Here is a 57,671-nt window from a genome sequence, read left to right on the forward strand (position 1 = left end):
CATTGCCAGTAACAATACCTACTATTTCTTCAATCTCTTTACCAGGAATTGACTCGGTAGTCGAATAAATCATAAAGCTTCCTTGAAAACATAACGTCTAAATCAGGTGCGCCGTAGGCGTCACATGGATTTACTTGTTAGTGCCCTTTTTGCCTGGACGCATTCTATTTAACATTTCTTCTCTTTGTTTTACCTCATCTAAATCATCTTTAATGCTATCACCAGGTATCAGTGTCAAAATTAATGACCAGAATTGTACGAATGTCAGTAAGCCGATTATAGCGAAACTAAGAGAGCGAAATATTTCTTTGTATTGAAGCAATGATTCGATCTGCTTTGCCAAAGGAACAACAAAGGACATACTAATTACGACCATTAATATTACTGTTGAGTAAATTAACGGCCTAAATAGCCTATTGATTTGTTCTATATCATCTTTCTTCTCATCATACGCCTTTTTTCCAAAGGCTTTGGATAACTTACTTGGATAAAGAAGTGCAATCCATGCGCCCATTACAGCAAAAATTATTGATGATGTACTTCTAAGACCATCATAGATTGGCATCTGTTCTTTGAATGGAATATGTTTACCAAGAAGAGCTGAAGCTACGACAATGCCAACAAAGATTATTACTCCAACTATTTTTATGTAAATATTCATCACGGAACCTTACTTTAATAGTGCCAGTATCAAGTCTCGTTTTTCTGTAACTTGATCCAATATGCTTTGAGCATCAACCACTTCATCATTGACCCTTTTTACATCAAGTTCAAAGGTATCTCGTGCTAGCGAGTTACTCAACCAACGCGGATTTTGCTCTCCTGTCAATGTGAAGCCAATATCATCCCATTTAGAATCATGATTAGCTTCCCATTCTTTAATCATTTCAGTAAGTTCATCCTTACTTGGTTTGAATGAGAACTCATAAGAAAAGTTGACATCAGAATTCAGTTTTTTCTGCTTTTTAAGCCCAAGACCTTGAAGTGCTTTTTGCCAGAGATCTTGACTACTTGCTAATTTAGGTGATAGACAATTATGTCTAGTGATTTTCCTAATTTTTGGAAAATTATTAACGATATAATCAGTCTGTCCTGGCTTCCTCAAAATGGACGTTTTTAGGTATGCATAAAGATTTAGTGGGTCATCATCTTCTTTTTCAGCATATCCAATAATCTGAAAGTCTGATTTCTCACTTTTTCCTAACACAACGTATTCACTAAATTTTGATATGAATTCTTTAAAATACTTATCAAAATTTTTCTTCCCGTTCAAAACATGCTGAAATCTAATAGAGGCAAATACATTTTTAGACGGAACAATCCAGAAGTAAGTCGCATAGCCAGGAATACTGTCTTTGGGGAGCTTTGTAAACTCAACTTTGGCTTCACCAACTTTTCCTTTTGAGTTTACAGCTGCAACTTTTCCTTCATAAGATGGAGTTTCATTCCATGTCGTAAGAAGGAAGTCGCCTGTAACACCATTCTTCACAATGTCATAGCAAAATGTTCTACTCACATCCTCGCTTTCCTCTATCGCATAGGTGCAAGTTTCATCAAGAGGCTTACCATCCCTTTGAACCCATACCATCAGCTGATTTAAAAAATCGGGAAGTTCACCCAGTTTAGATTCTTCCGCTCCATACTCAAATAAGCCACATTTATCAAAGCGGTAAAAGGTAACTTTTGCTTCTTCCATCTCTATTCCTTGATGTTACTTCAGTGTTTAATTTTTACTCAGGGCACTAACAGTTTATTCTGCCGCTTAAGCGGCTTTGTACGAAGCGTTTTTTTCAGACCGTTGAAATTAACACTTCCCTTTGTAAGCCTTTAATACTCTCGCCCTAGAGCAATCCTGTCAATTTTAATATCTATAAAAAACCGCGCGTGCAGCTTTTCCTTTGTTTCAGTCGCGTGGCTAGTCCTTTATCCATAAGAGAGCTAACCTTTCTTTAATAATAAAGTTTTCCTGCTATAACACTCGATTCCATTTTTTACGGCGTAAGCAACTTTTTATGGTTGTTTGCGTGGTTTTGCCGCGTAAAAGACACTTAATTTAAGAATTCACATCACAATTATTACTATGGTACGGTATTAGTCTACAAATACATGTAAAAGGAGTTACTGTATGAGTAATCCTAACCTAATGGATGTGCGCGCATCTATTTCAAGTAATTCAACTAAGTTTATCGATCAGTTCCGTTATTACATCCGTAGTAAAGGTCTGGCCTATACAACTGAAAAAACCTACGTTCTTTGGGTGAAGCGGTTTATTAATTTTTCGGATTATCGTAGCCCGAGTGATTTTCAAGTCGCAGATATAGAGCCGTTCCTTAATTTTTTAGCCCAAGAGAGATTTTGCTCACCAAACACTCAAGCGCTTGCATTAAATGCTTTGGTGTTTTTGTTTCGCAATTTTTTGGGGTTAAACACCGAAAACCTGTCATTCGAGCACGCAAAACGAAAGCCTAAGGTTCCCGTTGTACTTTCTCGTGAAGAAGCTCAATTAATTATTTCTAATTTGTCGGGCTGTCAAAAACTGGCGGCGCAAATTATGTATGGCAGCGGCCTGCGCGTTAGCGAAGTGATTCGGCTTAGGATAAAAGATATCGATTTTGATAATGCGGGACTTTATGTCATGGAGGCAAAAGGCAATAAATCGCGGCGCACATTGTTACCAACCAGCTTGCAAGAACCGTTAAGGCAGCAAATTGAATTTTCAAAACAGTTATTTGAAGCAGATAAATCAATTGGAAAGGCTGGGGTTTATATGCCGGATGCGCTCGGTAAAAAATGGCCTAACGCTCAGTATGAGTTGCGTTGGCAGTTTGTATTCCCGTCACAAAAATATTCGCTAGACCCGAGAAGTGGTATAGAAAGGCGGCACCATATTTCAGCAGACCAAATTCAGCGTGCTGTTAAAAAAGCGGTTAATAAGGCAGAGATTATGAAGCGAGTAACTTGCCACACTTTTCGGCACAGTTTTGCAACGGAGCTATTAAGGCAGGGTACAGACTTAAGAAGCATTCAGGAAATTTTAGGGCATTCGTCCATTGAAACCACTCAAATTTATACTCACGTTGTCGGCCTGCATGAGCGAGGAATGGTGAGCCCTGTCGATCTTTAACACCACACTATACTGTCGGCTCTTTGGTTATAAATTTTTAAGAACACATCACTTGTAGTGCGTCCATAGTCGTAGAACCTTGATGACTTTGTCTGTTTCTAAGACTTGATAAACGAGGCGATGTTGTATGTTGATTCTGCGTGAATACGCGCCGGAAAGGTCACCAATGAGAGCTTCAAATGGTGGTGGTTTTTTGAAAGGGTTCTCAGACAGTAAATTCAGTCGTTCTTGGGCTTTTGATTTTAGCCCGCTGGATGCGAGTTTTTTAGCGTCTTTCTGAGCCTGTTTTGTGTACACCAACTTCCATGTCACCAGTCTAACTCCTCATCACATTCACTCACTGGGGCATCCATACCCTCACGAATCGATTCACGCATGTTTGGCACTGACAATAAATACAACGTCTCTTGAATCGCTGACCAATCTTCTTCCGATATTAAAACGGCATTGTTACGCTTGCCCGAAATCCTAATTGGCTCATGAGATTCTGCGGTCTCGTCGATCAATCTGTATAAATTTCCGCGGGCTTCTGTTGCTGTTATGCCAGCCATGACAAACCTCAAAACTGTTTAATTAATAAACACATTGTACGCCTTGTAAAACGTTCGTCAATACGTACGCCTTTGAAGTTTAAGAGTCTTTTGTTGGTCTAAAGACCAACCTACGTGAGATGGCAGATTACGCTTCGCTCATCGTGCCCTACGAAATATAAGACAAGGCATCATAAATAAAAAAAGCGAGCCGTGGCTCGCTTTTTTTATTCTAAGGCGATGATTAACTCAAGGCTTTCGAGTGATGTTCTAAATGCTCGTCGATAAAGCTGGCGATGAAGAAGTAGCTGTGGTCGTAGCCCGCTTGGCGGCGTAGCGTGATCGGGTGTCCGACTTTTTCACAGGCGGCTTCTAGGGCTTCTGGCTTTAGCTGTTCCACTAGGAAGTTGTCGGCTTCGCCTTGGTCGATAAGCAGAGGTAAACGCTCTTCTGCTGTTTCCACTAAGTAAGTCGCGTCCCACTCGTTCCAAGTGGTTTTGTCTTCACCCAAGTAACCCGTGAAGGCTTTCTCGCCCCAAGGGCAGTTGATTGGATTGACGATGGGTGCGAAGGCCGAAACCGACTGGTATTTGCTTGGGTTCTTCAAGGCACAAATCAAAGCACCGTGTCCGCCCATGGAATGACCTGTGATCGAGCGTTTGTCTGTCACAGGGAAGTTTTCCTCGATCAAGCTTGGCAGTTCGCTCACCACGTAATCGTACATGCGATAGGTATTCGAATATGGCGCAACCGTGGCGTTCACATAGAAGCCCGCCCCCGAACCAAAATCGTAACTTTCGTGTTCATTCGGGTAGTCTGTGCCTCGCGGGCTGGTGTCTGGGCAAACGATCGCCAAACCTAGCTCCGCCGCTTTACGAAACGCGCCGGCTTTTTGGATGAAGTTTTCATCCGTGCAAGTTAAGCCAGACAACCAATACAACACAGGTACGTTTTGTGTTTCCGCTTGCGGTGGCAAGTAGATCGCAAAGGTCATGTCGCCTTTTACCGACGCGCTTTCATGGCGATAGCGTTTCACCCAACCGCCATGGCTTTTTGTGCTAGACAGTAATTCCATCTTTCTATTCCTTATTGATCAAATAAGATCACGGTACGAATACTCTTCCCTTCGTGCATCAAATCGAACGCTTTGTTGATGTCTTCCAAGCCCATGGTATGCGTCACAAATGGGTCGATTTCGATTTTGCCATTCATGTAGTCTTCCACGTAACCCGGTAATTGGCTGCGTCCTTTTACGCCACCAAATGCGGAGCCTTTCCATACGCGACCTGTCACCAATTGGAATGGACGAGTTGAGATTTCTTGGCCTGCACCCGCTACACCGATGATGATGGATTCGCCCCAACCTTTGTGGCAACACTCAAGTGCTGAACGCATAAGATCTACGTTACCAATACATTCAAACGAGTAATCTACGCCGCCGTCTGTCATGTCGACAACCACTTGCTGAATTGGCGCGTCGAATTTTTTCGGGTTGATGCAGTCTGTCGCGCCGAATTGCTTCGCCATTTCGAATTTCGCTTCGTTGATGTCGATGGCGATAATACGACCTGCGCCTGCCATGCGTGCGCCTTGGATAACGGACAAACCAATGCCGCCCAAACCAAAGACGGCAACGGTTGCGCCTTCTTCTACTTTCGCTGTGTTCAATACTGCGCCAATGCCCGTGGTAATACCACAACCGAGCAAGCAGACTTTTTCCAATGGCGCGTCTACGTGAATTTTCGCCAAAGACACTTCCGCTACAACACTGTATTCGGCGAATGTAGAGGTTCCCATGTAATGGTAAATTGGCTCGCCATTGATGCTGAAACGGCTTGTTCCGTCTGGCATAACGCCTTTGCCTTGGGTTTCACGAACCGCTTGGCACAAGTTGGTTTTGCCTGATTTACAGAATTTACACTCGCCACATTCTGCGGTGTAAAGCGGAATAACGTGATCGCCCACTTTTAAAGACGTTACGCCTTCGCCGATGGCTTCAACAACACCTGCGCCTTCGTGACCAAGGATCGCTGGGAAAATACCTTCTGGATCTTCACCCGATAACGTAAAGGCATCTGTGTGACATACGCCTGTCGCCACCATACGAACTAAGACTTCACCCGCTTGCGGATCTTGTACGTCAACTTCTTCGATTTTAAGTGGTTGGCCTGGGCCCCAAGCAACAGCGGCTTTACATTTCATATGTGTTCTCCAAAGTATGTGTTTTTAATGACTAATAACACAGAGCTTAGTCCTAAAAAATTAGTGCGATAATAGCTATTTCAGAAAATGATTGTTGCTATACTGCAATAATCATTTCAAAAACACACCAAATAGTTATAATATAACAATACCCTTCCACCTTTTTAGCAGGTCAAAATGAAAAATTGGGAAGCCATGGAAGCCTTTGTTGAAGTTGTCCGCCAAGGGAGTTTTTCTGGTGCGGCCAGTAAACTGGGTGTTTCAGCCTCACACATCAGCCGCTTGGTTTCTCAACTAGAAACAGACCTTGGCACGACATTATTATTTCGTACCACAAGACGAATCCGTTTAAGTGAATCTGGCGAGCTCTATTATCAACATTGTCGAGATTTACCCAGTGCACTGAGCAGTGCCGAAGAAGTGATTTCGTCGCTCAATCAAGCGCCTATTGGCAGTTTTAAAATGACCTGTGCCACGACATTTGGTGAGCGTTATATCGCACCTTTAATGAATGATTTTTTATTAACTCATCCAAAAATAGAGCTGGATTTTCATCTCACCAATCGCCCAGTAAATTTAATCGAAGAAGGCTATGATCTGGCCATTCGCATGGGGTCAATGAAAGATTCCAGTCATCTATCCCGACGTTTATGTAATCGCGTTGAATATCTTTGTGCCTCACGAGAATATATTGATCAGCACGGCATGCCGCATACATTGGCAGAATTAAACAAACACCGATGTTTAACTGGCTCAAAAAATCATTGGGAGTTCCAGCAAAACGGCCAGCGTAAAGAAGTCAAAATACATGGGCAACACAGAAGCAACTCAGGCGTGGCGTTATTAGATGCGGTTAGAAAAGGCTTAGGCATCGCTCAATTACCAGATTATTACGTTAAAGACGACCTCGCTTCGGGAAAGTTAATCGCCCTTTTGCCTCAATACCAATATCCTTATAGTGGCGTTTGGCTGGTATACCCCAAAGCTCGCCAAGCTTCTCCTAAACTGGCAGCCGTGTGCGATTATTTAATCCATTGTTTTGCTGATAACACAACGTTTGCATAACGTTCTTTTTACGTCATTCGTTTTTTAGCTATTTGTTTTTAGGTATGCGCTTTTTAAAATCATGCAAACGGTATATACATACTCTTTGTATGGTTTTTCTTGATATTATATGAAGAGATAGGTAAATTCCCCGCCAAATAATCGCCAGTTCTTACTTTATGACGTACAAAAAAAACAGCATTTATCTACTTTTTATTTGCTGGTTTACCTACTTCACTGTTCCCGCCATAAATAGCATTGGTGTATTCAATGGCGTTTATGTCATGTTATGCGTCACCAGAGGTGTGATGATTCATGATATCAATCCGCCCGTATCGAATTCTGCCCATCTTCATCATTCTGATCCTCACGCTCATCATCACATGGTCTCGCACGCTGACCACCAAATGAGTCACAGCTCTCATGCTCAGCATATGAGCTTAAGCAGCTCGGAACCTCAAGATCAAAGCGCAGAAGATCACGAAGCCGAAGGCTGTCCTTGTATCCACTTTTCTTTTGATACGACACTGTTTCTTGCTGAAGAAGCTCGTTTTATCAAACACTTAGAATCCATAGTCGATACTTTTCATGTTTCGCCTATTACGGCTGTCTATGCCGCTCAAGCCAGAGGCCTACCTACCTTTCATGGAACATTTCATTTATTAGAACAACTCACTTAATGCCCTTACTGAGGTTTGGGCATGGTGTTTACTTATACCCAAACCTTACAAGGATCATTACATGTTTGGTTCAAAACCTTTTTATATGTCAGTTTGGCGCTGGCACTTTTTCGCTGGTCTTTATGCGGTGCCTTTCCTCATTATGCTGGCGGCTACTGGCTTAATTATGTTGTACGCGCCTTTGATAGAACGCGCTCAAAACCTTGACCTCTATGAAGTTGAGGCCGTTTCTGCAACACCTATCTCTTATGAAGAACAATACCAACTGGTGCAAAAAACGTATGCTGGCAGCACCATTTCACGTTTCTATTTACCCGCTGCGCCAGAAGAAGCCACTCGCTTTCAAGTGAAAACAGATGGCGACACTCGTCAAGTGTTTGTTGACCCTTATAAAGGGGAAGTTTTAGGCGATCTGGATATGAACAGCGCATTAGGCGTTTGGGCGGAAAGCACGCACGGCACTTTCATGGCGGGAGATACAGGAGAAAGACTGATCGAGATTGCGGCCAGTCTTACGGTTCTTCTTATATTGACCGGTGTGTTTCTGTGGTGGCCTGCCAAAGGCGAATCGAAAATCAAAGCGGCAACCACGATCAGCAGAAAAGGCGCTCGCCCTTTTTGGAAAGACCTTCACAGTGTGATTGGTGTTTGGGTCGCTGTTATTTTGCTCTTCTTCTGTATTTCTGGTTTAGCTTGGGCAACGGTTTGGGGTGGAAAACTTACTCAAGCATGGAGTACTTTTCCAATGGAAAAGAGAGCATCAAGCGTATCTTCTACTTTGACTCATGAAGACTTAAACATAGAAGGTCTAAAGGAAATACCTTGGGCTCTTGAACAAGCACCACTACCTGAGTCGACATCACATGGCGCGGTTAGTATTACACTTGACCGTGTTGTAAAAGACGCAAAAGAAATGGGGTTCACTCAGTTCCAAGTCAGCTTCCCTAAAGATGAAGTCGGCGTGTATACCGCTTCTGCCAGCACGATGAGTAAAGACATCGAAAATGCATGGGACGATAGAACCGTTCACTTTGATCGTTATTCTGGCTCTGTTTTAGCGGATGTGGGTTTCATGGATTACAACTGGTTCGCTAAATCCATGGCGGCTGGCATTGCGCTTCATATGGGACTTTTCGGGCTTTGGAATTTAATCGCCTCAACGATTTTTGCTTTGTCTGTTATTACCTTGTGTGTTTCAGGTGTCGTCATGTGGTGGAAACGCCGCCCTAGCGCACGCTTTGCCTTGTCTCCACCGCCAATGCCAAACAACCTTGCTCGCTGGAAACACGCGGTTTGGTTCTTGTTGCCTATTTCGCTTTTCTTTCCATTAGGCGCTGCCACCATCGTGGTGGTATTAGTCTTGGATGCGATTACAGGTTTGGTTGCGCCGAAGTTACGCCAATTCTGGGCTTAAGAGCTTCAGCTATTTAGCGTAACGCCCTAACAGGCAAAAGACCGTCTTCTATAAAAAGTAGGAGGCGGTTTTTTATGTGTTTTATGTTTAAATACAGTCCATATTAATGAGTAAGTGAGCACTATGTTTTCCCAAGAAGATCTCATCCAAGTTGCCCGTCAGACTATGCCTTTTGGTAAGTATCAAGGTCGTGTTTTGGTCGATTTACCTGAAGAATATTTACTGTGGTTTGCCAATAAGGGTTGGCCAAATGGTAATTTGGGCCAATGGCTGCAACTGGCCTTGGAAATCAAAATCAATGGATTAGAAAAGTTGGTTGACCCATTGCGCCAACCTTCTGAAGAGAAAAAAGGCGACACTAAGGCAAAAGTACATATTCGGTTTGACGACTGAGTGAAACCACTAGCGACGGTAAAAAAGCACGCCGCTCTCTTCTTTCTCAATAACAAAACCCAAACGCTCAGCCACTTTCATGGATGCCATGTTGTCTTTTTTCACTTGGGCTGTCAGTGGTTGCTGGAAGGTGTCTATCAATTTCGACAGCATTTTATGCGCGACTCCTTGCCCCCGAGCTTCTGGGGCAACGGTCCAAGAAAGCTCCCATCCGTTGTCTTCTTTATCGGCTCGACAGGTTCCAACGAGGTTTCCATCTAATTCCGCCACCCACAAACGTCGCTGCTCTGGCTTCTTTAAAGATGACTCAAGCCAAGCAAGATGATTCTCTAGAAGAATTTCGTCGGTATTGTGTGACGCGGCGCGTGTTTGAGGGTCATTACGCCAAGCTAACAATATCTTTGCATCTGCCAGTGTCGCGGTTCGTAGATTCAGTGTGTTTGTCATATATGCCCACAAAAAATAGTGTCTTCTTTCAAACAGTATACCTGTTTACTTGCGTTTGCCGATATCTTAGCAGAGTAGAGAGGTGATTTTTAAAGAGTTCAAAATTGATTTCAAAAGAGTTCAAAAGTGGCTTTTAAAAAGGTATAAATTACTTAACACCCTATTTATTACGAAGAGGAAACAAGCTCATGGAAATCCGAGTGGATGATTTATCAGGCCCTGAAGTACGACAATTACTAACCGAGCATCTCGATGACATGTACGCCACTTCTCCAGAAGAAAGTGTTCATGCTCTTGACCTAAGTGAACTTCAACACCCTCACATCACCTTTTGGACAATTTGGGAAGATAATAAATTATTAGGTGGTGGAGCACTGAAGCAATTGGGCAATCAAGAAGGCGAAATAAAATCCATGCGCACAACCGAGGCGGCTCGCGGCAAAGGTGTTGCTTCCATATTACTCAAACACATATTAGAAACAGCCAAACAACAAGACATTAAAAAAGTTAGTTTAGAAACAGGCACACAAGACTTCTTTGCGCCCGCTCGCAAACTCTACGCCAAACACGGCTTTGAAGAATGCGGCCCTTTCGCTGATTATCAGCTCGATCCGCACAGCGTATTTATGAACAAACTTCTATAGCGGTTTTATCGCCCTGCCGCTCATACAAATAGCAATTATCCATGACAATTGAGCCGTCTTTTTCTTTTTATCTGTACATGCTTCTATTATTAAAAGAAGGATAAACTGCCTTTAATTACTATCCATCACTCGAGATAAAGAAGCTCCATCATTCGAGACAAAGAGGCGAGAAAATGAAGACCATTGGAATTATTGGCGGAATGAGCTGGGAATCGTCCGTACTGTATTACAAAACCATCAATGAACTGGTTAAGGAACGCCTCGGCGGATTGCACTCAGCTAAAGTGGTGTTATCCAGTGTCGACTTTGCTGAAATCGAGCGATTACAACATCAAGGAGATTGGACATTATTAGGCAAAATGCTCGCCGAAGAAGCGAAACGTTTAGAACTCGCTCAGGTCGATTTTATTGTCATTGCGACAAACACCATGCACAAAGTCGCGGATGTTATTCAAGATGCGATTAAAGTTCCCTTATTGCATATCGCTGACGCCACAGGAAGAAAACTCAAAGAACACGAACATAAAAAGGTCGGCTTTATCGGTACTCGCTATTCTATGGAAGACGACTTCTATACTAAACGCCTTGAAGCTTCCTATGGTTTGGAAGTGATCACGCCATCAAAAGCAGATCGCGACGAGATACACAGGATTATTTATGAAGAACTATGCCTTGGAAAAATCCTCCCAGAATCAAGGAGAATCTATATTGATATCGTCAACCGTCTCCAAGCTTCCGGCGCTGATGCCGTAATAGAAGGCTGTACTGAAATTACGTTGTTATTACAGCAAGAACACGTGTCTGTACCCTTATTCGACACCACTTATATTCACGCTGAATCTGCTGTGAATGAAGCTCTTGAATCAATCTAACAGGCATAAAAAAGCCAGCTCAAGGCTGGCTTATCTCAAAACTTGGAAAAGGGAGTAACCAAATTCTGAAACTCTTTTAACGAACTACAATCCACCGTTTGTTAATTTAGCGGGATCAAGCAAAGCAATTAACTCATCTCGACTTAAGTCCGTTTGCTCTTCTGCAACATCCACTACTGGGCGTTTTTCTCGATACGCTGTTTTCGCAATTTCAGCCGCTTTGCCATAACCAATGATTGGGTTCAGGGCCGTGACAAGAATTGGATTGCGATGTAACGCTTCATTTAGCTTATCTTCGTTTACTGTCAGTGTTGTGATCGCATTATCAGCCAGAAGTTGACCGCTGTTTGCTAGCAGTTTGATACTACTCAGCAAGTTTTTGGCGATCATGGGTAACATAACATTCAATTCAAAATTGCCAGATTGTCCACCAATAGTAATCGCCGCGTCATTCCCAATAACTTGTGCCGCTACCATGGCAGTGGCTTCAGGAATCACTGGATTTACTTTCCCCGGCATAATAGATGAACCAGGTTGTAACGCTTCTAACGTAATTTCACCCAATCCAGCTAATGGGCCAGAGTTCATCCAGCGTAAATCGTTGGCAATTTTTATATAGGTGACAGCCACAGCTTTCAACTGACCAGACAAGGCAACGGCTGTGTCTTGTGAACCAATGAGGGCAAAAAAGTTTTTCCCAGGTTCGAAGGCAACTTTGGTTAAGTCAGACAGCTCTTTCGCAAATAACGCTGCAAATTCAGGATGCGCATTAATACCTGTTCCAACTGCCGTACCACCTTGTGCGAGCTGTGATGTTTTGCTTTCTAGGTATTTAAGGTTATCAATATTGCCTTGTAATTGTGCAGCCCAAGCATGAAAGGTTTGATCCAAACGCACTGGCATGGCGTCCATTAAGTGAGTTCGGCCCGTCTTGGTAAAGCCGGCTAGAGAATCACCTTTTTTAATAATGGCTTGTTTTAAATATTCCAATGCAGGAAGTAAGTGTCCTGTTAATTCTAATGTGGCGCTCACATGAATGGCACTGGGAATGACATCGTTACTGCTTTGTCCAAAGTTCACATGGTCATTCGGGTTAATATCCAAACCATGGTATTTGGTTGCTAAAGTCGCAATGACTTCATTAGCATTCATGTTTGAACTAGTACCGGAACCAGTTTGGAACACATCCACAGGGAAATGATGCATTAAGCTTTTGGCGTTTAGTAAATCATCACAAGCATTTTGAATAGCCGCCGATTGTTCTGGTGTAATGCACTCTAAGCTCTGGTTAGCTCGTGCAGCGGCAGCTTTGATTAAAATAAGAGAGCGAATAAAGGCTTCTGGAAGCGGCTCATTACTGATGGGGAAATTGTTGATTGCTCTTTGAGTTTGCGCGCCATACAAAGCGTCTTCAGGTACATGTAATTCACCCATGCTGTCTTTTTCAATACGCATTTTCATTCTAATGATGTGTCCTTATTGTTAGTAAGAAGAAATAAAGTAATGGCTCAAAGTACGCAGACTGTGCTCCATTTTGAAATAGCTTCTGGCATCTTGATACGTCACGATTAAGCGTTTTAGCTGTGATAAAGGTAAGTACACTTTATCAAGGCAAGTTTGACGCCAGTGAGGAGGAAGGCTGGTATCGCAAACAGTATCAAGCAAGACGTTAAAGGCCCGTTGATGCAATGATGTGGCATCAGGAATGCTCAAGCGCTCAGCGTATTCTGTTGTTAGCGTTAGGTAATGATCAAGAATCTCTGGCGAGTCTGCACACTGACCCGCCTGAATGGTTTGTTCAAGTACTGAGAATGGCACTAAATAGCGAGTCATTGCTTTCTCCTTTCAAACATATAAATGATAACTATTATCAATATGTACTTATAAGGAAGTTCTGTCAAGCTAGTTGATAACGATTCTTATTAATTTTTATTTTTTTGATTCTCCATCATTTTTTCATACAAAAAAGCCTCTGCTACGATAAACGCAACAGAGGCTTTCTCTAACTCTATAAATACTAGTGGTGATGTCCGCCTACACCGTGTGCATGACCGTGGGCAATCTCATCATTGGTTGCGTCACGAGTCTCAACAATCTCAATATTGAATGTAAGATCTTTTCCTGACAATGGGTGATTTAAGTCAACCGTTGCATGCTTCAGGCCGGCTTTGATGATGGTTACCTGACGCATGCCTTTGTCTGTTTGTACCATAGCAACCATACCTGGCTTCCAACGCTTCGCGCCTTGTAAGTGCTTGATTGGCATTTGCTGTGTGCGATCTTCATGGCGCTCGCCATAAGCTTCAGCACAAGGCACTGTTACTTCAAATTCATCACCCACGTCTTTGCCTTCCATTGCTTTTTCCAGTCCCGGAACAATGTTGCTGTGACCGTGAAGGTACGCAGCAGGGTCATTACCTGCGGACGTCTCAATCAAGTCTTCTCCATGACGTAATGTGTAGTGAAATTGAACAACTTGATTATCTGCAATCGGCATAGGGTTTCCTCTATTCTTCATTCTGGGAGAGAGCATTACTGCTCATTTTAGCGCAGCATTATAAAGGCAACCTAGGAACTTAACTAGAAAATAGAGAGCTCTAGGGATTCTTCTTTAATAATAATGTCTTTCACCAACGCCCCGGCTGCTTTTTCAAATGGCGAATGGTTCAGAACATACACAGGGTACTTAGCAAAATGCTGAGCCAGCGCTTGCTCCAAATCGCCATGCAAAGACCCTAGTGTTGAACGTAACATTTGCTCACTAAAAGTAGAGCCTTGTATATCTATTTTTGTGATTTTCGGGCCAACTAAATAGAGCTTATCGCCTTCAATACGAACGCCAGATTCAAACGATGGGCGAACCACAGTCGTCAATGAAAACTCTTGACCAAATGCCGTTAACGTCCCTTTTAAATCACTCACTAAATCGACAATAACCAAGCCACCATCACGGGCGTTGAAATCTATGTCCGCTTCTGTCACCAACAAATCCAAGTTCAAAACATTACCATCAATGTTGAAGGTAATTTTGTTCTGTTGTGATTCTTCAAGCTGCTTTTTAACCTCTTGATTGACTTCCTCTTCACTTACTAAAAAGCTATTACAGCCGCTTAACAATAAAGTGCTTGCCAATAAAGTCAGTGTTAAAGCTTGCTGAAAGGTCTTCATTTACTTGCCTCACTCGATTTACTCTGTCGGTTCCAATTGGCATTACGTTCTTCATACCAAAACCGCATGAAGTCTTCTGTCACCTTTTGCTCAATACCTACGGCTTCTTCTGTTGGGCAGAACAAAGACACAGTGAATATGTTGTAACCCTCTGGCGTCGTCGTGATTCGAACCCGAGGTTCAGGACCTGAAATTTTAATGTCTAAACGCTTTTCAATTAAGCTGTTGTAGCGAATCGCTACTTCATGGAAATGTTCACTGTATTCGCGAATTTTTTCCAAGATCTGTTCTTTAATCACAAATAAATTCACATCATCTGTATTTCGTGAAATGGAGAAATTATGAGTAACATAACGGCGCATATAGTTCAGGTTTTGCACAGTATGAACCAGCAAAACACTGTTCGGCACTACGGTAGTACGACCCGTATAAGAATAACTTCCGCCTTTTAAATCGACTTCAAACAGAGTCGTAGAAAGCCAATCGCTGTCGGTGACCTCACCTTCATAATTAGCAATACGAATCCAATCACCTACTTGATAAGGTCTTGTACTGGCACGGTAAAAAGCACCCACAATACAAGCGATAAACTCTTTCGTGGCGATAACCAGCGCCACCATAAATGCCGCGATTGAAATGGCGATATTTTGGAGTTCAGATGACCAAATTAATATAAAACCAACCACTAAGAAGAGATTGAAAATATTATCTACCGTGTTAATTCTCTGGCGCTTTTTATCGTGTTCTATATTCTGATTTAAACGAATCAGACGTTTTGTATAGCGTCTTACAATGTAAAAAAGCAGTGCCCAAGCTACTGTTAACGTCACTTCAATATGTTCAGTTACGACAGAAAAATCCAATTGGGATAAGTCGAATTGCATAAAAACCATTTCCTTTATCAAGAGCGCCACTTTAACAATCATTGGCAAAATCAACAAACAAAAGCATTGGACAATAAGGAAAATAATACTGTATATTTATACAGTATTATTTTCCGGAGATGGATTATGCCTGTAATTACTCAATATGTTGTAGAACGTGATGGAATTGAAAAAATGACTTTTATTTCGAAAGCGGAAGCTGATGCCTACGATAAGCTTTTGGACACAGCCGAAGGGCTTTATGAAGTCTTGGACAGCAGCTCTCTTATGGATGACTCAACCCAAGTTGAAGCCTTATCCATGTACCTTGCAGAGAATAAAGACTCTCTTCTAGATATATTGGGGCCGAAAAAGAAAGCTCGACCAAACACGAAAAAGTCCAATGATAAAAATGTAGAAAAGAACACACAGCTCGACTTAGCCGATGCAGCACCTAAAAAGCCGTTAGAAGACTTAATCATAGAACCCGATGAAGAAAGCTTCTATGAAGAAGAGGAAAATACTGTCATATTCGATCAAGACGATACCAGTGATTTCGTAGAAAGTGATGCCGCCTAGGAATAAAACTTACAAATAAAAAAACGGAATGTGTACAAAGCCCATTAAAAGGTTCATATTTTGAACGAATTAGTAAATAATTAGCAAATAAAATGAACAGTTGTATTTTAATAGGGATAAAAAATGTACCTCGCCGTCATATTGATTCTTTTAGTGGGCTTCAGTCTATGCTCTATGTATTACATTTATACATACAGAGGCAGCGTTCGATACGCCAACTGGACTGAATATTTACGAAAAGGTTGGCCGATTTTTGCACCACTTAACTGCTTGCTGTATTTGTTTTCACCTAAAGCTGTCCGTCGCCCAATTATTGATACCTTGCAATACAAAGAGCTTGATGAGCTACGAGCTAATTGGGAAGTAATACGAGATGAAGCATTAGCTCTACAAAAGGAAGGAGAGCTAGAAAGTATCAATACTCTTGGTTCAGATGCCTATTATGACGTTGGCTTTAGAACCTTCCATAAATACGGGTGGCGTAAGTTTTATTTAAAATGGTATGGCTACTCCCACATTTCCGCTCAGAAGAGCTGTCCTAGAACAGTCGAGATTCTCAGTAAGATCAAAAACATTAATGGTGCCATGTTTGCTTACATGCCAGCCAACTCAGAACTTACTCGTCACCTTGACCCTGTTGCTTGTTCGCTACGTTATCATTTGGGACTAGAAACCCCGAACAGTGATGACTGCTTTATTAATATCGATGGAGAGCAGTACTCATGGAGAGATGGAAAAGACCTTTTGTTTGATGAAACCTATCTGCATTTCGTCAAAAACAATACAGAAGAAAGTCGCCTTATTTTAATGTGCGACTTTAACCGCCCCGTCAATCCATTAGGAAAACTGATTAACCTCAGCTACAAACTGCTAATGCGAGCTTCCGTTGTGCCTAACACTCATGAAGACAAAGGCGGTTTAGCCAATCAAATATTTAAGTCTATGGCACCACTTCTACAAAAAAGCAAAGAGCTTAAGAAAACCAACAGAAAAGCTTACAAGCGTCTCAAGTACCTTATCAACACACTGATCCTGCTCGTTTTAGTGGGTGTTTTTGCTGGCGTCATTCAACTTTTCTCGTGGCTATTTTTCTAAAATAATATTTTTTTTCAGCTATAGCGCCTCCCATTTAACACACTTAAATGGGAGGCTTTGTTCCCGCTTATTACATCTTTTTCATGACTTCTGGTTTTCCCTTTATTTCTTGTTTCGGTTATTCATCGATAGCAGAGAAGCGCTACATATGGCGTATACTAAGCCTCTAAATTGCTTATCTCTTTTCTCCCTAGGATCATGAATGAAGCCTGTTGCTGCCACGCTTGGCGTTCTTCCATTTTACCTAAGTTAGGAATGTGGCGGTTCAGATCGCACGCCACATAAAATGAACTTCCACCCTCTTCCACCAGCCAAGTGCAGACGAACATTGCTCACAATGCGTATTTTCAAATAACACGGTTTGACCACATTACTAACAACTGAAAATTTTCATAGGATTCCTGCCATTAAAAAAGAGGTCTTAAAAAAGCCCAAGGGCGGGATATAAACAGATTTGAGACTTACAATTGCACCTTACTAGGATCATAGTTTAAAGTAGATAAAACACCTACCTATTACTCATTTCTGTGGGGCTTTCTCATTTTATTCAAATACTGAGACAAAACATTGCCGAAGAATCCGAACAAAAATTTCACCACCATTTCTGATGTTGCCAAATACGCTAATGTAGGAAAGACAAGTGTTTCTCGCTATCTAAATGGCGAACAAAACAAGTTATCGAAAAAGCTTCAAGAGAAAATTGAAGACGCCATCGCTCATTTAGATTTCCGTCCGAATCATTCCGCTCGGATGTTACGAGCCGGTCATTCGAAACTCATTGGACTTATGTTTGCCGATGTCACCAACCCTTATTCTATTGATGTATTAAAAGGAATAGAGCACGTTTGTCGCCAAGAAGGTTACATGCTGATGGTGTGTAACACGGATAATGAAAAAGATTTACAAGACAGTTATCTAAACTTATTAGAAGCACATCGAGTAGACGGCATAATCGTCAACATCGCAGCTATGGCGCCAAAACAGCTCGACAACTTGGCAAAGCTTACTTGTCCTCTTGTCTTGGTTGACCGCATTAACACCTCACTTGGGTTTGATTCCGTCGGTTTGAATAACGAAGCCGCCGCCAAACAAGCATGCGAACATCTGTTATCCAAATCCTATGAAGACATTTTGGTCATCACCGAGTCTCTTACTATTGAGCCTCGTCGTGCACGAGCTGACGCTATTCAAGCTTTCGTTGAAGAACACGAAAACATGACCTGCGACATTGTGGAAACAGACAAAATGAGTGAGCCTTGTATGAGCTCAACAATTAACGATTTTTTACAAGCAAACCCAAATCGCAAAAAAGCCATTTTTACCACCAATGGAGTTGCCACTATGAGCGCGGCAAAAACACTGAAAAAGCTGAACATTAAAGCTGGCCAAGATATTGGGTTAATTGGAATAGATGATCCTGAATGGGTGCAATTGTTTGAAGGTGGTATAACCGTCATGCGTCAACCTACACAAGACATTGGGCAAACCGCCTGCAATCGACTTTTGACGCGTATTCAAGGTAATAGCGAACCAACACAGCACATCAAGTTGGCAGCGGAATTGGTTATTAGACAATCAACATAGAACGGATTTCGCTGTTTTTGGAATCGGTTCCATGCTATCTTCTTGATCAAAATATAACAGGTCAACAAGAAATGACCTCGATGACAGTAATAATAAGATAGGAATAAAAAACATGGCGCAAAATAACCAAGCACAATCTTTTGTAACACTCGGTGAAGCAATGGGATTGTTCGTTGCTAAAACACCAGGAAAACTAGCTGATGTTGAAGAATTTACTCGCTATTTAGCCGGTGCAGAAGTCAACGTTGCTATCGGTATGGCTCGCCTTGGCTTCGAATCTAACTATGTTAGTAAAGTCGGCAAAGATTGCCTTGGTGAATTTATTCGTAATGCAATCGGCAAGGAAGGCATCAAAACAGATTCCATTTCTGAGACCTCAGAAGCGCCTACTGGCTTTATGATGAAAAGTAATCAAACTGACGGCAGCGACCCTCTTGTTGAATATTTCCGTCGCAACTCAGCCGCTTCTACATTAAATGCTGGCGATATTAATGCCTCTCTTTTCACTGCGAATACACACCTACATTTAACCGGTGTTGCTGCTGCCGTTTCTGATTCCACAAGAGAAGCCATTCGACAAGCTCTAACTTATGCAAAAGCACAAGGTTGTACGATTACATTCGATACAAACCTACGCCCTACTCTTTGGCCGAACCAAGAAACCATGGTAGCCACCATCAACGAATTTGCTTTCGCCAGTGACATTATTCTTCCTGGTATCGAAGAAGGCAAAATCCTAGTCGGTAGCGAAGACCCTGAGACTATTGCTGATTTCTACATCAAAAACGGCGCAAAAATCGTTATCGTAAAACTCGGTAGTGCCGGTGCGTACTACAAAACAGCCGAAGGCGAATCTGGCACTGTTGCAGGCTTTAAAGTAGAAACAGTGGTCGATACTGTCGGTGCAGGCGACAGCTTTGCAACTGGCGTTATCTCAGCATTGCTTGATGGCAAAAGTGTTGAAGAAGCGGCCCGTCGTGGCAACTTATTTGGCTCTCTTGCTGTACAAGTTCGTGGCGATAGCGAAGGCTTGCCAACTCGTGAAAAGCTTAATGAGTTAGAACAAGCTTAATACGATGAAAAAGAAGGTCCTTTTATACAAAAGGATTCCTGAGCAACCGCTTCAGCGGCTTAAAAATCTATTTGAAGTTTCTTTCTTTGATGGAATTAATGAGTCAAATAAAAGCGCATTTCTCGATGCGCTTGCTGAAGCGGAAGGCCTTATTGGCGCTAGCACTAACATGAGTTCGGATATATTAGGTCAAGCACCTCGTTTAAAAGCGGCCTCCACTATTTCAGTGGGTACTGATCAATATGATTTACCTTATTTAAGCAGCCGTAATATCCCATTGATGCACACGGCCAATGTGTTAAATGACACCACAGCCGATACAATATTCGCACTCATCATGTGTACAGCACGACGCGCTGTCGAATTGGCTAATATGGTAAAAGAAGGTCGCTGGAACAGAAGCATAGATGAAACACTGTTTGGCATAGACGTTCATGGTAAAACACTCGGTATTATCGGTATGGGCCGCATTGGTTATGCCTTAGCAAAACGCGCCCACCTTGGCTTCGATATGCCAATTCAGTACTGTAACCGAAACCAAAGAGAAGATGCTGAACGAGATTTCAATGCCTCTTATGTGGATATGGAATCTTTGCTCAAAACATCGGATTTTATTTGCGTATTGACACCACTTACCGAGGAAACAAAAGGTTTAGTTGGTGAAAATGAGTTTGCCATGATGAAAAATAGCGCCATCTTCATCAATGCATCACGAGGTAAAGTTATTGACGAAGCGGCTCTTATTAACGCTTTATCTCAAGGCGTAATTAGAGCGGCTGGCTTAGATGTTTTTGAGATAGAACCTCTGCCTGCTGACTCTCCTTTGCGCAATCTAGATAACGCGGTTTTGTTTCCGCATATTGGCTCAGCCACCACAGAAACTCGACTAAAGATGGTGAACTGCGCCATAGACAATTTAGTGCATGCGCTGGATGGTGATATATCAAAAAACTGCGCGAATAAAAAACAGCTAAACACAACGAAACAATAATTCTAAAATGACGACTCGGTCTCACCGAGTGACACCATTATTGAGAAGAGGACAACCATGTCTAAAGATAAATCTTTTGATGCCATTAAAGCGATCAAATTAGAAAACGATAAGTCAGCTGGCAACCTTGTTGATGTCATGCCTATCAAAGTTCAAGAAGCGGATATCGACCTTTCTTTTCTTGATAATTTAAGTGTGGAACACCCACGTTTATTAGTCCAAAGCAAAGATCTAGATGCTTTTAAAAGCAAGCTAAAAGCGGACCCAAGCTACTGCAAATTTGACGCGTTCATGAGCAATTCAACGAACAAGTTTTTAGACACCTCCCCTTACGCAGAGCCACAACCTTATCCAGAAGAAACGGTTGGTAAAGCCTCTTTGTGGCGCCCTTTCTGGCGTCAAATGTACGTTAGCTGCCAAGAAGCATTTAACGCTACACGTAATTTGTCTATCGCGGGCATTGTATTAGAAGACAAAGCGATTATTGCCAAGGCAAAAGCATGGACATTGCAGCTTGCGTCGTATGACCCTGAAGGCGTAACGTCTCGTGGTTACAATGATGAAGCGGCTTTTCGTGTTATTGCAGCCATGGCTTGGGGCTATGATTGGTTACACAGCTACTTTTCAGAAGAAGAGCGTGAAACCGTAAAGAAAGCCTTAATTGTTCGCCTTGAAGAAATCATGCACCACTTAGAAGTGACTGTGGATTTATTAGCCAATCCATTAAACAGCCACGGTGTGCGCAGTATCAGTTCGGCCGTGATTCCAACTTGTATTGCTCTATACAATGAGTATCCAAAGGCTCGTGAATACATCGAATATGGCATTGAGTACTATGCGAAACATTACCCACCATGGGGTGGCCAAGATGGCGCATGGGCGGAAGGCCCAGATTACTGGAACACTCAGATGGCGTTCCTTGGTGAGTCTTTTGATCTACTGAAAAGCTACACCTCAATCAACATGTTCAACAAAGAATTCTACAAGAACACTGGCGACTTCCCTCTTTACTGTATGCCTGTTCACTCTAAGCGCGCGAGCTTCTGTGATCAGTCTAGTATCGGTGATTTCCCGGGGTTGAAACTGGCTTACAACATCAAGCATTTTGCGGGTGTGAATAACAAGCCTGAATACATTTGGTACTACAACCAACTTAAAGCACGCGATACAGAAGCGCATACTAAATTCTACAACTTCGGTTGGTGGGACTTTGGTTATGATGATTTGCGTTTTGACTACCTATGGAACGACATGCCAGAAGTAGCGCCGTCTAATGAGCCTTTGTTAAAAGTGTTCCCTATCACCGGGTGGGCGGCTTTCCATAGCAACATGACAAACCGTGACGAGCACATTCACATGGTTTACAAATGTAGCCCATTTGGTTCTATCAGCCACTCACACGGCGATCAAAACGCTTACACTTTGCATGCTTTTGGTGACACATTGGCAGCAATTACTGGGTATTACGGTGGGTTTGGTGTCGACATGCACATCAAATGGCGTCGTCGTACTTTCTCAAAAAATCTACCGTTGTTTGATGGTAAGGGTCAGTACGCAGAAAACACCACATCTAAATTCGAAGGTGAGCACCAAGATCGTTACTGTATCGAAGCGGGCGGAAAAATCAGCGATTACGATACAGAATCCGAAGTATTGTTTGTCGAAGGTGATGCATCCACTTCTTACCAGTTCCACAACCCAGACCTAGAAAGCTACAAACGTAAAATCTGGTTTGCGAAAGGCAAAGTTTTTGTCATGCGTGATACAGCGACGATGAAGGTTGAGCAAGATCTAACTTGGAACCTACATACAACGTTTGGTACAGAAACAGCAAAAGACGCTTTCCAGATCATTGGTGAAAACGCGGTGTTAGACGTGTCATTCATTAACGATTGCACAGACAATCTATTGTCGATTGAAAATGTAGAAGGCTTCGGTGAAGTTGACCCAGCGGAGTACAAAGATTTAGACGTTCACCGCCATGTGGAAGCGAAATTCAAAGCGAAGAAAGAGCACAACATTCTTACTTTGCTTGTGCCAAGTAAGGCTGGACAAGCTAAAACGGAAGTGACTCACAAACTAGTTGGTGACCAACTAGAGCTTACCATTGATGGTGAGACAGTAAGCATTCAGCTTTAATTATTGAGTAATATAAAACTCGAAAAGCCACTTCAAATGAAGTGGCTTTTTTTGTGACCACAGTTTGCTAAACAGCGAAGTAATTCTAGATAAATTATTTTACTTTTTATCATGATGATTTTTTACAATAATCAACTAAAACGGCATCAATGATGACATGAATAATGATGGGCTTGTGAACGCTTTTATTCAGCATACGGCATGATTAAAGCATGAAGAAGCTAACTTCAAGCCTGCTTCTTTGATTAATCGAGAGCAGCCTTGTTCTTAAATTTCTAACAACATAAAAACGATAATGAGAAGCAAACTAAAAGACACGCCTTGCCAAAACATCACTGGGTTGCGCTGTATAAGTGGCGGACGAGTACGGTTTAAAAAAGCTTTATTCGGATGATGCAAATCATAAACAAATTCCGATAAGGCTTCGTAGCGTTTTAAGGGGTTAATCTGCAAGGCTTTTTGCAAGGCATCATCGATCCATACAGGTAATTCAGATTCCTCATTAATCAAGCTTGTGTATTGAATTCGACGTTGCGCCGAAACGCTTCTCGCCTGAGCAATGCTCGTACTGTAAGGAAATTTATTCCCTGATAACATTTGATAAGCAATCACTCCAAGTGCATAAATATCTGATTTCACGGTTCCTGCTTGCCCTAAAAAATACTCTGGCGCTGAATAACGCATGGTACCTTTTAAGACTTCTTCCCCTTCTAAACTCGTCACACCGGCAATATAAGTAGAACCAAAGTCGATGATTTTTACCGTATTAGTATCATCAATCATGATATTCGCAGGTCGAATATCTTGGTGGATCATTTCTTGGCGATGGAACGCCTGTAAGCCTTTTGCTATCTGCGAAATAATATTACGTGTTTGCTCTAATGTTGGCTTAGGGTTGTCTATCATCCATTGGGCCAAAGACTTTCCTTCTAAATATTCTGTCACCACATACAAATAATTGCGTTTGCGTGTTGGCTCAATGGCTTTGACCACATGGGGGTTTGTAACACGCTTCGCGACCCAGTCTTCCATCATAAAGCTTTCAAGGTAAGCTGCATCGGATGCAAGCTCCGTAGAAGGTACTTTAATCGCAACGGTTTGTTCTGTATCGGGGTCTTTTGCGAGAAACACATGGCTTCGACTACTAACATAAATAGGCCGAATAATTTCGTAGCCGTCGAGCTCCATTCTGGCACTCAATGCAGGAGGCAATGGTAAACCTACTACTTGCTGTTGAACCTCTCCTAATAAATAGCTTGGCACATCATCCACTCGGACAATTTGAATACTTAAATTGTCATCACTGCCCGCTGCTAATGCCAATTGAACAATCTGTTCTGCCGCTTCATCTAGGCATTCGTAATCACTCATCGTGTTGAGAATTTGTGCATTGGAGACAAATTCATAAACACCATCTGTGGCTAAAATAAATTGATCTCCTTGGCTAATCGACATTGTGAGGTAATCACTTTCTAGGGTTTGATCGATACCTAATGCGCGAGTCAAATAACTCACATCCTCTGACACAATACGGCGATGATCTTGAGTCAGTTGCTCCAATGCAGACCCAACTACACGATAAACACGGCTGTCTCCAGAGTGAAAAACATGTGCACTATTCGATTTCAGAACCAAAGCACTAAAAGTACAAATATAACCTTTGTCTTTCTCGAAACGATAAGGGCTGTTTTTCGTTTGAGCGTATAGCCATGCGTTGATGGATTTAACCACTTTTTGACCAGACGTTTTCACTGACCAAGCATCGGATGTGCAATAGTAATCGCCAAGAAAGCTTTTAATCGCAGTTTGGCTGGCAATCTGACTTACCTTACTGGAGCTAATGCCATCAGCAATAGCAACGACAACCCCTTTTGCACTCAATAAAGGTTCCTGTGGGGTTTCACTGCCAAGGCAATCTTGATTAACCTCTTTTTTACCCTTATTAGTGGCACTACCAATACTCACACTCAGTGGTTTACTCATATTCTTCCCTATCTCACTATGCTTCAAGGTAAATGGCAAAACTAAGCTCTGTTCTCGTAGCCGTAAGCCTATTTCAGGACGAGACACTATTTCAGGACAAGACAACTAAAATAAAAAAGCCCTGTTACATAAGAACAGGGCTTTTATTCTAGACTAGCTCACAGAAAACATCTGGAACCGGCATCCATTCTAAACTTACAGCTCACGATTTTTAGACGTTTTAACATGGGTAAGATAAAGAGGTAGACCCACTAGAAGCAAACCACCAGCAAGGTTACCCAATACAGTTGGCAGCTCATTCCATACAAGGTAATCAACGAAAGTGAAATCACCACCCATGATCATAGAGAATGGGAATAGGAACATGTTTACAATTGAATGCTCAAAACCCATGTAGAAGAACAACATAACAGGCATCCACATCGCCGCCATTTTCGCACCAGCAGAAGTAGAGATCATTGCACCAACAACACCCATAGACACCATCCAGTTACACAACATGCCACGGATGAAAATAGTGAACCAACCTGACGCTCCATGTGATTGATAACCTAATGTACGAGATTCACCAATAGTACTTACTTTCGCAGCAATTGCGCCGCCATCGGTTTCATAGCCATAAGTAAAAATAAACGACATAAAGAATGCCGTCATTAAGGCACCAGCAAAGTTACCAATAAAAACCAGTCCCCAATTACGCAATACTTGGCTTGGAGTGACACCTGGACGCTTGTCAAACAATGCCAAAGGCACCAAAGTAAACACGCCGGTCAATAAATCGAACTTCATTAAATACAACATAATAAAGCCAACAGGGAACAACATGGCTCCTAATATTGCATTGCCGGTTAGGGTAATGACGGTAATAGCAAAGCATGCCGCTAAGCCAAGGATCGCACCCGCCATAAAAGCACGGATAAAAGTATCTTTTGTCGACATGTAAACTTTTTGTTCGCCTGAATCGACCATTTTAGTAACGAATTCACTTGGTTCTATATAAGCCATAAAGCCCTCTCTTCCTTATTTATTAAGTAAAACTATTAAGTACAGCTATTGAGAAAAATTATTTAATAATGAGCGTTTGTTACCAAGACTTATAAGGTAAAAACTTACCGTTTAAGGTCAAAACAACACGGTCACCTTTTGGATCTTCTTCTTTGTCCACTGACATAGAAAAATCAATCGCACTCATGATCCCATCACCAAATTTCTCTTGGATGACTTCTTTTAATGTTGGACCATATACACCGACCACTTCGTACAATCGGTATATCAAAGGGTCTTGAGGAATGGTTTCGTCCCATGTTTTTGTTGGATATTCCATTAATGCGGCTTTTGCAACATCTGGTAGCCCTAAAAAAGCGACTAACTTATCAGCGACTTCTTCTGTACAACTGTTCATCCCAAGACAAGCAGAAGTTACCCAAACGTCCGTCATACCAACCGCTTCTGCGATAGTTTCCCAAGTAAGATTTTTGCCTTTCTTGGCAGCAAAAATAGCTTCTGTAACATCAATTTTATTCATTTGCTTTCTTCCACAAAAGTAAAGTCAACCTTGAAGCACTCGTTGCATACACAAGAGCAACTCAACGCATAACGTCCCTACGAGCAAGGGGTCATCTGGCAACACAAAACTGTCATGACCACTAACGACAAGAATCATCAAGAGGAAGCTGAAGAGAATTTTTTAATAGAAGAAATCATACGGACAGACAAACGCCTACCTCACTAGATTCCTTCAAAAAGGAGACTAATCAGATACCACTGAGCGATTCAGTAGCGGGCGACGTTGCCATTAATGGTGTCGACCGACGCTGGTCAACAGGAAACACCAAATGGAGTAAAACCATATTAGTGCATCTAAGGTTGAGCAAAAGAAATGCCAAAAATTAAAAGAGAAAGGAATAACAATAAGAGATAATGCTTACCAGATTGATTAATAAAGAAATTTATTTCGCGCGTAAGCGACAGATAAGATTGCAGGAAAAGATAAAAAATTGTGAACAAGGCGTTTATCGCACTATGAAAAGGCGCAAACGATAATTATGTACAGATAAAGGTGCAAATAATTCAGGCCCAGCTATCTTTACTCAAAAAGAGTAATAGAAGAGACAACTGAGCCTGTGTTTTCTTATAACTTAAATTTACTAATCATATCGCCAAGTTTATCATTAATGGTTGAGATATGACGCACTTCTTCATGTTGGCCATTGCCAATGGTCGAAAGTTTCTCAACCATGCCATGGAGCTCCGTAATGTTCTCACTGATTGTTTGAATAACTTTGCTTTGCTCCGAAGAAGAGCTGGATATTTCTGCGTTCATATTATTTATTTCGATAATATGCCCACTCAATGTTTGTAAAATCTGCGACACAGACTCAGCCACTTCAACCGTTGTTTCACAGGTATTTTTTGTTTCTGCAATGGCAATAACGACACTGCCTGCTTCTTTCTGCAAACCGCCCAACGCTTGATCAATTTCTGTTGTGCTATCTTGTGTTCGGTTTGCCAGAGCACGAACTTCATCTGCCACGACAGCGAAGCCTCGACCTTGCTCACCCGCTCTAGCCGCTTCAATTGACGCGTTCAAGGCAAGTAAGTTGGTCTGCTCGGCAATGCCACCAATCACCTCAACAATGGATTGAATATTATTGGTTTCATTATCCATTTTCTTAACGTTTTCAGCTGCTTGCAAAATTTCTTCTGCAAGAGTACTAATTTTCGCTTGAGCTTGGGTTAAACGCTCATTAGCACTACTGCTGTTTTCTTTCGCTTCATTTGCTGACGACGCGGCAGACATTGAGTTATCTGCTACCTCTGCCGCTGAACTGGAAAGCTCTTCAACAGCGGCCACAATTTGCTCTGTTTCCGTTGCGTGCTGTGATAAAACAACGGAGTTCTCTTCACTCTTCTCGTGAATCTTCACCACTCGACCTGAAAGTTGTTCAGAAGCATTTCTTACCTCTTTCATCATGACTTGAAGCTGCTCGATAAAGCGGTTTATACCCAGTGCAATTTGACCGATATCGTCATTTGTATGCACTTCCAGACGCTGAGTTAAGTCGCCATTACCTTGAGAAAGTCCTGTAATTAACTCACGAAGAGACAAAATAGGTTTGTAAATCAAACGAAGAAGAAACAATAAAATCAGAACCGAGATGATTGCAGTTGAGGACAATATCCCAAGCAGCTGAGCGGTAGATTTTGCAACAGGAGCAAAAACCTTATCTCTATCAACAGCTACAAAGAAATTCCATTGCCCACCATTAATTAATGACATTTCTTTCACTAGGAATAATAAATTTTCCCCATCTACAACATGCTCTGCCACTAAATTCTCAGAGGCAAATAACTCACCGACAAAGCCATACATAGAGGAGCTTTTAATGTCTTCTTTTGGTACCACTGCATCAATTGTAGAGGCAATGATCAACCCACTCTTATCTGTAATGAAGCTTTTAATCCCACCTTCTTCCGAGATTTGCTCTAAGCGAGATTGAAGATTACTGAAACGAACATCAGCGGCTAATACGCCATTATTTACGGTATGAGATACCGCTAAGATAGGGTCACCACTTTTAGTAAAGAACGGTTTACTATGAGACAAACCAGATGTCGCTTTACCTTCTTGATACCAAGGGCGTGTTCTTGGGTCATATTTTGATGTGATACCGACACCGCCAGGAAACGTTTTTGACGAAGGCTTGGATACATAAGACGTACCATCTTCAAAGCCAAGGGTTAACTTAGAGATACCGCCAGCTTTTGCGGATGTCATCAAAACAGATGGGTAATCGCTCGGGCCATAACCTTTTTCAGTAAAATATTTAGATATCGCTGTTACCGCTTCTTCTGCTCGGTGAAATACAGATAAGATGCTATCAGCTTCTTCATTGACTAGGTAACGCAAATCATTCGTTACATTTTGTGTTACCTGATCTTTTATCATTTGATAAGAAAACAAGGCAGCAACAGAAAGGGAAAGCAATAATGCCAGTACAACGGAGACTATTAAGCTTCCTTTAAAACCTAAATTAAAACGGTGCATAATAATTGAACCTAATTATTTTTTAGACGAGGGGCGTATTTTAGACATTGCTAAGACAATAAGGAAGTATGAATGTTTTTTTATGTAAAAAATTGACCAAGATCAACGTTTATTAGTCTATCGCTTTCAGATTCCAAAAAGCTTTTACCAAAGGGCTGTGTAAATTTTTATCTAATGCAAACAAACCAATATTATAAGGAGTCAATTGTGGATGCACATCAAGCACCCTAACTTTCTCAACCAAAGGACTGTTATCTAGAACAATTTTGGGAACAACACCAATTCCAAAACCCAGACTCACCATGCTCACAATCGCCTCATTCCCTGTTACCTGAGCATAAATGCTTGGCACAATTTTATGCTGTCGAAACCAATCATCCACATGCACACGTGATACGCCGCTTTCCGATAAAATCATAGGGATCTTTGCCCAGTCTTCCAGAGAACTAGGCGCTGTTGTTGGCACATTTGGCAATTGTTGTTCAAGTGGCGCAATAAATATTAAAGGCGACATTGCAATGTGTTTAAACGCCAACCCTCGCGGTAAATGCTCAGGGCGAGCAGCAATGGTGATGTCTTCTTTACCTTCTAAAATATGCGAAATAGCATGTTCTGGATCACCGGTGCGTAATTTAATTTCAATATTAGGCTGTGTCACCCGAAAATGGCTTAGCAAATCGTATAGAAAACTGTAACTCGCGGTGACTGAACAGTATAAGCTGATCTCACCTCTTAGTTGATCCGCTTCCTCCATCAATTCATGACGAACTAAATCCCATTGGTTACGAGTGTTTCTAGCATAATCAACAAACTTGCGCCCTTCTCTTGTAAGCGCGACCGTTCGATTATCGCGCAAAAATAACAGCACGCCGAGCTCGCTTTCTAATTGACGAATGTTCCGTGATAGAGCCGAAATACTGATATGACATTCTTCACTGGCGCGACCAAAATGCAGATTATCCGCCAGTGAAAGAAAGTGTTTGAGGATTTTTATGTTCATTTCATTTGTTCTCTGTCATAGCCGCTTTATTAACCCTCAACAGAATACCTGATCGTTTCAAAAAATGGGACATTACATTGCAAATATATCAATTTACGAAACCGTATAATTTCGGTAAGGTAGCACCACTGACAGAAATTACCCTTTAAAAGGTAATGAAACTGTCGCTCATTTTAAGTTAACAACTAAAACTACAGGTGTTTAACCATGTCTAATAACTACTTCAATACTTTGCCGCTACGCGAGCAATTGGCTCAATTAGCAAAATGTCGTTTCATGTCTATGGACGAATTCAGCGATGGCGTAGAAGCCCTTAAAGGCAAAAAAATTGTCGTTATTGGTTGTGGTGCGCAAGGTCTTAACCAAGGCTTGAACCTACGTGATTCTGGCTTAGACGTTTCTTACACGTTGCGTGCAGCAGCGATTGCAGAAAAACGCCAATCTTGGAAAAACGCGACTGAAAACGGTTTCGTTGTTGGCACTTATGAAGAACTTATCCCAACCGCTGACGTTGTATTGAACCTAACACCTGATAAACAACACACACCAGTTGTTAAAGAAATCATGCCTCTTATGAAAAAAGGCGCTTGCCTATCTTACTCTCACGGTTTCAACATCGTAGAAGAAGGCATGCAAATCCGTGAAGACCTTACAGTAATCATGGTTGCACCTAAGTGCCCAGGTTCTGAAGTACGTGCTGAATACGTTCGTGGTTTCGGTGTTCCAACACTTATTGCTGTTCATGAAGACAATGACCCTAAAGGTGAAGGTCTTGCTCTAGCAAAAGCTTACGCTGTTGGTACTGGCGGTCACAAAGCAGGCGTTCTAATGTCTTCTTTCATCGCAGAAGTAAAATCTGACCTTATGGGTGAGCAAACTATCCTTTGTGGTATGTTGCAAACTGGCTCTATCCTTTGCTTCGACAAAATGGTTGAAGAAGGTATCGACGCAGGTTACGCATCTAAACTTATCCAATACGGTTGGGAAACCATTACTGAAGCATTGAAATACGGCGGCGTGACAAACATGCTAGATCGTCTTTCTAACCCAGCTAAGATCAAAGCGTTTGATCTTGCTGAAGAACTTAAAGTGATCATGCGTCCGCTTTACAACAAGCACCAAGACGACATCATCAACGGCACTTTCTCTCGCGTAATGATGGAAGACTGGGCAAACGATGATAAAAACCTTCTTGGATGGCGCGCAGAAACAGCCGAAACAAACTTCGAGAAAACTCCTGCTGGCGATGTTGAAATTTCTGAACAAGAATTCTTCGATAACGGCATCTTGATGGTTGCTATGGTAAAAGCGGGTGTTGAACTTGCGTTTGAAACAATGACAGCTGCGGGCATCATTGCTGAGTCTGCTTACTACGAGTCTCTACACGAAACACCACTTATCGCGAACACAATCGCTCGTAAGAAACTTTACGAAATGAACGCAACGATCTCTGATACGGCAGAATACGGTTGCTACCTATACAACCATGCTTGCCTACCATTGCTAGCGGACTTCATGAAAGACATCAAAACGGATGTAATCGGTAAAGGTCTTTCTGAAACAGATAACGGCGTAGACAACGCTCGCCTAATCGAAGTAAACGCAGCGCTTCGCTCTCACCCAGTAGAAGCAATTGGCGCGGTTCTTCGTGGTCACATGGCTGACATGAAAAAAATCGTTTAATTTTTCTAAAAGAATTAAACCTAAAAAAGCCAAGGCATTTTGCCTTGGCTTTTTTGTATCTGCTTGGCAAAATGCATGTAACATCAGATCATTTTTTAAACACACAATGTCATCGTTCTCTGGGAGAAAAGAAATGAAGTATCTAACAGCTTCCCTGTTAAGTTGTGTTTTCACCTTCGGTTTTACCATGAGCCAAGCTGAAACCTCTCAGGCAGAAACACCGATCATTGATACGCATATCCATTACAGCCACGATGCTTGGAGCATCACGCCACCGAAAAAAGCCATTGGCATTTTACGAGATGCGGGATTACAAAAAGCGTTTGTCTCCAGCTCCAGTGATGAAGGCACTCAAATGCTCTACGCAGAAGCGCCAGATCTAATCGTTCCTGTGCTACGTCCTTATCGTAAACGCGGTGAAACTGGCACTTGGTTCCGTGATGAATCTGTTATTCCCATGTTAGAAAACCTCCTCGCAAAAAACACCTATGCGGGCATTGGTGAATTCCATGTTTATGGCGACAACGCTAACTTGCCGGTGATTCGTCGTGTGGTTGAATTGGCCGCTGAATACCGGCTTTTCCTTCATTTACACGGAGACTCAGAAGCAGTAGAAAATGTCTTCCAACAAGATCCAAACGCAAAAGTATTGTGGGCACATTCTGGTTTCGATGAGCCAAGCGACATTACAAGAATGTTAGAAAAGTACCCTAACTTAACCGCTGATTTGGCCTTTCGTAATGAGCATGCCTACAACGGAAAAGTACAAAGTGGCTGGCGCGAGCTTTTCTTAGCCTTTCCTGATCGAATCATGGTCGGCACCGACACCTTCTCTCCTGAACGTTGGTATTACATTATTGATCATGCCGATTGGAGCCGAGAATGGTTAGCCGATTTGCCAAAGGAAGTCGCCGAAAAAATTGCTTATAAAAACGCCTTAGCATTGTCTGAATGGGCATTGCCTGAATGAGTATTAGAATGAAAAAGCACATTCTTAATATTGTAGGGCTATTGCTTCTTATTAGCAGCCAACACAGCCTCGCCTGCTCACTGCCAGAAAAAGGTTATATCACGCTTGCAGACAAAGACGTGAGCATCGCCATTCAGTGGTCAGAAGATCTCACCGTCGGTCAACCTTTTGAGTTGCAGATTTTATCCTGTAAGGGAGGACAGCCATTCACTGGCGACATTTCCGCTTCCGCCATCATGCCAACGCACAATCATGGTATGAATTATCGCCCTAGTTTTGTGATGGAAAAACCTGGGCAATATAAAGGCGCTGGTTTTCTCTTTCACATGTTTGGCGTATGGCAATTACGTCTTGCACTTGTGTCCGATGGACAAAAATACCATTTTGAACACGACGTAACCCTATAACTTAACATGATGATAATGCTTCGTTTTTTTCTCTTCTCTTGGATGTTAGCAGGCATAACAAACGCCTGTGCCGAAGTAGCATTCAACGAACAAGACATGGCCTTCATTCGCTCTCTAGGCCCTTGGCCCGTAGAAGCAACCCCAGACACCAGCAATCGTTTTTCCCAACAAGAGCAAGCCATTGAGCTTGGTCGACAACTCTTCTTTGATCGTCGCTTATCTGCCGACTCATTTATATCTTGCGCGGATTGCCACCAGCCAAACCAAGCATTTCAAGATGGCATCGCTCTTAATAAAGGTTTGAATGTGTTGCATAGAAACACCAGCAGCCTGATCAATATTGGTCACAGACCTTGGTACGGTTGGGGAGGAGAACATGATAGCTTGTGGTCACAAAGCATTCGCCCCATGCTGGCTGCTACAGAAATGCACACAGACATCAGCAAGCTAAAAGCGACATTAGAGCAAGACGCTTATTTTCAATGCGCTTTCCAGCAAGCGACCCAACAAACGCTACAAAGCCTTTCTGAAGAAGATTTTCTGATTACTCTTGGCAAACTGCTCGCTAGTTACCAAGAAACCATTCGCAGTGAAAAAAGCCCGTTTGACCGTTATCGAGATCAGTTGCTCAAACAAGAAAAAAGCACACCTGCTTTATCAATAAGCGCCCAAAAAGGCTTAAAACTCTTTGTGGGTGAAGGCCGTTGTGTGTTCTGTCATTCTGGACCAAATTTAACCAATGGAGAATTTGGTGACATTGGCGTACCGTTTTTTATTAATAATGGCCAAAGTGTTGATAAAGGTCGCTATCAAGGCATTCAATCTTTACGCAAAGACCCTTACAATCTATTGGGTAAATACAATGATGACCCGAGCAAAAGCAATGCTTTACGCACACAGCATTTGCAAACCCTGCATCGTAATTGGGGAGAGTTCAAAGTCCCTTCATTACGAAACGTCGCACAAACAGCGCCTTATATGCACAACGGTAGCATTGCGACACTTGCAGAGGTCATCGACTTTTATTCAGAACTCAATGAAGAAAGGCTCCACGCCGATGGCGAAAAAATACTTCGCCCTTTACACTGGAGCCAAGAAGAAAAAATCAACATGGTCGATTTCTTAACCTCTCTCACTGGAAAGGTGACATCCGCCAAGGAAAATAAAACAATATTTCAGCAATGTTTTCTCAACTAAAACGCTCTTTCAACCAGAACCTTTCTTCAACCAACAAGAGCCACAACTAACAAGAGCAACATATGTCTATTTCACCGATCAGCCTTCAAAATGCCACTATTCAATTCGATGAACAATTCACTCTAAACAACATAAATTGGGCACTAGAACCGTCCCAGCATTGGATGATCACAGGCTCGAACGGTTCTGGTAAATCCGCTTTGGCAGCGGTATTAGCTGGCATAGGAGACATCACCACAGGCCAAGTTTCTGGCTTGCCAGCAAAGGTTGGTTTAGTGTCTTTTGAGGCACAAGCAGAACTCATTGCTGAAGAACTGAAAAAAGACGATGCGGACATCATGGACGTGATCGCCATTGGCACGCCAGTACGAGAAATGATTTTTGATCATTGCTCAGATCAAAACCTAGCAGAGCAATTGGTGGAAAAATTCGGCTTAAGCACTCTACTCGACCGCGCTTTTCGCAAGCTTTCAACAGGGGAAACCCGCAAAGTGATGTTGATTCGCGCCCTTGCTAATCAACCCGAATTACTGATTTTAGACGAACCTTTCGATGGTTTAGATGCCAACACGTTAGACATGCTACAAGAACACCTTGCTTCCATCGTGAATCAGGTTCCTATTGTGATGGTGTTAAATCGCCTTGATGAAATGCCGAGCTTCATCACCCACATCGCTTACATGGACAAACAAGGTAACGAGCAAGGTGGCTTATCTCTTATTGTTGATCGACAAGACACCACCGCTTTTCATGAACTGCATCAACTGCTGCATTTAAAAACCACCGAACTACAGGTGCCAGAAGCCGACTCAAGCAACCAATTGCCAAAGCTCGACCCAGCTCAACCTTTGGTTCGCTTAAAAGACGTCACCATCAAATACGAAGACACCATTATTGTCGACAAACTCAACTGGACAATAGAACAAGGTCAACACTGGCAACTCAGTGGGCCAAATGGCAGCGGTAAAACAGGCGTTCTATCGCTGATTACTGGCGATCACCCGCAATGCTACGTGAACGACATTTTTGTGTTTGGTTTTCAGCGTGGCAACGGAGAAAGCATTTGGCAGATCAAACAGTTTATCGGCTATGTGTCTACCGCTTTGCAATGGGAATATCGCGTCAGCACAAGCTGTCGAAACGTGATTATTTCTGGCTTCTACGACAGCATCGGCATGTATTCCAAAGCCACCGACAATCAGAAGAAAATCGCCAACGAATGGCTCGAACTACTCGGCATGAAAGACCGCGCGGACTCGCCTTTCAACAAACTCTCCTACGGTGACCAACGCCTGCTTCTCATCGCCCGCGCCATGGTCAAACACCCGCCACTACTGATACTCGACGAACCTTGCCTCGGCCTAGACGACCTCAACCGACAGCTCGTCCTCGCCCTCATCGAGAAAATCTGCCAAGGTTCAGAAACAACGGTTTTGTATGTAAATCACCACGCGGAAGACCAGATCAGCGGGATCGAGCGTTATTTGGAATTGGTGAAGAAGCAGTGAGAGATAAACATTATTTTGGCAAAAATAGAGGCTAAGATGTAGATGAATACTTTAATCCATTTTGATATTCATCTTCTCTTCTTTTGAAGTCATCCTGATATGAAAAATCATAAAGATGAGCATGTATGATTTCTCTAAGAGGCATCGAAACACAAAAAACATCATCTTCTATGGTTTCATCCCTCAACTCGTCTAAAACATCAAGATAGGGGGTAACTAGCTCTATTTTTAAAGTATCTTTATCTCTAAACCCACTGTACATGGGGATAATTTCAATATCGTTATAATCTCCAAATTTTAACGTTGAAATATAGCCTATAAAAACTTTCCGGTCTGATAATGTAAAAAGTATTGGCAAGCCAAGTCTAGCGGATCTAAAAAATAAGTCTGTGAACTCTGGATTTTCAGGGGAATCTGCAAAGTTTTTTAAGGTAGATTCATATAAGTATTGAGAGTTTTTCCTCTGCATCACCGTCAAAGTCAGATACAAGAAAACGTCCATAAGAAAGCTGATTACACATATATCCGATATGGTTTTAGTACTATTAGATACAGTCAGTTGGAGTATTTCGTTTAAGATAAGATCACTAATAGAAAAAGTGATATTAAGAGAACGTAAAATAAAGCCTGATAAAAAATAGACAATCGAAGCTAAGATAAATACAGAAATGCCGGCGATAATAGACTGAAGAAATGTATGGTAACCCGCGCTTTTAGATATTTTAAAACGAAAGTTAGGGAGAAGAATTAATAGTAAATAGCCTGAGCAACACAATACTAATATAAATAATAGAGATATGGGTTTCAGCATAAACTAATCCTTTAGTTTTACTTTATCGAGCTTCAGACGGTTGTATTTTTTTTCTGTGCTAATTGCTTAGCTTTTTCAAATTGTTCTTTAACCTTTTCACTACCCCTTAAATTTTTTAAGTTAACAGCTAACGTGTAGTTATTAACAACTTCAGGCTGAATCGAATATTTTGAGTTTGCTTTCTTATTTTGACTAAACATAAGCCTCTCCTGTCTAACCAAGAAAATGTGCCTTGATTACATTCTATGACTCTAAAGATAGCAACTTTGTTCGGCTGATGCCACTAAAACCGCGTCGGTGATAACGCTTCCAATAACGAGTTCGAGCGCCCTTCAACTAATTCAGCAAACAGTTCTGAGGTGGTTGGGCCGAGTGTAAAACCTTGATGTCCGTGTCCAAAATGAAACCACATATTTTTGTGTTTTGGCGCTTGCCCAACAACTGGGAGCATGTCTGGCATACAAGGCCGTGTACCAAACCATTGCGGTTCTTTTACTCGTTCTTCAATGGGTAGCAATTCTGCCAATGCTCGTGAGGCATGATCTAACTGGCTCGTTTCAATAGGCGCATTGCGCTTCACTAAAGATGCGCCTGTGGTGAGCCTGATTCCATCTTTCATCGAAGACGCAACAAAGCCATTACTGGCATCTAAAAACGGTCGATTCAATGGCTCAGATGAAACAAAGTGAGCATGGTAGCCGCGTTTGTAAATCATAGGAATGTCATAACCAAAGGTTTTCAAAAACTCGGGAGACCAAGGCCCTAATGCCACAACAACTTGTTCTGCCTGCACCGTGCCGTCTTCGGTTTCTATCGCCCAGCCATTGTTGAGTTCTTTTAGACTATTCGCATTTCCTTGGCAGAATCGCCCTCCTCGTTCAACGAATAGACGACAATACGCTTTGGTTAAATCACCCGGTGAAGAACACGACCAGCTGTCGGTGAAATGTACCACCCCAGTCGGTGCGCTTAATAAAGCAGGTTCTTGTTCGCAATATTGCTGCCCGCTAAATACATTAGATGAAACACCGTATTCTTGATGTAAATGGTTGGCCTCTATAACTCCTGACTCAAAGCCTTTTTCATCTCGATACAATATAGAGAAGCCCTTTTTAGTCATCAATGCCGGGCTATTTGAGGCTTCGATCAACTTTTGATGGTCCATTGTTGAGCGAGCAATCAGCTGAGAATAAGTTTGAGAAATGCGCTGATGTTTGCGCTTTTGGGAGTGGTTAAAATAGGACCATAGCATGGGCAACATGGACGTTAAGCCTGACAACCGCCAGTGCACGTCGTTATTTAACCCTAAAGCAAATTGGCTTAAGGTTTTGAAATCTCTCGGTATGGCGTAAGGTTCAACGGCTTCTGCTTGAATCACGCCAGCATTCCCATAGCTGGTTTCGCATCCAGCTTGCTGTTGATCCACCAGCACCACGTTATGTCCGCGCGCCTGCAAAGCCAACGCACTGGATGCGCCAACCATACCTGCTCCAAGCACTAGAAATTCAGCCACAAATCGTCTCCTGCCATGCTTTCCATGTAAAAAAAAGCCACTTAACAAAGTGGCTTCATAACATAACGTTAAATCGTTTTTTATACGAATAAAAGAACAAAGCCAACCAAAGCAGCAATGACACTATAAACCATCATAGGCACGATGGTTTTCTTAATGATATAACCTTCTTGGTTGACGATGCCAAGAATCGTAGACACCGCAATAATATTATTAATACAGATCATATTGCCCATGGCAGAACCAACAGATTGCAAAGCAAGTACAGTTGTCACAGGCAACCCCACCTGCTCCGCAATAGAATACTGGATGCCGCCAAAAGTGAGATTAGACACCGTTGCAGAACCAGAGAAAAAGCTACCAAGCGCCCCCAATAAAGAGGCGAAATAAGTCCAACTGTCGCCCGTCACATTCGCAAACGCATTCGCAATCAAAAAGATTGGAGAATGATCGCCACCAAGCATCATGAAGTTCACCATGATCAGCGCCCCGACAAGAGACACCATGGGTAATGTAATGCGTCGTCCAGTATCAACAAAGGCTTCTTTTACCTTCTCTTTTGACATTTTCAATAAAGGAATGGAAATCAAAACCACCAGCAAAAATGGAATCAACGCAGGCACATACAAGGTTTTATAAGACCAGCCAACAGACGTCCCTAAAATATTCTGAACAGACAATACTAAGGCTTGGCTCACACTAAAATACGCATTGCCAACATCAAACCCGAACCAAACCGTATTGTCTGTCAACAAACCTTTGATACCTAACTGACTAATGCGCGTCACGATTAAAATAAAGATAAGCAGCATCAATGGAAGTAAGGCGATGAATACGTCTTTAAACGCAATTTTCTCTTTTTGCTCTTCCGGTTCTTCATTTTTTTGCAGCCCAACTCCACTTTTCGCCAGCACAATACTTAACATCACCCCAATAGCACCACCGATTAGAGAAGGAAACTCATAGTTGACCATAGCCAAAAGATAATAAGGCACGGTACAAGCCAGTACACTGAGTAAGATAAACAGCAGGTTTTTACGGATTTCACCCCAGTTCACAACAAAGCTTAAAGCCAATACAGGGACAAAAAGCGCGGCAACCAAGTTGATTAATGCGGTTTGAGAAGCGATATCCAACAGGGCTTTCGTGTTCAAATTTAACGCTTCCAAACCGAACCATATAGGCGTTCCAACCGCACCAAAAGACACAGGAACGGAGTTCATCACCAAGGCGAGAATCGCCACTTTAATTGGATTAAAACCTAAGCCAACGAGAATAGGCGCTGCAATTGCGGCGGGTGTCCCAAAGCCAGAGGCACCTTCTAACATGAAGGCAAACGCCCAACCGATGATCATCAATTGAGCAACAGCATTAGTGCTGATGGATTCCAACCAGCGAGCAATCACACTCTCTGCACCAGAGATCGCCAATACGCGATTAAGCAAGATCGCACCAGCGACAATGGAAATAGGCGTGATCACAGACAACACGCCAGACAAGGTGTTTGCCATCAGTAATATTAAGTCTGCTTGAAAGTAAAAAAACTGGATAACACCAACCAATAAGGCCGTCAGCGGTAACGCAACATGAGAAGGAACCGCTTTCTTTTTCGTCATCAACCAAATCAGCAAAAGGATAGGAAAACCTGAAACAGCAACACCGATAAATCCCATAATCAATCCTTAATTCATTTGTAACTTTGTTGTTTCGCAGTATAAACCGAAGGGGAATCAAGACACTCAAGGGAAATGACAAATAACAATTTCTTATGACTAAGCTCAATAAAAAGGGAGAACTTGCGCCCAAGCTCTCCCTTTTCTATTAAAATGGATTAGATAATGAATTCTTATCGCCAACGCTATGACAAGTCTAATTCATCCAAATCGCTGGCAGAATGACGCTCTATCAACTGAGCCTCGTCACCCCAAGCCCGGTTCACCACACGACCACGTTTCACCGCAGGGCGCGCTTCGATTGCTTTCGCCCAACGCATTACATTGGTGTAACTTGCCACGTCTAAGAACTCAGCCGCTTCGTACAAGTTGCCCAATACAAGGTTTCCGTACCAGGGCCAAATAGCGATGTCTGCAATGGAGTATTCTTCCCCAGCAAAGTAAGTATTTTCAGCCAAATGCTTATCCAAAACGTCTAATTCACGCTTTACTTCCATCGCGAATCGGTCAATCGGATATTGCATTTTGAAAGGCGCATAATGATAAAAATGACCAAATCCGCCACCTAAATAAGGCGCGGAACCCATTTGCCAAAACAACCAGTTACGACACTCTGTTTTTGCTTTGAAGTCTTTTGGAATAAAGGCATCAAATTTTTCAGCCAAATATTGCAAGATCGAACCTGATTCAAACACGCGTGTTGGCGGCGTTGTGCTGTTGTCCATCAGAGCAGGGATTTTTGAGTTTGGATTAATCTCAACAAAACCAGACGAGAACTGATCGCCTTCGCCAATATTAATCAAATACGCATCGTATTCGGCGTCACTTTTACCCAGCGCTAATAACTCTTCTAGAAGAATCGTCACTTTCTGACCGTTCGGCGTTGCCAAAGAGTGAAGCTGCAAAGCATGTTCGCCTGCTGGCAATACTTTTTCATGAGTTGCACCAGAAATAGGACGATTCGTACTGGCAAATTTGCCGCCGTTTTCTGATTCCCATTTCCAGACTTTTGGTGGTACGTAATTTTGGTCTACATTAGAATCGTTACTCATTGGGCTCTCCATTCATTCTATGCTTTGTAAGAAACCTAAGACACCATGCGTCTAAAGCGTATAGATTCATTTTATGGGACTGTTTACGATATTCACAACAGATCAAATATGAATCAATTGGTCATAAATCTATTTTTGAAATCAAAAGGACAACAGACAATGTATTTTCCATTCAAACCCGCATTAGCGTTAACGGCCTTCTTAGCGGCCAGCGCTTTCGTCAATGTTTCACACGCTGCTTCTCAAACAATGATCGTCGCTGGCGGCTGCTTTTGGTGTGTAGAGTCAGACTTTGAAGGCGTTGAAGGTGTCAGTAGTGCTGTCTCAGGTTACATTGGCGGTCACACAAAAAATCCAACATACCAACAAGTAGCGGGAAAAAGAACGGGGCATTATGAAGCCGTCGAAATCACCTTTGATGATGAGGTAGTTTCATTAGAAACCTTAGCCAATTACTTTTGGAAAACCATAGATCCAACAGATCCAAACGGACAATTCTGTGACAAAGGCTCGCCATATAAAACCGCCATGTTTTATCAAAATAAAGAACAAAAAGCCGTTTACGAAGCTTCATTAGCAAATGTAGAAAAAACCAAACCTTTTAAAGAAGACATTGTGACGGAGCTGTTACCAGCCTCAACGTTTTATACCGCTGAAAACTACCATCAAGATTATTACCTTAAGAACCCAGCGCGCTATAACTTTTATCGTTTAAGTTGCCGCCGAGATAGCAAAATAGAATCTTTATGGGGTGACGTCGCCAGTAAACAACACCATTAACCTTTCTTTAATAAATAGCCGATACGGCATACGTTCCTCTGAGACAAAAAAGGAACGTATGCTACACTTCAGAACACACATGCTTTTCCTTTCATAATTATTAATGACAACTAAAAAGAGAGTGTTCTATGTTGAAGACAGTACCTAATGTTACTTTTAAGACTCGTATTCGCAACGAAGCTTTGGGTGGGCCGAACCCATTCGAGTGGAAAGATGTGACAACGGATGACTTATTCAAAAACAAAAAAGTCGTTGTTTTTTCTTTGCCTGGCGCTTTCACTCCAACGTGTTCAACGTCTCACCTACCACGCTTTGAAGCACTTTATGAAGAATTTAAAGCACAAGGTGTTGATGAAATCATTTGCATATCTGTCAACGACGCCTTTGTTATGTTCCAGTGGGGCAAAAGCCAAAACGCTGAAAACGTATTCTTGCTACCTGACGGCAACGGTGACTTCACTCGCCAAATGGGCATGTTAGTGAAAAAAGACAACCTAGGTTTTGGTATGCGCAGCTGGCGTTATTCTATGTTTGTTGAAAATGGTGAGATTACTAAACTGTTTTCAGAGGCAGGCTATCAGGATGACGCACCAAGCGACCCATTCGAAGTGTCGGATGCCGATACAATGCTGGATTACCTAAAATCTCGCTAATCAAAGCCTCTAAATAAAAAGACATTAGTCTAAAAAGCAAGCTGCTAGTCAGCTTGCTTTTTTATTCATATCGGCATCATCCAAAGGGCTGCAAGCCACGCAAGACCTATAGTTAATGAGAAAATAGCTCCCCAACGTGGTGTTTTCACTTCTTTAGCATTCATCCCATGCTTTTTTCGGCCTAGGATCATGGCATCGACAAGGCGTTCTTTTAAACACAGCTCATGGTAAAAAACCGCCAATATATGAATGGCGACCAACCCTAATAACCAGTCTGGCAGTAAATGATGGATGTATGAGAGTCGCTGAATCATGTCTTGCGATGCCAACGAACTAAAAGGCCCAAACCAGAAAATATCATCGCTATTGAATAAGCCGGTTGCCCACTGAACGGTTAATGCTAGGAGCAGAAAAACCACCATTAAGCCGCCTAAAGGGTTGTGTCCAATGTACTTTTTAGGGCGAGAAAATAGAAAATCTTTGGCGTAAGAAAAGGTTTCTTTTGGCCCTTTTACAAATTGACCAAATAGCGCGTAGTAGGAACCAAAGAAGCCATAAAGTATCCGAGCAATCACCACGGCGGATAATCCATATCCCATATAGAAATGATATTGCATGTAACCTTCGTCAGACTTGCCCGTTATAATCAATCCGGTAAACAACAAAACCATCAGCCAATGCATTATACGAATTGGCCAATCCCATACTAATGTCGATTTCATCTTAGTTTTACCTCGATATAACGTCATTCTGTTTAAACAGTCTATTGCCAAAACCTGATATTAAACACTATGCTGTGAGAAGACATTTCTACTCTATTGCCTTTAATCATTTATTAAAAACGGCAGTAAGAGAATGTTTTAAGTACATTATTGATGAAGGAAAAATAGCTATGCTCGTTATATTATTCCTGTTCACACTTGCCATTCTCTTATTATGTTTTTATTCATCTTTCTTTAAAGGGCGCTTTTTTTGCCGACAAAGTGCCATTCTTGATGTACCTATTGAAGTCATATCTGAAGACTTGAGTAATTTAACCAACTGGAAAAGCTGGCTGCCCTGGCTTCTGTACGACAAAGATCTGGATGTTTTCTATGAATATCATAGCTCTGGAGTCCGAACCGTTTTACCTTCCTGCTTAGTATGGCGTGGGCACTTAACAAAAGAAAGCCACCTGTCTCTGCAACCCGCCCGCTCTGGCACTCACTATTTTCATTCTATATTGGAAGCACCAGCGTTTTTTCCAAATGACGTACATTTTAATATTGATCTAAGTAAACAAAATGAACACACCTTAATCACCATTCAAATAACGGGAGATTTGCCTTTCTTCAAGCGTTGGATGGGAAAAGATTACAAAGTAAGAGCAAGCAAAGATGCCGAACTAGCGTTACTGGAGCTCTTGGCCTATTTGGCAAAATACAACCCAACTTCTGCCAGAGAACACTCTACTCCTTCCTTCGAATGGCTTGGTCAGAATAAGCTGCAAAACCTAGACGCCGTCACTCGCCCTTTTGTCGTTAGTGACCAACCTATGTCACAAAAAATGCACCAAGGTTTCCATGATTTGATTATCGAACTAGGGCCAGAAAACCCACCAGCAGGGCCATGCTTTGCGTTGTACAAAAAAGCCGACATAGTTCACCATTATTTCTCTGGTCGTCTCGGTGTCCCTGTACAAAATGTGATTCCCTGTGTGTTATGCCCAGAGCGCATTGTCTTGCGCGGAAAATATCTACAACTACGTTATATTGGCTCATATCAGAACTTATCTTTAGCTTGGCACGTACTTCACAACTACCGAAGACTCAATAAGCTAAAACACCATAAGCGCGCTTATGGTGTGGAGATATTTGAAGTCGGAACAGGTCAAACTGACAACGCAAAAGACTATGTAACACTCGTTTCTTTGCCAATTAAATAATTGGCTTCTAATGCTTTTTATGGGAAAGTCTCAGGTTCAAATTGAATAAGGGAAGTAATAAAAGTGATACGTTCTCCAAGAATCATACAAGCCGTTGGTAGCCTAGTTAGAATTATATTAACCCTCTCTTTCTTCTTCTTATTTAAAATGTTTTTAGGCAACCAAAATAACGTGGTACTCGTCTTTGCAGCGTTATTATGCTCATTTCTAGTTTATCGCGGATCTATGTTTATCGTGCAAAAGTGGATTGTTAAAGACCCTTCATAAGCGCGTTAGCTATTTCACCTTTCCAAAGCGAAACATTCAAAGAGACGAACACTCTCTTAACGAATGACAGGTAATTTCTAATTATGACAACACTTTATCAAACACACTTGACTGAACTTTCAAACCGTTATGAAGATGCTCTCTCCCATTTCAATCTAGATGCCATTGTCTTGGCATCTGGAGAGAAAAGTTACTACTTTCAAGATGATCACACACACCCGTTCCATGCCTATTCCGGCGCCCAACAATGGTTACCTTTTACATTGAGCGCTGAAACTTACTTAATTATAAAAGCAGGACAAAAACCCACTCTCGTTTGGCCTGTGAGAGATGATTTTTGGCACGCACCAAATCCCGTTCCTGCAGGTGATTGGCAACATAATTGGAATATTGTGGAAGCAAAAAAACAAGATAAGTGGTACGCAGACTTACCAAATAAAACTGCTTGGCTTGGTCCAAAACCTATGGAGTTCGCAATTCCTTGTGAAGGTCTTAAAGCCTATGTGGATTTCAGCAAAGCAATTAAAACACCCTATGAAATCGATGCTATGACAGCAGCAAGCGAACGAGCTGTAAAAGGTCATATGGCGGCCAAACAGGCTTTTCTAGCTGGCATGAGTGAGCTAGAGATTCATCTGGCTTTTCTACAAGCAAGCCAACAATCCGCTACTCAAGAACCCTATCCAGGTATAGTCGGCTTGGATGAACATGCTGCCGTTTTGCATTACGAGCATAAATCTATAGAAAAGCAGGCTAATTCTCGCACGCTATTAATCGATGCTGGCGCGAACGAACATGGCTACGCCAGCGATATTACTCGTACCTTTGTTCGTCATAACGATGAATTCAGTGCATTAGTCAACAGTCTAGACAAGATGGAGCAATCCCTTTGTGAAAAGGTTCTATCGGGTGTGGACTTTAGAAAGCTGCATCAAGACACTTTAATTGGCGTTTCAACCTTATTACGCGACCATCAAATCTGCTCTCTCAGTGTTGAAGAACAATTGGCCAAACGTATCCCTCAAGTCTTTTTCCCTCATGGTTTAGGGCATTTGCTCGGCTTGCAAGTTCATGATGTGGGCGGACATCAGGCAGATAAATCAGGCAACTTAAATCTGCCCGATGAACAAGCTCCATTTTTACGATTAACTCGCACTTTAGAGGAAAATATGGTCATTACCATTGAACCCGGTTTGTACTTTATCCCTATGTTAATTGAAAAAATGGAAGGTGAAATAACTCAGCATGGCTGTAATTTGTCAAAAATACAGCAGTTTCTACCTTATGGAGGGATACGAATTGAAGACAATGTTGTTGTGAAAAACACTAAATCTGACAACCTGACTCGAACGGCTTTTGGCAAACTTTAAAGGCAAAAAAACAAAATAGTCGTACTAGAACAAACATTAAAAACAAAAAAGCCGAAAAAGGTGAATCCATTCTTCGGTTTTTTAAATTATAAAACTAAGCTTAGCCTTTCAGCTTCTGCACTAAACCTCGAATGGCCAATGCGTACCCTTGCACTCCCATTCCAACAATAACCCCTGTTGCCACAGAAGAAATATAAGAATGATGTCGAAAAGCTTCTCGCGTATGAACATTTGAAATATGCACTTCAATAACCGGAACCGCCGCACCTTTAATTGCATCATGTAAAGCCACGGAAGTGTGTGTATAAGCGGCCGGGTTAAACACAACCCCAAGTAAACCTCCACTTTTCACTAAAAGGCCGGCTTGATGAATTAAGTCAATTAGTTCACCTTCATGATTCGATTGCTGAAAATCAATCTCGTAGCCTAGCGAGGTCGCAGTCTCTCGACACAAACTCTCGACATCCGACAAGGTTTCATGGCCATAAGTCTCTGGCTCACGAGTACCAAGTAAATTCAAATTCGGGCCATTTAAAACCATAATTTTAGGCATAATCATTTATTCCCAGAAAGCGTTGCTAATACAGTTAATCCTAGCATCAAACACAAGGCATAAAAAAGCGCTCTCTAAGAGCGCTTTCTGTAACTCTATATAAGTCTTAACTTTATAATTGAGACAATACGTATTCGGCAGAGCTAACCTTGTATTCACCTGGTTCGTCCAGCCAAAGCTGCTGAACAATACCATTCGTAACAAGCATGGCGTAACGACGGCTACGAATTCCCATTTTAGCGGCAGAAATGTCAAGCTCTAACCCTAATGAGCAGGTAAGTTCAGCCAAACCATCCGATGCAACAATAAGGTTATCAGCGTTATTCGCTTTGCCCCATGCATCCATGACAAAAACATCGTTCACAGAAAGACAAATAATGTCGTCTATACCTTTTTCTTTTAAAGCGTCAAAATGCACAACAAAACTAGGCAAGTGACTCGTGCTGCATGTCGGTGTATACGCACCTGGAACAGCAAACATCAGTACGGTTTTACCTGTGAAAAATTCGGTTACATCGATTGTTTCTGGGCCATCTTCACCCATTACCTGAAAAGAACCATGTGGCAACATATCACCAACCAGAATCGACATACACTGTATCTCCGGATAATTAAATTGCGCTTATATTAACGTAACGCCCTAAAAAAACCATCAAACAATTTTAAATTGGCTGAGCAAGTGTTTTTGATGTGAAGCAAGTTCTGATAAGCCTTCACTGCTTTTCTCACTCTTATCTGAGCCAAGCGCAGCCTCTTCTGACATTTCAGATATTTCTACCACATTGTGCCTAATCTCTTGAGCAACAGTTGATTGCTGTTCCGCTGCTGTAGCGATTTGAATACTTAGGTCACGAATTTCCGCCATTTCATTTTGCAATTGAGTCAATGAAGCCCCAACTAAACGCGCTTCTTCGGCGCTGTCGTTCGCACTCTTACGGCTTTCGCCCATGCTTCCTACCGTCTTAGTCATCCCTTGTTGCAACTGAGCAATCACACTTTGAATTTCTTCCGTTGAACTGTGAGTTCGGTTTGCCAAAGTACGTACTTCATCCGCAACCACAGAGAATCCTCGACCTTGATCCCCCGCTCGTGCAGCTTCTATCGCAGCATTCAACGCCAGTAAATTCGTTTGCTCAGCAATTTCTTGAATCACCTCCAAGATACGGCCGATATTTTTCGAATGCTCATCAAGTTGGTTAACAACAAGCGTAGATTCTTCAATTTTCAGAAGTAACTTCTCGATTGTCTCGATGCTCGAATCCATTTGCTCACGGTTTTGTGCAGCTCTTTGATCCACACCTTGTATCTGATGCAGAATAGTCTCTGAGCTTTTCGCTACTTGGTTCACCGTCGCGGCCATTTCCGTTATGGACGATGCCACTTCCGTCGTACGATCATTTTGAGAGCTCATTAGACGCTTGGCATCATTAGCCAAATGTACGTTGTTACCCGCGGATTCAGAGACTTTATTCGATGCCTGATCAATGTCTGTCATCACGCTCTGTAACTTGGTCACCAAGCCATTTACCCAAGTAGACAGTTCGCCAAATTCGTCTTTCGTGGCAACCTTACTTCGTTGAGTGAAATCACCATCGGCAATTTTTCCGAGAATACTCATCACTTCTTTCAATGGCAGGCGAATGCTACGGCTTACCCACAAGGCAACCAGAACCGCGATGATAATCGAGCCCACTAAAACAACCCCCATAATTAACAGAGAAATGCTGGCAGCATCGTTTGCTTCTTGCGTTGCATTGTCACTCATGAGTGTTGTTTCAGATAAAAGCGTCCGCACATTTCCATTAATTACACTCATACTGCTAGACAACTCTTGAGCCAATACTTCTGATTTCTGGGCTAAGCGAGTGTTGTTGTAGTACTTAGTAATAACGCTATCATCAGACAAGACGCTTTGCTCAACCTCGTCTAAAAGGTCATCTATGTTGCTATCTTTAAGGTAAGCTTGTTTATCTCGCATACCTTGAATCGTAGAAACCATAGAATCACGAAGCGATTCCATATCACTCAAGGTGGTTAAATCAAAGTAATCGGATACTGAGGCTTGCAAGCTTTGTAGTCGGCTTTGCATATAAGACGCTGAAAACTGAACTTCAAAATTTTCACCATCTTCTTCTAATATGGCTAAGTCTTCAGACATAAAAATCATCGTGTCTTTCAGTTCTTGTTTCTGTTTAGCAATCACAGTTCGCACGAACAACATTTCTTTATGATTTGAAAACGCCGTGTCTGTATAATTAAAGAAAACTTCCGCTTCAGTGTTTATACCTTTTAAAGCTTCTTCCATTGTGTGAAAGTCTTGAAGCTTTTCAACCAATGAAGAAGAAACATCAATAAAGCTTTGCTTATAACCATCGAAGTTGTTCAACAAACTATCTAATGATTCTGAGGAGTTGCTCAATAAATATTGTAAAGCAGCGCCATTGGCGAAACTCAGCTCTTCTTTTAAATGGTGAGCCGTCACATTAATGTCTATAACTTCACCGGTGACCACTCCTAGCCTGTCTTCGATTTTATTAATCCCTATAAAACCGGACGCTGCAATTGTCAACAAAAGCAGCAGCAGAATACCAAAACCAAATAAAATTCTCTGAATAACAGACAACGACATAATCGACCTCTAAGTTTTCGATTGTATAAACTTTTTGCACCCAAAAGTACGGAACAAAAACGTAATGCAATAATCTGACCATTTAATTTAAAAACCATAACATCATTCTATTTTCATTAGATGACAAGGATAAAAATATTTTTTAATAAACAAAATCCCCTTAATACTAAGATCGATTTCTTTCGATACATCAATCTGATAGATTGATCCTTTGTTTTTAATCTTTGACTCACACTTTATGGATTCACCTCTTTACGAAAAAATTGCCAATCAAATTGAACTCCAAGTTCATGAAGGTATTTTTTTACCAGGAGCAAAGATTCCATCGGTAAGAAAATCGAGTAAGCGCATGGAAGTAAGCGTGGCTACGGTACTTCAAGCGTACAGTCTTTTAGAAGACCGAGGTATCATTAAAGCTCGTCCACAAAAAGGTTACTTCGTTCTAGAAACACAGCGCCAAACGCCTGAAAGTACAGAAATAGAACCCGCAAGTAATGATGGTTCTATGCAAACTCGACTACAGCATTTACTTCAAACATCTCAAGACGAAAAAACAATTCAATTTGGTACCTCTGTTCCCAATAGCCAATTTCTGCCGATACGACAATTGCAACGCTCTGTTGGTAGATTAATGCGTTTAGAGCCCGAGATTTGTGTGGCTTATGAATTCACACCTGGCTTGCTCAACTTACGTCGCCAAATTGCAATTCGGATGCTAGACAGTAGCTGCCAACTTCAACCGGACGACATAACCATCACATTGGGCTGCCAGAATGCTTTAATGCTTTCCTTGCAAGCCATTACCAAAGCTGGTGATACGGTGGCCATAGAAAGCCCTGTTTACCATGGTTTGTTACAAGCAATTGAAACACTCAATCTTAAAGCTATTGAAATACCTTGCTCTACTGAATCGGGCATTGATTTAGATTTATTAGAAAAAGCCGCCAAAGAATGGGAGATTAAAGCTTGTATCGTCACCCCAAACAGCCAAAACCCAACCGGCGCCACACTCAATCACCTCGCAAGACAACGCATTATCACACAAGCTGAGCAGTACAACTTCACTATCATTGAAGATGATGTTTATGGAGAGCTCAGTTATTTCGATAAAAGAGAACGTGCGTTAAAAGCCGATGACAAAAATAACAATGTCATCTATTGCAGCTCTTTTTCTAAAAGCATCGCACCAGGGTTTCGTATCGGTTGGATTGTAGGCGGGAAGTTCCAAGCCAAAATAGAACATCAAGCCTATGTCCAATCTTTAGCGATTCCAACTCTCACTCAAGCCGCCATCGCCAATTTTCTTGAGAACGGTGCTTACGATCGTCATTTACGAAAAACACAATCTGCGTATCAAGAAAACCTCACTCGCTGTCAGAATTTAATTGCTGAACATTTCCCCGAAGGTACAAAAACCTCAACACCAAAAGGTGGTTTTTTACTTTGGGTGACGCTCCCTAATGCGATTAATACGATGACCTTACATTCCCAAGCATTAAAAAGTGGTATTGGCTTATTACCTGGACTAGCCTTTAGTTTAACAGCTCAATTCCACCATCATTTCCGGTTAAACTATGCTCAGAATTGGGACAACACCACAGATAGCGCACTAAAAATGCTCGGAGAACTTTGCCACCAACAACTAGAGCAGAATGAATAAGTTTTACCTCATAAAACACAACTTATCTTATATAAGTAGAGATTATGAAAAGGCGTTCTGACATCTTAAAATTCATCTGTACAGATGGAACAAAAAGCGTACAATTCGCATTCTTTTTTAAACACTTGGCCTTATCGGCCGATAACTTAATTAACTGTCTAAAATAATAGTAGCTGGCTTGTTGCGATGGAATTTGTTGCACATCCGAGAGACCTTCCATTAGAGATCACTCTAATAGAAGATCAGCCATTTCCTCAGATTAATAAGGAAAGAGCTGGGTTTGTCGGTATTACATCCTTCACCTCTCGTCCTTTTGATAATGGACGTTCGGTAAGAATCACATTAGAAGAGATAGACCCTAATTTCTGTGTATCTGGTCGTGTTGTCCAGTGCGAAAAAGAAATGGATGGTTATCGAATCTCAATTGAATTCCCGACCAAAGAAGAATGTTACTGCGTTCGCATGATCGAGCAACTATCCCAGATTGAGCATTATCGACGCCAAGCAAAAATTGCAGGCCGTAGACTCAATTACAATGAAGCTGCTGCAGAATGGATACAAAAGTTTGCTGCAAGCTTTCCAGCTTTCACAATCTAAACACTGATGTCTAAACTGCAAATAGACAAAGCCAGCCATACACAATCACCCACAAAATTAAGACAAGATGACAAATATACTCTCCCAGCACGACCTTGATATTATTGCCGCACAACTAGGAAGAGCGCCAAATGGCATTAACGCCATTGCTCACTATTCGCCTAACGGCACACCACAAGTTTTAGAAATGGAAACTTGGGTTTTTGATCAACCGTTCCCAACGCTTTACTGGCTATCAAGCAAAGCCATAGACAAAGCACTAGCAAAGATAGAAAGCCAAGGCGTGGTAAAAGAACTAGAGCAACGCATCAAAGAAGACGAGACCTTAAGAGAAGCTTACTATGCTTCTCATCGTGATTATGTTGCTCGCCGCTGGGAAGTTATGAGCGACGAACATAAAGCCATTATAGAAGAAAAAGGTTTTAAGCCATTATTCGAGAAACTGGGTATTGGCGGCATTGCGAATTGGGGGCAAATCCGCTGCTTGCATATGCAATACGCTCATCACCTTGCTGGTGATAACGTCATCGGACGCATTTTGGATGAAGAATACGGAATAAGAGCAGTCGCAGACGCAGAATAATACCGCTCTCAACTCACCGCAAAAAATAAGGGAGAAACGATGAAAATCATTTCTCCCTTATTTTTTTATAACTTAACGACTTAGATCAAGCTCTAGCTATTTAAGATGCGGCTAATAGAGCTCTTAATTCATCCGCTGTTTTGGCTTTTGAAAGCGCTTCTCGGATCTTATTAAATGCACCTTGGGCAACCGCTGCACGTTGGGCATAAGTGGTTAACGCTCCCCCTGTCCAACCGGCTAACTTCACCATTTCGTTCTTAAAGTTATTACCATTAACGCCATGTCCGCCTAGAGCCATTAATGCGTCTTCAATTTCTAAATAACTTGGGCGCTCACCGCCAAACTTCATAAAATCGTCTTGTTGTACTTCGGCAAACTGTTTCGACATTTTCAAACCTTTTTAAAATCTATTCGTAGACAGAATTTAGCGGCTATAACTCAATGATACAAGCCCTCACATGTAGTAAAACGTAAACTGAGTGAAATCAGCTTTTTGTTCGTACTCTGTCTACCGCTTTTTGCCATCCTTTATACAACTTATCGCCTGTCCCTTTCTCCATAGAAGGTTCAAAGCTTTGGTCTGCTTGCCAAAGAGTAGACACATCACCCAAAGACTTAAACAGGCCTGTATGCAAGCCTGCCAAAAATGCGGTACCTAACGCAGTAGTTTCTGTAACACGAGGACGCTCTACTGTCATTTCAAGCACATCGCTTAAAAACTGCACCATCACATCGTTGATCACCATGCCGCCATCAACCCGTAAAGAACTAAAGGTGGCGCCATCTTGTGCCATGGCACCTACCAAATCTCTTGTTTGATAACAAACAGAACGCAACCCAGCACTCACAATGTCTTCCACGCTTGTGTCTCTGGTTAAACCTATCATGGCACCACGCGCGTCGGGATCCCAATAGGGTGCACCCAATCCAGTAAACGCAGGAACAAGATAAACCGAGTCATCGTTCAATGCTTTCTCAGCCAAACTTTGGGTTTCTTTTGCATCTGAAAACAATTTCAAACCATCGCGTAGCCATTGAATCGCCGCACCCGCGACAAAAATACTACCTTCTAACGCGTAAGAAACTTTTCCATTCAAACGATAACCTACTGTCGTCAGTAACTTATGTTCCGAGCGAATCGGCTTATCACCTGTATTCAAGATAAGAAAACACCCTGTTCCATAAGTACTTTTCACCATTCCTGGGGTAAAACAAGCTTGACCGACTAAAGCCGCTTGTTGATCTCCAGCAACACCATTCACTGGAATTTCCGCCCCCAACCAAGAAGAGTCGATAACGCCAAAATCGGCACTGCAATCCATCACTTCAGGAAACAGCACATCGCCAATCCCTAAAGCGTCAATCAGTTCGCTGTCCCATTCTTGAGTATGAATATTAAATGCCATTGTACGAGCCGCATTGGTTGCATCCGTTTTATAAGACGTTCCATTAGTTAATCGCCACAGCAAAAAGCTATCAACCGTTCCAAAAGCCAAACGCCCAGCTTTGGCAGTTTCTCGTGCACCTTCAACATTATCTAAAACCCAACGAATCTTTGTCGCCGAAAAATAAGGATCAATTAACAAGCCGGTTTTTTCTTGAACCTTCTCACCAAGACCTTGCTCACTCAAAGCTTGACAAAACTCACTTGTGCGACGGTCTTGCCAAACAATGGCGTTATAAACAGGTTTGCCTGTTTCTGTATCCCACAAAATGGTTGTTTCACGTTGGTTAGTAATACCTATGGTCGCTATCGCATGCGCATCTATCCCTGTATCCTTGAGAACAGACTGACAAACCGATAAAGTCGATAACCAAATCTCTTCAGGATCATGCTCAACCCAGCCATTTTTTGGAAATATTTGAGGAAATTCTTGTTGAGATTGGCCTACTCGAGAGCCTTTCTCATCAAATAAAATAGCGCGGGAACTGGTGGTACCTTGATCGATAGCAAGAATATAATGAGGCATAGTGAATTCTCTTTGAAATCACAACCATTCAAAAAGTGAATGATTTATTGTTTTTGTTTTGTTTTTTGAACATAAATATTCAAATACGAATATATACATTAAAAACCAATGTGAACCTATTAAGCAAGCAGTAACCTTTGTAAGGAGAAGAAAACAACATGAGTCAACTTTCCCGCCAAGACAAGATTGTCAGCATTGTAAAAGATCAAGGCTATGTGACAATCGACGAACTGGCTAGCCAATTTGCTGTCACACCACAAACCATACGACGTGATATTAATGAATTGGCAAAAGCGGATAAAATACGTCGACATCATGGCGGTGCCAGCTATGACTCCAGCACAACCAATGTTGCTTATGCCACAAGACAAATATTACAGCTGCCAGCAAAAGAACAAATAGCAAAACGCATTGCAGCAGAAATCCCTAATAACGCCTCTTTATTCATCAATATCGGAACAACAACTGAAACCGTTGCTCGCGCATTATTGAACCATCAAGGTCTACAAATAATCACCAACAACCTGAATGTTGCTACTATCTTGAGTGGAAAAGAAGATTTCACCGTTATTATTGCTGGCGGTACTGTACGCTCCAGAGATGGCGGTGTTATGGGAGAAGCAACCATTGATTTCATTAATCAATTCCGCGTTGATTTCGGCATTATCGGCATCAGTGGCATTGATCCAAACGATGGTTCATTGCTGGATTATGACTACCAAGAGGTACGAGTCGCACAAAGCATCATTTCCAACTCACGAACCGTTTTCCTTGCTGCAGACAGTGGAAAATTTGGCCGGAATGCCATGGTTCGTCTGGGCAACATTACTCAGGTTAATAGTATCTTTACGGATGAACAACCACCAAAAGCCATTATCAATTTAATGAAAGAGCATGATGTGCGATTAGAACTTTGTACACCCAAATAGCTTCAAACGTCACACGTCTGACCCCTTTATTCGTCTAATAATTCATCAAAAGTTCACAATATCAGGTTGTCTTCCTGCTTTATGAGGTTTAATATCGAAAACAAATGTTCGATTCCGAACATGTCATTTTCCGTAATCATAAGGCTTAGCATGAATCAATCTCATTTTGATGTATTTATCGTTGGCGGTGGAATCAACGGCACAGGCATTGCGGCAGACGCTGCTGGACGAGGCCTCAATGTTGGTCTTTGTGAAATGGGAGATTTAGCCAATGCAACCTCATCCTCAAGCAGTAAACTCATTCATGGTGGTTTACGCTATTTAGAGCATTATGAGTTTCGCTTAGTAAAAGAGGCCTTAAACGAACGAGAAGTACTTTTGAAAGTCGCACCTCATCTCGTCACTCCAATGCGCTTTCAAATGCCGCATCGGCCACATTTACGACCAGCTTGGCTTATCAGAATCGGGTTATTCCTTTATGACAACTTAGGCAAACGTGAAACTCTGTTAGGTTCAAAAGGCGTGAAATATGGCAATGACAGCCCACTTAAAACAGACATCACAAAAGGCTTTGAGTATTCAGATTGTTGGGTAGATGACGCTCGCTTGGTCGTTACCAATGCTTTGAGCGCTCAAGAAAACGGCGCTCAAATTTTTGCTCGCACCCGCTGCACCAGTGCCAAGCGAGTTAACGGCGAATGGCTTATTAATCTAGAAGATCAAATCACAAAAGAAGTTCATAGCGTGACAGCGAAAGCGCTCGTCAATGCTGCCGGCCCTTGGGTGTCATCTTTTATCGAAACCAAGTTAGAACAAAAAGCACCCTACGGCATCCGCATGATCAAAGGTAGCCACATAGTGGTTCCTAAACTCTACGAACATTCAAATGCTTTTATTATGCAAAACACCGACAAGCGTATCGTTTTTGCTATTCCATATCGTGAGAATTACACCTTGTTAGGCACAACCGATGTTGAATACACGGGCAATCCAAATGAGGTCGCCATCAACGATGATGAAACCAACTACATTTTGAATGTAGCCAACGATCACTTCAAAAAGAGCCTGACACCAAAAGACGTTGTGTGGAGTTATTCTGGTGTGCGTCCGTTATTGGAAGATGAATCTTCAGACCCATCCGCAGTGACCCGAGATTACACCTTGCACCTTGATGACCAAGAAACCCAAGCACCATTATTAAGTATTTTTGGTGGCAAAATTACGACCTACAGAAAACTTGCTCTATCTGCTATGCGTAAACTAGAACCTTACTTTGTTAACCTTGGCGACGCTTGGACTCATAGCAAACCATTGCCTGGTGGCGATTTAAATATGTCTTTAGATGCCTTTGCAATCAAGCTACAGCAAGATTACCCATTTATTGGCGCCACTCTTGCCCGTCGTTTTGCTCACAGTTACGGGACCTTAACGCACCTGCTATTAAATAAAGCGGACTCAGAAATCGATTTAGGAAAAGAGTTCGGTCATTCTTTATACCAAGTCGAAGTAGATTATTTGATCAAGTATGAATGGGCTTATTCTGCAGAAGATATTCTATGGCGTCGCAGTAAACTAGGTTTGGAATTTACAGATAAGCAAGTCGCCGAGCTTGAAAGTTACCTACAAAGCAAAATTTAAAAAGCCTCAAATATCACCTTTATAAATGTTCACTATCCAATCTACCTAAGTCATTGCTTAGGTAGATTTTTTTTGCTCTACTGAATCCTCTCCCCCAATTTTACAAACAAGGAATAGATTTCATGGCCTTTATGGATTTAGTGTTTTTCGATATATCGATTTGGGTCTATCTTTTACTCTTTGTTGTCGCTTTTTTTGCCGGCGCAATCGACGCCATTGCAGGCGGAGGTGGACTCATTACTGTTCCTGTTTTATTAGCCGCTGGCTTGTCTCCTGCTGAGGCTTTAGCTACCAACAAATTACAAGGTTGCGCAGGAACAGTTTCAGCATCGTACCATTTTATTAAGAAAGGCCAGGTGAAGCTCTCTGATATGTGGTTCGCTATTGCCATGACGGCAATAGGAGCGATTTCTGGTACTTTGCTAGTGTCTTATTTAGACAGTAGTTTGTTATTAAAAACCGTTCCTATCATTCTTATTGCTGTGGCTATTTTCTTTTTCTTTCTACCTAAAGTTCAGCCTTATATTGCCAGCCGTTTTTCCCTAACCAACCTACAATTTTCATTGATCATTGGTACAGGAATTGGTTTTTATGATGGACTAATAGGGCCAGGAACTGGGGCATTTTTTTCCACTGCGTATCTTTGTTTTATGGGGTTAACTGTTGTTTCCGCAACAGCTCACACCAAAGTACTAAATGCCACAAGCAACTTGGCTTCCCTAGCTATGTTTGCTTTCAGTGGGCACATTGTGTGGGCGTTAGGCATTACCATGGGATTTGGCCAATGGTTTGGGGCTCAGATTGGGTCACGCCTCGTTATAACCAAAGGAGCAACTCTGATTCGACCTATGGTTATCATTATGTGTTTGGCTATTTCTGTGAAACTCTTGCTCGATAACTAGTATCTGTTAGAAAACAGTGAAGATTCAAAGCATAGAAAAGGCGACTTATAAGGTCGCCTTTTTACAAAGTGGCGTCTGTGATAAACCTAAGCCGCTTGATCTGTTTGTAACGTCACACTTTTCTTTTCATTGAAAGCGTTAAGTTTAGTTAACTTTTCCATTAAACGAACCACTTGGCAGCTGTAGCCGTATTCATTGTCGTACCAAACATACAGAATCGCTTGATTATCACGCACTTTGGTTGATAGAGAATCCAATATACCCGCTTGCTGAGAGCCAATAAAATCAGAACTTACAGCATCAGCACCATCGCTGTAGCCAATTTGGCCTGTCAGCTCAGCGCTGTTAGAAGCACGCTTTAACAGCTGATTTATTTCTTCTGCTGACGAGGTGGATTTTAAATTCAAACTCAACACCGCAATTGAAACATTAATCACGGGCACTCGAATCGCACTACCACTTAACTTTCCTTCCAATGTCGGAATGGCTTTTGAAACTGCTTTCGCGGCGCCAGTTTCTGTCATCACCAT

57 protein-coding genes (1 of these 57 running past the window's edge) are annotated in these 57,671 nt (G+C 42.0%); 28 read left to right on the forward strand and 29 right to left on the reverse strand.

From position 1 onward, the window contains the following. Window positions 1-130: 130 nt before the first annotated feature. Together ABFY09_RS10915 and ABFY09_RS10920 are read right to left on the reverse strand one after the other, a co-directional pair. Complete coding sequence (locus tag ABFY09_RS10915; RefSeq protein WP_181718158.1) at window positions 131-661, reverse strand: hypothetical protein; 531 nt, start codon at window positions 659-661, stop codon at window positions 131-133. A 9-nt stretch (window positions 662-670) separates the two neighbouring features. After that, window positions 671-1,696, reverse strand: a complete 1,026-nt coding sequence (locus ABFY09_RS10920) for a hypothetical protein (RefSeq protein ID WP_347984353.1) — start codon at window positions 1,694-1,696, stop codon at window positions 671-673. Between the two features lie 429 nt (window positions 1,697-2,125). Here ABFY09_RS10920 and ABFY09_RS10925 point away from each other — a divergent pair, with 429 nt between their 5' ends. Continuing rightward, the gene (locus ABFY09_RS10925; protein WP_347984354.1) at window positions 2,126-3,124 is read left to right on the forward strand and encodes an integron integrase; all 999 of its coding nucleotides are present in this window, start codon (window positions 2,126-2,128) and stop codon (window positions 3,122-3,124) included. Window positions 3,125-3,172: 48 nt separating this feature from the next. On the opposite strand, the gene ABFY09_RS10930 is transcribed toward ABFY09_RS10925, so the two are convergent. The 4 genes from ABFY09_RS10930 to ABFY09_RS10945 form a co-directional block, all read right to left on the reverse strand. Then, on the reverse strand, window positions 3,173-3,436 hold the full coding sequence (locus ABFY09_RS10930) for a Txe/YoeB family addiction module toxin (RefSeq protein ID WP_347984355.1): 264 nt from the start codon (window positions 3,434-3,436) through the stop codon (window positions 3,173-3,175). Next, window positions 3,433-3,675, reverse strand: a complete 243-nt coding sequence (locus tag ABFY09_RS10935) for a type II toxin-antitoxin system Phd/YefM family antitoxin (RefSeq protein WP_191592954.1) — start codon at window positions 3,673-3,675, stop codon at window positions 3,433-3,435. Before ABFY09_RS10935 ends, ABFY09_RS10930 begins: the two co-directional genes overlap by 4 nt. Before the next feature lie 223 nt (window positions 3,676-3,898). Next, window positions 3,899-4,729: an S-formylglutathione hydrolase gene (fghA, locus tag ABFY09_RS10940; protein ID WP_347984356.1), complete on the reverse strand. Its 831-nt coding sequence runs from the start codon at window positions 4,727-4,729 to the stop codon at window positions 3,899-3,901. A gap of 11 nt (window positions 4,730-4,740) precedes the next feature. Beyond that, a complete protein-coding gene (locus ABFY09_RS10945; RefSeq protein ID WP_347984357.1) occupies window positions 4,741-5,856 on the reverse strand; it encodes an S-(hydroxymethyl)glutathione dehydrogenase/class III alcohol dehydrogenase in 1,116 nt (371 codons plus the stop codon). A 177-nt stretch (window positions 5,857-6,033) separates the two neighbouring features. Between ABFY09_RS10945 and ABFY09_RS10950 the strand changes: the two genes are divergently transcribed. From ABFY09_RS10950 to ABFY09_RS10965, 4 genes are all read left to right on the forward strand, one after another. Further along, window positions 6,034-6,921, forward strand: coding sequence for a LysR family transcriptional regulator (locus ABFY09_RS10950; protein WP_347984358.1), 888 nt, complete (start codon window positions 6,034-6,036; stop codon window positions 6,919-6,921). 158 nt (window positions 6,922-7,079) lie between these two features. Continuing rightward, window positions 7,080-7,580: a hypothetical protein gene (locus tag ABFY09_RS10955; RefSeq protein WP_347984359.1), complete on the forward strand. Its 501-nt coding sequence runs from the start codon at window positions 7,080-7,082 to the stop codon at window positions 7,578-7,580. Between the two features lie 61 nt (window positions 7,581-7,641). Continuing rightward, entirely contained in the window at window positions 7,642-8,994 is a 1,353-nt protein-coding gene (locus ABFY09_RS10960; RefSeq protein ID WP_347984360.1) for a PepSY domain-containing protein, read from the forward strand. Between the two features lie 123 nt (window positions 8,995-9,117). Then, window positions 9,118-9,387 carry a DUF3820 family protein gene (locus ABFY09_RS10965; RefSeq protein ID WP_347984361.1) on the forward strand — a complete coding sequence of 90 codons (270 nt, stop codon included), beginning with the start codon at window positions 9,118-9,120 and terminating at the stop codon, window positions 9,385-9,387. A gap of 9 nt (window positions 9,388-9,396) precedes the next feature. On the opposite strand, the gene ABFY09_RS10970 is transcribed toward ABFY09_RS10965, so the two are convergent. Continuing rightward, window positions 9,397-9,834, reverse strand: a complete 438-nt coding sequence (locus tag ABFY09_RS10970; protein WP_347984362.1) for a GNAT family N-acetyltransferase — start codon at window positions 9,832-9,834, stop codon at window positions 9,397-9,399. A gap of 188 nt (window positions 9,835-10,022) precedes the next feature. Between ABFY09_RS10970 and ABFY09_RS10975 the strand changes: the two genes are divergently transcribed. Together ABFY09_RS10975 and ABFY09_RS10980 are read left to right on the forward strand one after the other, a co-directional pair. Next, entirely contained in the window at window positions 10,023-10,478 is a 456-nt protein-coding gene (locus tag ABFY09_RS10975; RefSeq protein ID WP_347984363.1) for a GNAT family N-acetyltransferase, read from the forward strand. A gap of 173 nt (window positions 10,479-10,651) precedes the next feature. After that, window positions 10,652-11,350, forward strand: a complete 699-nt coding sequence (locus ABFY09_RS10980; RefSeq protein WP_347984364.1) for an aspartate/glutamate racemase family protein — start codon at window positions 10,652-10,654, stop codon at window positions 11,348-11,350. Between the two features lie 84 nt (window positions 11,351-11,434). Here the strand turns inward: ABFY09_RS10980 and ABFY09_RS10985 are convergent, their stop codons facing one another. From ABFY09_RS10985 to ABFY09_RS11005, 5 genes are all read right to left on the reverse strand, one after another. Then, a complete protein-coding gene (locus ABFY09_RS10985) occupies window positions 11,435-12,811 on the reverse strand; it encodes a class II fumarate hydratase (protein ID WP_347984365.1) in 1,377 nt (458 codons plus the stop codon). A 21-nt stretch (window positions 12,812-12,832) separates the two neighbouring features. Continuing rightward, the gene (locus ABFY09_RS10990) at window positions 12,833-13,183 is read right to left on the reverse strand and encodes a hypothetical protein (protein WP_347984366.1); all 351 of its coding nucleotides are present in this window, start codon (window positions 13,181-13,183) and stop codon (window positions 12,833-12,835) included. A 184-nt stretch (window positions 13,184-13,367) separates the two neighbouring features. Further along, window positions 13,368-13,847, reverse strand: a complete 480-nt coding sequence (locus ABFY09_RS10995) for a peptidylprolyl isomerase (RefSeq protein ID WP_347984367.1) — start codon at window positions 13,845-13,847, stop codon at window positions 13,368-13,370. 83 nt (window positions 13,848-13,930) lie between these two features. Beyond that, window positions 13,931-14,518: a DUF1439 domain-containing protein gene (locus ABFY09_RS11000; protein ID WP_347984368.1), complete on the reverse strand. Its 588-nt coding sequence runs from the start codon at window positions 14,516-14,518 to the stop codon at window positions 13,931-13,933. Then, entirely contained in the window at window positions 14,515-15,402 is an 888-nt protein-coding gene (locus ABFY09_RS11005; protein WP_347984369.1) for a mechanosensitive ion channel family protein, read from the reverse strand. The genes ABFY09_RS11000 and ABFY09_RS11005 overlap by 4 nt, the downstream gene beginning before the upstream one ends. Before the next feature lie 126 nt (window positions 15,403-15,528). Here ABFY09_RS11005 and ABFY09_RS11010 point away from each other — a divergent pair, with 126 nt between their 5' ends. From ABFY09_RS11010 to ABFY09_RS11035, 6 genes are all read left to right on the forward strand, one after another. Further along, the gene (locus ABFY09_RS11010) at window positions 15,529-15,960 is read left to right on the forward strand and encodes a YebG family protein (RefSeq protein WP_347984370.1); all 432 of its coding nucleotides are present in this window, start codon (window positions 15,529-15,531) and stop codon (window positions 15,958-15,960) included. A gap of 123 nt (window positions 15,961-16,083) precedes the next feature. After that, window positions 16,084-17,055 carry an aspartyl/asparaginyl beta-hydroxylase domain-containing protein gene (locus ABFY09_RS11015; RefSeq protein WP_347984371.1) on the forward strand — a complete coding sequence of 324 codons (972 nt, stop codon included), beginning with the start codon at window positions 16,084-16,086 and terminating at the stop codon, window positions 17,053-17,055. 567 nt (window positions 17,056-17,622) lie between these two features. Continuing rightward, entirely contained in the window at window positions 17,623-18,639 is a 1,017-nt protein-coding gene (locus tag ABFY09_RS11020; protein WP_347984372.1) for a LacI family DNA-binding transcriptional regulator, read from the forward strand. 112 nt (window positions 18,640-18,751) lie between these two features. Next, entirely contained in the window at window positions 18,752-19,711 is a 960-nt protein-coding gene (locus tag ABFY09_RS11025; protein WP_347984373.1) for a sugar kinase, read from the forward strand. Between the two features lie 4 nt (window positions 19,712-19,715). After that, window positions 19,716-20,702, forward strand: coding sequence for a D-glycerate dehydrogenase (locus tag ABFY09_RS11030; protein WP_347984374.1), 987 nt, complete (start codon window positions 19,716-19,718; stop codon window positions 20,700-20,702). Between the two features lie 57 nt (window positions 20,703-20,759). Beyond that, window positions 20,760-22,841 (forward strand): DUF4962 domain-containing protein, encoded by a 2,082-nt coding sequence (locus ABFY09_RS11035; RefSeq protein WP_347984375.1) that lies wholly within the window; start codon window positions 20,760-20,762, stop codon window positions 22,839-22,841. Between the two features lie 267 nt (window positions 22,842-23,108). Here the strand turns inward: ABFY09_RS11035 and ABFY09_RS11040 are convergent, their stop codons facing one another. From ABFY09_RS11040 to ilvY, 5 genes are all read right to left on the reverse strand, one after another. Further along, window positions 23,109-24,824 (reverse strand): bifunctional protein-serine/threonine kinase/phosphatase, encoded by a 1,716-nt coding sequence (locus ABFY09_RS11040; protein ID WP_347984376.1) that lies wholly within the window; start codon window positions 24,822-24,824, stop codon window positions 23,109-23,111. 195 nt (window positions 24,825-25,019) lie between these two features. Further along, a complete protein-coding gene (locus ABFY09_RS11045; protein ID WP_347984377.1) occupies window positions 25,020-25,829 on the reverse strand; it encodes a formate/nitrite transporter family protein in 810 nt (269 codons plus the stop codon). 79 nt (window positions 25,830-25,908) lie between these two features. Further along, window positions 25,909-26,349, reverse strand: a complete 441-nt coding sequence (gene cynS / locus ABFY09_RS11050) for a cyanase (protein WP_347984378.1) — start codon at window positions 26,347-26,349, stop codon at window positions 25,909-25,911. A gap of 606 nt (window positions 26,350-26,955) precedes the next feature. Next, window positions 26,956-28,872, reverse strand: coding sequence for a methyl-accepting chemotaxis protein (locus ABFY09_RS11055; protein WP_347984379.1), 1,917 nt, complete (start codon window positions 28,870-28,872; stop codon window positions 26,956-26,958). A gap of 112 nt (window positions 28,873-28,984) precedes the next feature. Continuing rightward, entirely contained in the window at window positions 28,985-29,872 is an 888-nt protein-coding gene (ilvY, locus tag ABFY09_RS11060; protein ID WP_347984380.1) for an HTH-type transcriptional activator IlvY, read from the reverse strand. 207 nt (window positions 29,873-30,079) lie between these two features. Between ilvY and ilvC the strand changes: the two genes are divergently transcribed. The 5 genes from ilvC (at window position 30,080) to modF (ending at window position 35,637) form a co-directional block, all read left to right on the forward strand. Further along, the gene (ilvC, locus tag ABFY09_RS11065) at window positions 30,080-31,555 is read left to right on the forward strand and encodes a ketol-acid reductoisomerase (RefSeq protein WP_347984381.1); all 1,476 of its coding nucleotides are present in this window, start codon (window positions 30,080-30,082) and stop codon (window positions 31,553-31,555) included. Window positions 31,556-31,688: 133 nt separating this feature from the next. Further along, the gene (locus tag ABFY09_RS11070) at window positions 31,689-32,525 is read left to right on the forward strand and encodes an amidohydrolase family protein (RefSeq protein WP_347984382.1); all 837 of its coding nucleotides are present in this window, start codon (window positions 31,689-31,691) and stop codon (window positions 32,523-32,525) included. Between the two features lie 8 nt (window positions 32,526-32,533). After that, window positions 32,534-32,932, forward strand: coding sequence for a hypothetical protein (locus tag ABFY09_RS11075; protein ID WP_347984383.1), 399 nt, complete (start codon window positions 32,534-32,536; stop codon window positions 32,930-32,932). A gap of 15 nt (window positions 32,933-32,947) precedes the next feature. Further along, window positions 32,948-34,129, forward strand: a complete 1,182-nt coding sequence (locus ABFY09_RS11080; protein ID WP_347984384.1) for a cytochrome c peroxidase — start codon at window positions 32,948-32,950, stop codon at window positions 34,127-34,129. A 62-nt stretch (window positions 34,130-34,191) separates the two neighbouring features. After that, window positions 34,192-35,637, forward strand: a complete 1,446-nt coding sequence (modF, locus tag ABFY09_RS11085; RefSeq protein WP_347984385.1) for a molybdate ABC transporter ATP-binding protein ModF — start codon at window positions 34,192-34,194, stop codon at window positions 35,635-35,637. 31 nt (window positions 35,638-35,668) lie between these two features. On the opposite strand, the gene ABFY09_RS11090 is transcribed toward modF, so the two are convergent. The 5 genes from ABFY09_RS11090 to yghU form a co-directional block, all read right to left on the reverse strand. After that, window positions 35,669-36,448, reverse strand: coding sequence for a hypothetical protein (locus ABFY09_RS11090; RefSeq protein WP_347984386.1), 780 nt, complete (start codon window positions 36,446-36,448; stop codon window positions 35,669-35,671). A 32-nt stretch (window positions 36,449-36,480) separates the two neighbouring features. Continuing rightward, entirely contained in the window at window positions 36,481-36,648 is a 168-nt protein-coding gene (locus ABFY09_RS11095; RefSeq protein WP_347984387.1) for a hypothetical protein, read from the reverse strand. 83 nt (window positions 36,649-36,731) lie between these two features. Next, complete coding sequence (locus tag ABFY09_RS11100; protein WP_347984388.1) at window positions 36,732-37,961, reverse strand: FAD-binding oxidoreductase; 1,230 nt, start codon at window positions 37,959-37,961, stop codon at window positions 36,732-36,734. Between the two features lie 80 nt (window positions 37,962-38,041). Further along, window positions 38,042-39,634, reverse strand: a complete 1,593-nt coding sequence (locus ABFY09_RS11105) for an L-lactate permease (protein ID WP_347984389.1) — start codon at window positions 39,632-39,634, stop codon at window positions 38,042-38,044. A 185-nt stretch (window positions 39,635-39,819) separates the two neighbouring features. After that, entirely contained in the window at window positions 39,820-40,686 is an 867-nt protein-coding gene (gene yghU / locus ABFY09_RS11110; protein WP_347984390.1) for a glutathione-dependent disulfide-bond oxidoreductase, read from the reverse strand. Between the two features lie 159 nt (window positions 40,687-40,845). Here yghU and msrA point away from each other — a divergent pair, with 159 nt between their 5' ends. Together msrA and ABFY09_RS11120 are read left to right on the forward strand one after the other, a co-directional pair. Next, window positions 40,846-41,466, forward strand: a complete 621-nt coding sequence (msrA, locus tag ABFY09_RS11115) for a peptide-methionine (S)-S-oxide reductase MsrA (protein ID WP_347984391.1) — start codon at window positions 40,846-40,848, stop codon at window positions 41,464-41,466. Window positions 41,467-41,594: 128 nt separating this feature from the next. Then, window positions 41,595-42,119, forward strand: coding sequence for a peroxiredoxin (locus ABFY09_RS11120; RefSeq protein ID WP_347984392.1), 525 nt, complete (start codon window positions 41,595-41,597; stop codon window positions 42,117-42,119). Window positions 42,120-42,184: 65 nt separating this feature from the next. Here ABFY09_RS11120 and ABFY09_RS11125 read toward each other — a convergent pair whose 3' ends face one another. After that, on the reverse strand, window positions 42,185-42,841 hold the full coding sequence (locus ABFY09_RS11125) for a cytochrome b/b6 domain-containing protein (RefSeq protein WP_347984393.1): 657 nt from the start codon (window positions 42,839-42,841) through the stop codon (window positions 42,185-42,187). A gap of 170 nt (window positions 42,842-43,011) precedes the next feature. Between ABFY09_RS11125 and ABFY09_RS11130 the strand changes: the two genes are divergently transcribed. Together ABFY09_RS11130 and pepQ are read left to right on the forward strand one after the other, a co-directional pair. After that, window positions 43,012-44,043, forward strand: a complete 1,032-nt coding sequence (locus tag ABFY09_RS11130; protein WP_347984394.1) for an AraC family transcriptional regulator — start codon at window positions 43,012-43,014, stop codon at window positions 44,041-44,043. A 350-nt stretch (window positions 44,044-44,393) separates the two neighbouring features. Beyond that, the gene (gene pepQ / locus ABFY09_RS11135) at window positions 44,394-45,680 is read left to right on the forward strand and encodes a Xaa-Pro dipeptidase (RefSeq protein ID WP_347984395.1); all 1,287 of its coding nucleotides are present in this window, start codon (window positions 44,394-44,396) and stop codon (window positions 45,678-45,680) included. 100 nt (window positions 45,681-45,780) lie between these two features. On the opposite strand, the gene aroQ is transcribed toward pepQ, so the two are convergent. From aroQ to ABFY09_RS11150, 3 genes are all read right to left on the reverse strand, one after another. Beyond that, window positions 45,781-46,233: a type II 3-dehydroquinate dehydratase gene (gene aroQ, locus ABFY09_RS11140; RefSeq protein WP_347984396.1), complete on the reverse strand. Its 453-nt coding sequence runs from the start codon at window positions 46,231-46,233 to the stop codon at window positions 45,781-45,783. A gap of 112 nt (window positions 46,234-46,345) precedes the next feature. Further along, window positions 46,346-46,825 (reverse strand): peroxiredoxin, encoded by a 480-nt coding sequence (locus tag ABFY09_RS11145; protein ID WP_347984397.1) that lies wholly within the window; start codon window positions 46,823-46,825, stop codon window positions 46,346-46,348. A gap of 60 nt (window positions 46,826-46,885) precedes the next feature. Continuing rightward, window positions 46,886-48,862 carry a methyl-accepting chemotaxis protein gene (locus ABFY09_RS11150; protein WP_347984398.1) on the reverse strand — a complete coding sequence of 659 codons (1,977 nt, stop codon included), beginning with the start codon at window positions 48,860-48,862 and terminating at the stop codon, window positions 46,886-46,888. 238 nt (window positions 48,863-49,100) lie between these two features. Here ABFY09_RS11150 and ABFY09_RS11155 point away from each other — a divergent pair, with 238 nt between their 5' ends. The 3 genes from ABFY09_RS11155 (at window position 49,101) to ABFY09_RS11165 (ending at window position 51,702) form a co-directional block, all read left to right on the forward strand. Further along, entirely contained in the window at window positions 49,101-50,522 is a 1,422-nt protein-coding gene (locus ABFY09_RS11155) for a PLP-dependent aminotransferase family protein (protein WP_347984399.1), read from the forward strand. Between the two features lie 186 nt (window positions 50,523-50,708). Further along, a complete protein-coding gene (locus tag ABFY09_RS11160; RefSeq protein ID WP_347984400.1) occupies window positions 50,709-51,119 on the forward strand; it encodes an energy transducer TonB in 411 nt (136 codons plus the stop codon). Window positions 51,120-51,186: 67 nt separating this feature from the next. Then, window positions 51,187-51,702: a DUF501 domain-containing protein gene (locus ABFY09_RS11165; protein WP_347984401.1), complete on the forward strand. Its 516-nt coding sequence runs from the start codon at window positions 51,187-51,189 to the stop codon at window positions 51,700-51,702. A 100-nt stretch (window positions 51,703-51,802) separates the two neighbouring features. Here the strand turns inward: ABFY09_RS11165 and ABFY09_RS11170 are convergent, their stop codons facing one another. Together ABFY09_RS11170 and glpK are read right to left on the reverse strand one after the other, a co-directional pair. Beyond that, complete coding sequence (locus ABFY09_RS11170; protein ID WP_347984402.1) at window positions 51,803-52,090, reverse strand: hypothetical protein; 288 nt, start codon at window positions 52,088-52,090, stop codon at window positions 51,803-51,805. A gap of 97 nt (window positions 52,091-52,187) precedes the next feature. Next, a complete protein-coding gene (gene glpK, locus ABFY09_RS11175) occupies window positions 52,188-53,672 on the reverse strand; it encodes a glycerol kinase GlpK (RefSeq protein ID WP_347984403.1) in 1,485 nt (494 codons plus the stop codon). A gap of 158 nt (window positions 53,673-53,830) precedes the next feature. Here glpK and ABFY09_RS11180 point away from each other — a divergent pair, with 158 nt between their 5' ends. The 3 genes from ABFY09_RS11180 to ABFY09_RS11190 all read left to right on the forward strand — a co-directional run bounded on the left by ABFY09_RS11180 (window position 53,831) and on the right by ABFY09_RS11190 (window position 57,141). Further along, the gene (locus ABFY09_RS11180; RefSeq protein WP_347984404.1) at window positions 53,831-54,601 is read left to right on the forward strand and encodes a DeoR/GlpR family transcriptional regulator; all 771 of its coding nucleotides are present in this window, start codon (window positions 53,831-53,833) and stop codon (window positions 54,599-54,601) included. Window positions 54,602-54,751: 150 nt separating this feature from the next. Beyond that, the gene (glpD, locus tag ABFY09_RS11185; protein ID WP_347984405.1) at window positions 54,752-56,239 is read left to right on the forward strand and encodes a glycerol-3-phosphate dehydrogenase; all 1,488 of its coding nucleotides are present in this window, start codon (window positions 54,752-54,754) and stop codon (window positions 56,237-56,239) included. Between the two features lie 122 nt (window positions 56,240-56,361). Then, window positions 56,362-57,141 (forward strand): TSUP family transporter, encoded by a 780-nt coding sequence (locus ABFY09_RS11190; RefSeq protein WP_347984406.1) that lies wholly within the window; start codon window positions 56,362-56,364, stop codon window positions 57,139-57,141. Between the two features lie 86 nt (window positions 57,142-57,227). Here ABFY09_RS11190 and ABFY09_RS11195 read toward each other — a convergent pair whose 3' ends face one another. After that, window positions 57,228-57,671: the end of a glyceraldehyde-3-phosphate dehydrogenase gene (locus tag ABFY09_RS11195; protein WP_347984407.1), read on the reverse strand. 942 nt of this gene lie beyond the right edge of the window; only the last 444 of its 1,386 coding nucleotides appear in the window; its start codon lies beyond the right edge, outside the window; it ends in the stop codon at window positions 57,228-57,230.

This window comes from Marinomonas sp. 5E14-1 (assembly GCF_039939215.1).
Lineage (GTDB): Bacteria > Pseudomonadota > Gammaproteobacteria > Pseudomonadales > Marinomonadaceae > Marinomonas.

Excerpts from the sequence above, each read along its gene's own strand:
- ABFY09_RS10915 (WP_181718158.1), bottom strand. The coding sequence starts at position 661 with ATGAATATTTACATAAAAATAGTTGGAGTAATAATCTTTGTTGGCATT.
- ABFY09_RS10920 (WP_347984353.1), bottom strand. The coding sequence starts at position 1,696 with ATGGAAGAAGCAAAAGTTACCTTTTACCGCTTTGATAAATGTGGCTTA.
- ABFY09_RS10925 (WP_347984354.1), top strand. The coding sequence starts at position 2,126 with ATGAGTAATCCTAACCTAATGGATGTGCGCGCATCTATTTCAAGTAAT.
- ABFY09_RS10935 (WP_191592954.1), bottom strand. The coding sequence starts at position 3,675 with ATGGCTGGCATAACAGCAACAGAAGCCCGCGGAAATTTATACAGATTG.
- fghA (WP_347984356.1), bottom strand. The coding sequence starts at position 4,729 with ATGGAATTACTGTCTAGCACAAAAAGCCATGGCGGTTGGGTGAAACGC.
- ABFY09_RS10945 (WP_347984357.1), bottom strand. The coding sequence starts at position 5,856 with ATGAAATGTAAAGCCGCTGTTGCTTGGGGCCCAGGCCAACCACTTAAA.
- ABFY09_RS10950 (WP_347984358.1), top strand. The coding sequence starts at position 6,034 with ATGAAAAATTGGGAAGCCATGGAAGCCTTTGTTGAAGTTGTCCGCCAA.
- ABFY09_RS10955 (WP_347984359.1), top strand. The coding sequence starts at position 7,080 with ATGACGTACAAAAAAAACAGCATTTATCTACTTTTTATTTGCTGGTTT.
- ABFY09_RS10960 (WP_347984360.1), top strand. The coding sequence starts at position 7,642 with ATGTTTGGTTCAAAACCTTTTTATATGTCAGTTTGGCGCTGGCACTTT.
- ABFY09_RS10965 (WP_347984361.1), top strand. The coding sequence starts at position 9,118 with ATGTTTTCCCAAGAAGATCTCATCCAAGTTGCCCGTCAGACTATGCCT.
- ABFY09_RS10970 (WP_347984362.1), bottom strand. The coding sequence starts at position 9,834 with ATGACAAACACACTGAATCTACGAACCGCGACACTGGCAGATGCAAAG.
- ABFY09_RS10975 (WP_347984363.1), top strand. The coding sequence starts at position 10,023 with ATGGAAATCCGAGTGGATGATTTATCAGGCCCTGAAGTACGACAATTA.
- ABFY09_RS10980 (WP_347984364.1), top strand. The coding sequence starts at position 10,652 with ATGAAGACCATTGGAATTATTGGCGGAATGAGCTGGGAATCGTCCGTA.
- ABFY09_RS10985 (WP_347984365.1), bottom strand. The coding sequence starts at position 12,811 with ATGAAAATGCGTATTGAAAAAGACAGCATGGGTGAATTACATGTACCT.
- ABFY09_RS10990 (WP_347984366.1), bottom strand. The coding sequence starts at position 13,183 with ATGACTCGCTATTTAGTGCCATTCTCAGTACTTGAACAAACCATTCAG.
- ABFY09_RS10995 (WP_347984367.1), bottom strand. The coding sequence starts at position 13,847 with ATGCCGATTGCAGATAATCAAGTTGTTCAATTTCACTACACATTACGT.
- ABFY09_RS11000 (WP_347984368.1), bottom strand. The coding sequence starts at position 14,518 with ATGAAGACCTTTCAGCAAGCTTTAACACTGACTTTATTGGCAAGCACT.
- ABFY09_RS11005 (WP_347984369.1), bottom strand. The coding sequence starts at position 15,402 with ATGCAATTCGACTTATCCCAATTGGATTTTTCTGTCGTAACTGAACAT.
- ABFY09_RS11010 (WP_347984370.1), top strand. The coding sequence starts at position 15,529 with ATGCCTGTAATTACTCAATATGTTGTAGAACGTGATGGAATTGAAAAA.
- ABFY09_RS11015 (WP_347984371.1), top strand. The coding sequence starts at position 16,084 with ATGTACCTCGCCGTCATATTGATTCTTTTAGTGGGCTTCAGTCTATGC.
- ABFY09_RS11025 (WP_347984373.1), top strand. The coding sequence starts at position 18,752 with ATGGCGCAAAATAACCAAGCACAATCTTTTGTAACACTCGGTGAAGCA.
- ABFY09_RS11030 (WP_347984374.1), top strand. The coding sequence starts at position 19,716 with ATGAAAAAGAAGGTCCTTTTATACAAAAGGATTCCTGAGCAACCGCTT.
- ABFY09_RS11035 (WP_347984375.1), top strand. The coding sequence starts at position 20,760 with ATGTCTAAAGATAAATCTTTTGATGCCATTAAAGCGATCAAATTAGAA.
- ABFY09_RS11040 (WP_347984376.1), bottom strand. The coding sequence starts at position 24,824 with ATGAGTAAACCACTGAGTGTGAGTATTGGTAGTGCCACTAATAAGGGT.
- ABFY09_RS11045 (WP_347984377.1), bottom strand. The coding sequence starts at position 25,829 with ATGGCTTATATAGAACCAAGTGAATTCGTTACTAAAATGGTCGATTCA.
- cynS (WP_347984378.1), bottom strand. The coding sequence starts at position 26,349 with ATGAATAAAATTGATGTTACAGAAGCTATTTTTGCTGCCAAGAAAGGC.
- ABFY09_RS11055 (WP_347984379.1), bottom strand. The coding sequence starts at position 28,872 with ATGCACCGTTTTAATTTAGGTTTTAAAGGAAGCTTAATAGTCTCCGTT.
- ilvY (WP_347984380.1), bottom strand. The coding sequence starts at position 29,872 with ATGAACATAAAAATCCTCAAACACTTTCTTTCACTGGCGGATAATCTG.
- ilvC (WP_347984381.1), top strand. The coding sequence starts at position 30,080 with ATGTCTAATAACTACTTCAATACTTTGCCGCTACGCGAGCAATTGGCT.
- ABFY09_RS11070 (WP_347984382.1), top strand. The coding sequence starts at position 31,689 with ATGAAGTATCTAACAGCTTCCCTGTTAAGTTGTGTTTTCACCTTCGGT.
- ABFY09_RS11075 (WP_347984383.1), top strand. The coding sequence starts at position 32,534 with ATGAAAAAGCACATTCTTAATATTGTAGGGCTATTGCTTCTTATTAGC.
- ABFY09_RS11080 (WP_347984384.1), top strand. The coding sequence starts at position 32,948 with ATGCTTCGTTTTTTTCTCTTCTCTTGGATGTTAGCAGGCATAACAAAC.
- modF (WP_347984385.1), top strand. The coding sequence starts at position 34,192 with ATGTCTATTTCACCGATCAGCCTTCAAAATGCCACTATTCAATTCGAT.
- ABFY09_RS11090 (WP_347984386.1), bottom strand. The coding sequence starts at position 36,448 with ATGCTGAAACCCATATCTCTATTATTTATATTAGTATTGTGTTGCTCA.
- ABFY09_RS11095 (WP_347984387.1), bottom strand. The coding sequence starts at position 36,648 with ATGTTTAGTCAAAATAAGAAAGCAAACTCAAAATATTCGATTCAGCCT.
- ABFY09_RS11105 (WP_347984389.1), bottom strand. The coding sequence starts at position 39,634 with ATGGGATTTATCGGTGTTGCTGTTTCAGGTTTTCCTATCCTTTTGCTG.
- yghU (WP_347984390.1), bottom strand. The coding sequence starts at position 40,686 with ATGAGTAACGATTCTAATGTAGACCAAAATTACGTACCACCAAAAGTC.
- msrA (WP_347984391.1), top strand. The coding sequence starts at position 40,846 with ATGTATTTTCCATTCAAACCCGCATTAGCGTTAACGGCCTTCTTAGCG.
- ABFY09_RS11120 (WP_347984392.1), top strand. The coding sequence starts at position 41,595 with ATGTTGAAGACAGTACCTAATGTTACTTTTAAGACTCGTATTCGCAAC.
- ABFY09_RS11125 (WP_347984393.1), bottom strand. The coding sequence starts at position 42,841 with ATGAAATCGACATTAGTATGGGATTGGCCAATTCGTATAATGCATTGG.
- ABFY09_RS11130 (WP_347984394.1), top strand. The coding sequence starts at position 43,012 with ATGCTCGTTATATTATTCCTGTTCACACTTGCCATTCTCTTATTATGT.
- pepQ (WP_347984395.1), top strand. The coding sequence starts at position 44,394 with ATGACAACACTTTATCAAACACACTTGACTGAACTTTCAAACCGTTAT.
- aroQ (WP_347984396.1), bottom strand. The coding sequence starts at position 46,233 with ATGCCTAAAATTATGGTTTTAAATGGCCCGAATTTGAATTTACTTGGT.
- ABFY09_RS11145 (WP_347984397.1), bottom strand. The coding sequence starts at position 46,825 with ATGTCGATTCTGGTTGGTGATATGTTGCCACATGGTTCTTTTCAGGTA.
- ABFY09_RS11150 (WP_347984398.1), bottom strand. The coding sequence starts at position 48,862 with ATGTCGTTGTCTGTTATTCAGAGAATTTTATTTGGTTTTGGTATTCTG.
- ABFY09_RS11155 (WP_347984399.1), top strand. The coding sequence starts at position 49,101 with ATGGATTCACCTCTTTACGAAAAAATTGCCAATCAAATTGAACTCCAA.
- ABFY09_RS11160 (WP_347984400.1), top strand. The coding sequence starts at position 50,709 with ATGGAATTTGTTGCACATCCGAGAGACCTTCCATTAGAGATCACTCTA.
- ABFY09_RS11165 (WP_347984401.1), top strand. The coding sequence starts at position 51,187 with ATGACAAATATACTCTCCCAGCACGACCTTGATATTATTGCCGCACAA.
- ABFY09_RS11170 (WP_347984402.1), bottom strand. The coding sequence starts at position 52,090 with ATGTCGAAACAGTTTGCCGAAGTACAACAAGACGATTTTATGAAGTTT.
- glpK (WP_347984403.1), bottom strand. The coding sequence starts at position 53,672 with ATGCCTCATTATATTCTTGCTATCGATCAAGGTACCACCAGTTCCCGC.
- ABFY09_RS11180 (WP_347984404.1), top strand. The coding sequence starts at position 53,831 with ATGAGTCAACTTTCCCGCCAAGACAAGATTGTCAGCATTGTAAAAGAT.
- glpD (WP_347984405.1), top strand. The coding sequence starts at position 54,752 with ATGAATCAATCTCATTTTGATGTATTTATCGTTGGCGGTGGAATCAAC.
- ABFY09_RS11190 (WP_347984406.1), top strand. The coding sequence starts at position 56,362 with ATGGCCTTTATGGATTTAGTGTTTTTCGATATATCGATTTGGGTCTAT.